The sequence below is a fragment of the Sandarakinorhabdus sp. genome (assembly GCF_031430775.1).
Lineage (GTDB): Bacteria > Pseudomonadota > Alphaproteobacteria > Sphingomonadales > Sphingomonadaceae > Sandarakinorhabdus.
On sequence record NZ_JANPCD010000147.1, the window covers coordinates 1 to 45,178 of the forward strand.

Sequence of the window (45,178 nt, forward strand, 5' to 3'; positions counted from 1 at the left end):
CTTCACGCAAGGACGCGCACACCGTCGGCACCTTCTTCAGTTCGCGCGGCGGCAGGTCATACAGGTTCTTGTCCATCGGCGCGCCGGGGTGGATGCGGTTTTCGATGCCATCAAGGCCCGCCATCAGCAGCGCAGTGTAGCACAGGTACGGGTTGGCCATGGCGTCGGGGAAGCGCACTTCGACGCGCTTGGCCTTGCCGCCGCTGCCATAGGGGATGCGGCACGAGGCGGAACGGTTGCGGCTGGAATAGGCCAGCAGCACCGGCGCTTCGAAACCGGGGACCAAGCGCTTGTAGCTGTTGGTCGATGGGTTGGTGAAGGCGTTGCAGGCCTTGGCATGCTTGATGATGCCGCCGATGAAGAACAGCGCCATTTCCGACAAGCCGGCATAGCCGTCGCCGGCGAACAGCGGCGTGCTGCCGTTCCAGATCGACAAATGCGTGTGCATGCCGCTGCCATTGTCGTCCTTGATCGGCTTGGGCATGAACGTCGCGGTCTTGCCATAGGCATGGGCGACCTGATGGACGACATATTTGTACACCTGCATGCGGTCGGCGGTCGTGACCAGCGTGCCGTAAGTGAGGCCCAGTTCGTGCTGGGCGCTGGCGACTTCGTGATGGTGCTTGTCGCAGGGCAGGCCCATTTCGAGCATCGTGGCGACCATTTCGCCGCGCAGGTCGACGCAGCTGTCGACGGGGGCGACCGGGAAGTAACCGCCCTTGGCACGCGGGCGATGGCCCATGTTGCCGGTTTCGTACTTGGTGCCGCTGTTGGTCGGCAATTCGATGTCGTCGAGGTGGAAGAAGCCTTCGTTGTAGCCGAGGCCAAAGCGCACATCGTCGAAAACGAAAAATTCGGCTTCGGGGCCGATGTAGATGGTGTCACCGATGCCGGTGGACTTGAGATAGGCTTCACCGCGCTTGGCGGTCGAACGCGGATCGCGGCTGTAGAGTTGGCCGGTGGAGGGTTCGACGATATCGCACACCAGGATCAGCATCGGCGTCGCAGAGAACGGATCGATGTAGGTCGCATCGAGATCGGGCATGAGGATCATGTCGCTCTCGTTGATGGCCTTCCAGCCTTCGATCGACGAGCCATCGAACATGAAGCCATCGCTGAGCATGTCTTCATCGACAACGCTGGCCACCATGGTCAGGTGCTGCCACTTGCCCTTGGGATCGGTGAAACGCGGATCGGCCCATTCGATCTCCTTGTCCTTGATCATCGCAAGGACGCCGGCAGCGGTGGTGGCCATTTTGGTGTCAGTCCCTTTTTGGTGGCGTGGATGGAATAAGCGTCAGATTGCGTCGGAATCGCGCTCGCCAGTGCGGATGCGCACGGCGCTTTCGACCGGGGAAACAAAAATCTTGCCGTCGCCGATCCGGCCCGTGCGGGCGGCGCTGGCAATGGCTTCGATGACCCGTTCGACCTGATCGTCATTGACAACCACCTCAAGGCGGACCTTGGGCAGGAAGTCGACGATATACTCGGCGCCGCGATACAGTTCGGTGTGCCCCTTTTGGCGGCCAAAGCCCTTGGCCTCGGTCACGGTGATGCCGGACACACCCACTTCGTGAAGGGCTTCCTTCACCTCATCCAGCTTGAATGGCTTGATGACGGCTTCAATCTTCTTCACTGCGGACCCCCGGATATTGCAAGCCGACAAGCAAGGTTCGTGCCATGGTCGGTGAAGCTGCGTTTCTGGCGCGAATCCATGGTCAATGGCAAGCCTTGCTGCCTGATTTGGCACGTTGCCATGCCTAACGCGCATGCATTTGCCCGAAAATGGGGCAAATAGCCCCATAAATTCCCCGTTACACCGTCGTTGCGTAGCCGCCATCGACGGTGATGACGGCACCGCAAAGATAGGCGCTGGCCCGGCTTGAGAGGAACAGTGCGACTCCGGCCATGTCATCGGTGTTGCCCCAGCGCTGCATCGGCGTGGCGGCGCGGAACGCCTCTTGGAACTCGGTATCGATGGCGGCGGTCATCTTGGACGGGAAAAAGCCCGGCGCGATGGCATTGACGGCAATGTGCCGCTTGGCAAGGAACTTGGCCATCATGCGGGTAAGGTGCAGCACGCCGGCCTTGGACGCGGCATAGCTGTAGGTTTCCAGGTCGGAGACATGCTGGCCGTCGATCGAGCCGATGTTGATGACCCTGGCGTGGTGTTCCGCAGTGCCGGCCGCTTCCAGATGGGGCAGCAGTTTTTGTGTCAGGAAAAAGATCGACTTGACGTTCAAATCCATGACCTTGTCCCAGCCGCTTTCGGGAAAATCATCGATGCCGGCGCCCCAACTGGCACCCGCATTATTGAACAGGATATCGACCTTGGGCTCGGCTGCGGCGACGGCGGCGGCAAAACGGGCGATCTCGTCCATCTTCGACAGGTCGGCGGGGATCGACACGCATTCGCCGGACTTGGACAATTCGGCGGCCAGGCCATCGCAGACGGCGGCATTGCGCGCCGTGATGATGACGCGCGCGCCATTTTCCACCAGTGCGCGGGCGATCATCTCGCCGATGCCGCGGCTGCCGCCCGTGACCACCGCGACCTTGCCGCGCACGCTGAACAAGTCTTCGATCTTCATGTCATTCTCCGTCAGATGGGCTCGCCGGCGTCGCGCGCACGCTGGATGCGCGAGGATTCGGCGGCGGGCAGCTTGCGATAGACAAAATACAGGCACGTCAGCGTCAGCGGTGCCATGAGCAGCAGCGCCAGCACGCCGGTGCCAAGGCTGCCGCTGGCCTTGGACACGGCGCCGGTGAAATAAGGCCCAAGACCCAGCCCCAGCAGCGTCGTGCCGATGAAGTATGTGGCCGTGGCCGCGCCGCGCATGCGTGGCAGCACCAGATCTTGCGTCGTGGCAGCCGCGATGCCGACATAGATGCTGCCGAACAAGCCTACCGGCAGGTTGAACAGCAGGAAGCTGGCCAGCGAATCCGTCGTGAACATCATGACCAGGAACGGTGCCGGCACCAATGTCGCAAGGCTGGCGACAAGGATGCGTCCGGCCGGGTTGCGCTTTTTTACCCAGTCGGAAACCCAGCCGCCCAATACAACGCCCAGAAAGCCGCCGGCCGCGCCCCAGCCGCCGAGCAGCAGCGCGACGATCTCGGTATGGGCGTACCAGGGCAGCACGCCGCCGGCCGCCGTCATCGGCACGACAAATGTGCGGATCGCATAGGGCAGCGCCCAGAAGCCGATGGAATAGCCGGCAAAGGAGATGCTGCCAAAGCCCACCAGCGCCAGGATGAAGGTCGGCGTGCCCCAGATCAGGCTCCAGGTCGGTTTGTCATGATGGCGCAGCGACTGCGACCAGCTGGTGACCGCATAGCCGCCGAGGCAGATCGCAACCCATTGCGGCACATCGCCGGTGGCCCGGATGAGCAAGGTAGCCAGCGCGATGAAGCCAGCGGCAGCGGCCAGGTTCAAACCAAGCGCCCGCCCGTCGATCCGCGCCAGATTGATGAGTGTGAATGGCGGGATGACGCTGATGAAATCGGCGATGAAGCGGCGGAAAACTTCCGTGCCGGCCAGTTTCGGCGGTTCGGGCAGGCCCTCGGCCCGGCCGCGCGTCGGCTCCTTGAGGGTGGCGATCCACAGAGCCATGACCATGCCGGGCAGGCCAACGGCGAGGAACGCGGCCTGCCAGCCAACCAGGCCCAGTGGACCCGCCACCGGATAGGCGGCGTTCCAAGCCTTGACCACCACGGCGCCGATGAACAGCGATACGCCGCCGCCGATATAAAGCCCGGAAGAATAGACGGCGAGCGCGGTCGCCCGGCGTTCCTTGGGGAACCAGTCCGACAGCATCGAAAAGGCCGATGGGCTGGCCGAAGCCTCGCCGACGCCGACACCGATGCGCGCTGCCGAAAGCTGCGTGAAACTGCCGGCAAGGCCAGACAGCGCGGTCATGGCCGACCAGACGAACAGGCCCAGGCTCAGCAGGCGGGTGCGCACCCAATTGTCGGCCAGCCGGCCGAGCGGAATGCCGAACAGGGCATAGAAAACAGCAAACGCCGTGCCATACAGGAAGCCGAGATCGGCATCGGACAGGCCGAGATCGCGTTTGATGTCCTCTGCCAGGATCGAGATGATCTGCCGGTCGATGAAGTTCATCGCATAAACGAGAACAAGGACTCCAAGCACATATTTGGCATAGGCGCCGCCCACTGGCGGCATGTCATCGGACACAGGAACGGCGTTGGCCGGTTGATCTTCGGGCTGCGACTGGCTCATCCGTCCCCTTTGCCGGGGCGTCTGATGGCCCTGTGCACCCAAGGGTTAGCAGCGCCTTTGCCGCCTGTCAGCCAAACACTTGTGAGCGGTCGGTTTCAACCAATGATGTCGCCGAAACTGAGCTGGCCGTCGTACAGCGCCCGCACCACCAGTTCGGTGCGCGTGGAGACACCATATCGGCGCTTGGCCGCCTCGATGTATTTGTGGACGGTGCCTTCGGAGAGGCCAAGCAACTGCCCGGACACCCAGTTGGACTTGCCGCGTGCCGCCAACACAAGCACGTCCAGTTGGCGCTGGGTCAGCTTGGTTGTGGTGCGGCCCTGTGTTTCGCCGACCTGCAGGCGGCGCGCCGCTTCGAACGCGAAACAGGCCAGATACTGCGCGGCCGGGAGCGATTCTTCGGGCAGGTCGTTGCCCTGCTGCATGACAAAGCTGCACAGGCCGCTGGCTTCGCCCGGTACATGGATCGGCACAGTATAGCCATGACCAAGTCCGGCCTGGCGGGCGGTGGCCATATAGCTGCTCTGGCGGCCGGACATCGGCATGAAGGAGTCGATCTGGTCCCAGGCAAAAGGCGCAACTGATCGCTCGCAGGCCATCAGGACCGGATCGTCAGCAAGAAAATTGCTGTTGGCGAGCTTTTCAACCCATGCTTCGGGAAAGTCGGTCAAGCGCAGCGGGCCGACGCCCGCTTTGCTACTGCCGGCACTGCGATGGGTTTTCTGTGCGAGGGCGAAATGATCGAAACGAAAACGGCGGGTTGCCTCTTTCATGATCACGCCGACATCGGTCAGCAATGGCGCGGAACGTATTCCGACCACGAATTCCTGAATGTCGCAAAATTGAGTCAAATCTGCCTCACACATGACAGCGTGTCTCACAGGGCCGCAGGGCCTATGAGAAACACACACTCCACACTAAACTATAGCCCACGTATCATGACCGTAGTTTAATGATTTACGTTTTACAATGAGGATTCAATGAGTCAGCAAATCGTCACAATTGCCGGCGGGTGTTTCTGGTGCACCGAAGCCGTGTTCAATGAACTGATCGGCATTACCGATGTGGAATCCGGTTATATCGGCGGCCTCGCTGTCGATCCAAGCTATGAAGCTGTTTGCACCGGCCGCACCGGTCATGCTGAGGCCGTCAGAATTTCTTTTGATCCATCAACAATTAGCCTGAATGAAATTCTTGATATTTTCTTTCACACGCACGATCCCACGACCTTGAATCGGCAGGGCGGCGATGCCGGCACCCAGTATCGCTCGGCGATCTTCCCGAATTCGCCCCAGCAGGAAGCCGCCGCGCATGCGGCAATTGCCCGCAACCAGGCCGTCTGGGACAAACCCATTGTCACCAGTATCGAAGCTGATGCCCCATGGTATCCCGCCGAGGCCTATCACCAGCGCTATTTCGAGCGCAACGGCACCGCCAACGGCTATTGCGCTGCCGTGGTGGCCCCGAAGCTGGCTAAGTTCCGCAAAAGCTATGCTGCCAGGCTGAAGCGGCCGGCAGCGTAGCGCGCCTTTCCCTGTCGTCACCCGGCGCAAGCCGGGTGACGGGCGCCGCCCCTATTTTGTCCGATATTTGTCGAACCACTGCACCACGACCAGATTGCTTTGCAGCCATTGGCTGGGCCGGCCCATGCCATGGTTGGCTTCAGGCAGGCGCACCATCATCGCATCCACGCCGCGTACCTTCAGCGCCTGATAATAGGCTTCGGTCTGCGCGATAGGCGTGCGGTAGTCAGCCTCGCCGGTAATCAGCAGTGTCGGCGTGTTGACTTTGCCGACCATGCTGAAGGTTGATCGGCGCCAATAAAGTTCGTGGTCGTCCCATGGGTTGCCGCGCACCCAGTTCTGCATGGTCAGCGGCGGGAGATCGCTGGTCAGCGCCTGGATCGACCAATCCGTGACCGGGCGCAGTGCGGCGGCGGCGCTGAAACGGCCCGTCAACGCGATGGCGTTGGTGGTCAGCACGCCGCCGCCCGAGCCGCCGGAGATGAATTGCGCCTTGGCATCGACAAAGGGGCGCTTCAGCATCTCGTCCACCCCGGCCATCAGGTCATCATGGTCGGCGCCCGGATAGCTTCCGCCATATTCCGGCGTGATGCCATTGGCGAAGCGTTCACCGTATCCGATGGAGCCGCGCGGGTTGCTCCACAGCACGATATAGCCGGCGGCAGCATAAATCTGGTGGGTGATGGAAAAATACGGGCCATAGTCCGTGTTCGGCCCGCCATGGATATCGAGCAGGATGGGATATTTCCTGTCCGGCGAGAAATCGGGCGGATATTGCACCCAGCCTTCGATCGGCAGGCCGCCGACGGGCGAGGCCCAGGTTATGCGTTCCAGCTTGCCGATGGTCTTGCCGGCGCGCCAGTCGGCGTTGAAATCGATGGTCGCGATCTGCTTGCCGCCGCGCATGATGCCCAGTGCGGCCGGCCGGTCGGTCTCGGCGGTGGTAAAGGCGTAGGTGCCGGACGCACTCGACCAGCCGCCGCCCGACGAGGGCAAATAGAGCCGCGTGCCGCCAACCTTGTCCACCATGACGCGTGGGCGGCCTCCACCGGCGGGCAGCGCGGCCACCTTGGTCAAGCCGGCGTCGAAATACAAAAATTCCAGTGATTTGCCATCCGGTGCCCAGCGCATGTCGTTCACTGGGCGGTCCAGCGCCGCTGTCACATGCACCGGTGTCCCGCCATCGATGCCGCGCACCCACAGGCCGGGCTGGCTGTAGAATTTCGTGGTCTTTGGCGCGCCGATCCAGGCGATCATGTGGCCATCGGGGGAGATTTTCGGCTGGCCTTCCTCGCCGTCGATATCGGTCAGCCGCTGCGGGGTGCCGCCTGCCGCTGCGATGCGATACAGGTCGCTTTCACCCGACAATGCGTCATTGCCGGCCCGCACCTGCGCCGCATACACAATCGCCTTGCCGTCCGGCGTCCAGTCCGGCGCGCCGCTGATCTGGTTGGCTGCACCTTGCGTCAATTGTACCGGCGCGCTGCCATCAAGCGCGGCCACGAACAGATGGTCGGCGCCGGGTTTGACATAGCCGCCATCGTTGGTGCGCCAGCTATAGTCCGTGATGATGCGCGGATCGGCCGCCCAGACGGCGCCGTCCGGCTTTTTCGGCATGCCGGCAATCACTGGCGCCGGGGCTTCAGCGCGCGCGGCAAAGGCAATGCGCGTGCCATCTGGTGACCAAGCCAGCCCCTGCGGCGCCAGTTTCCCACTGGTCACAGGCGCGCCGATGCCGCTGGCGACGTTCATCACCCAAAGCTGCGGCTTGCCGAGATACGCTGCGACATAGGCAATGCGCGTGCCATCTGGTGACCAGGTTGCACCGCTGGCTCCGACTGCCGCGCCGATGAGCAAGCGCTTGTCCACGCTGCTGCCATTGAGGGTCGCCAGCCAGATCTCGCCCTGGCGCCTGTCGGTCTGGATGTCGAAGCTGGCGCGGGTGAACAGCACATGGCGGCCATCGGGCGACACCTGCGGGTCGGTGACCATCGACAGGCGGTAAAGATCCGCCGGTTCGAAGGGCGCGGCGGCCATGACCGGGGCAGCGGTGAGCAGCAGTGCGACAATCGCGGATTTCATGGCGGTCCTGATTCTTGTGAGGGCTGACGCTTCGACCATAAGCGCGCCATTCTGCCTCGCAACTCCCGCGTACAGAAAGCCCGGCCATGACCACGCAATTCGACCAATGGCGCGCCCGTTCCCCATATTATGACGAAAGCCACGAGGCGGTCGCGCAAAGCGTGCGGCGTTTCATGGCCGCCGAGGTGTTGCCCAACATCGACCAGTGGGAAGCGGACGGCGAACTGCCGCGCAGCCTGCACAAGAAAGCGGCGCAGGCCGGCATATTGGGGCTGAATTACCCCGAAGAATATGGCGGGCACAGCGAAGGCTTCGACATTTTCCACAGCCTGACCCAGTCCGAGGAAATGGCAGCAGCCGGCGCCGGCGGGCTGGGTGCCAGCCTGATGACGCATGGCATCGGCCTGCCGCCGATCCTGGCCATGGGATCGGACGAAATGAAGCGCCGCATCGCGCCCGAAGTGCTGTCGGGCGACAAGATCATCAGCCTGGCCATCACGGAACCTTCGGGCGGGTCGGACGTGGCGCAGTTGAAAACCCGGGCGGAACGGGTCGGCAACAAATATATTGTTAACGGCTCCAAGATGTTCATCACATCGGCGATGCGTGCCGATTACATCACCGTGGCGGTGCGTACCGGCGGGCCGGGCATGGCCGGCATATCGCTGATGCTCATTGAAACCGACCGGCCGGGCGTCACACGCACCCGGCTCGACAAGATGGGCTGGCGCTGTTCGGACACGGCGGCGGTTTATTTCCAGGACGTCGAAGTGCCGCCGGAAAACCTCATCGGCCCGGAAAATGGTGGGTTCCTTGGCATCATGCGCAATTTCAACGGCGAGCGCCTGGGCATGGCGCATGGCTGCTGCGCCATGGCGCGGGTCGCGCTTGCCGAAGCAGTGGCATGGGCGACGACGCGCGAGACGTTCGGAAAACGCCTGGCGCAGCACCAGTCGATCCGCATCAAGCTTGCGGACTGTCAGCGCCAGATCAACACGACACAAGCCTGGGTTGATCTGTGTGCCTGGCAGGTCAAGCAGGGCAATGGCGTGCCGGCCGATTTCGCCATGCTCAAGGTGCAGGCCACCCGCATGCTCGAACATGTCGCGCGCGAGGCGGCACAGGTGCTGGGCGGCGCCAGCTATATTACCGGCAGCAAGGTCGAGCGCATCTACCGCGAGGTGCGGGTCAATGCCATCGGCGGCGGCAGCGAGGAGATCATGCTCGATCTGGCGGGCCGGCAATTGGGCTATAGCTGACGGCCATCTGTCCTGCCGCATCCCCTGTGAGGCGATGAGCCGCCCTTGCCGCGAGGACACCGAAAATGTCGGCTGGCTTTACACTTCTGCAAGGCGCGAAATGACAATGCATTGAAAACAATTGTCTTGTGAACTGGCGTAATGCTTGCATAACAAGTTTAGACATTTACTTGTCACAGGGGGATTTGTTCATGAAACTTAAGACTTTGTTACTGTCGGCGACGTTTGCGTTGGCATCCGCCAATGCGGCTCAGGCTGCAACCTATGTCTATGTCGGCAGCTGGCACGTCGGCCAGGGTCCGGTTTGGACCTCCAATCCTGCCGTCTACACCGGCCAGCAAGCCGCCGCCTTGCTGTTTGGCGGCACCGCCGCGCAATATGCGATCTCGACCATCGACAGCAACGTTGCCAACATCAACTTCAGCTCGTTCGTGGATGGCTATGGTGATTCCCAGTTTCTGACCACGGCCGTTTCGCACAGCTTCAGCCTGCAGACCGGCACTGGCTACGACGGACCTCCGTCCTATTCGGCCTATGTGCTCGATCACAGCTGCGGTATTCGGTACTCCAATCCGGAAGCCAGCTGCGACGGCCAGCCGGGCCTGAACTTTGCCTTCCGCCTTGTGTCGGGTGCCGTGCCGGAACCGGCAAGCTGGGCCTTGATGATGGTCGGCTTCGGCGCTGTCGGCAGCGTGATGCGCCGCCGGGTCGCCGTCGCGGCCTGACCGGTCACCACATTCTGAAAAGGGCTCCGCTCCGGCGGGGCCCTTTTTTTGTCCGGCTCGCCGCCGGATGATTACTTGTCGTCGCCCATCCGCAGCGCCGCTATGAACGCTTCCTGCGGGATATCGACGTTGCCGTATTGGCGCATGCGCTTCTTGCCTTCTTTCTGCTTGTCGAGCAGCTTGCGCTTGCGGCTGGCGTCGCCGCCATAGCATTTGGCCGTCACGTCCTTGCGCATCGCCGCGATGGTTTCGCGGGCGATGACCTTGCCGCCGATGGCCGCCTGAATCGGGATCTTGAACAAATGGCGCGGGATGAGGTCCTTCATCCGCTCGCACATGTGGCGGCCGCGCGATTCGGCTGCATCGCGGTGGACGATCATGCTGAGCGCATCGACCGGCTCGGCGTTGACCATGATCGACATTTTCACCAGATCACCCTCGCTATGGCCAATCTGGTGATAGTCGAACGAGGCATAGCCGCGGCTGATGGATTTCAGCCGATCATAGAAATCGAAGACGACTTCGTTCAATGGCAGGTCATAGACGACCTGCGCGCGGCCACCCACGTACGTCAGGTTCTTCTGGATGCCGCGCCGGTCCTGGCACAGCTTGAGGATGCTGCCGAGATGCTCGTCGGGCGTGAAGATCGTCGCTTCGATCCACGGCTCCTCGATCAATTCGATGGTGCTCGGGTCGGGCATGTCGGACGGGTTGTGCAATTCCAGCGTGCGGCCATCGCGCAGCAGCATCTTGTAAACAACAGATGGCGCCGTGGTGATCAGGTCGAGATCATATTCCCGCGTCAGCCGTTCCTGGATGATCTCCAGATGCAGCAGGCCCAGAAAACCGCACCGAAACCCGAACCCCAGCGCGGCGCTGCTTTCGGTCTCGAAACTGAAACTGGCATCGTTCAAGCGCAAACGGCCAAGGCTGTCGCGCAGTTTTTCGAAATCGGCGGCATCGACGGGGAACAGCCCGCAGAACACCACCGGTTGCACGGTCTTGAAGCCGGGCAACGCTTCGGCAGTCGGGCGCTTGGCATCGGTGATGGTGTCGCCGACATTGGTCTGTGCGACTTCCTTGATCTGCGCCGTAATGAAGCCGATCTCGCCGGGGCCAAGCGAATCCAGCACTTCGATCTTGGGCCGGAAACAGCCGACCCGGTCGACCAGATGCGTGGTGCCGGCAGCCATCATGGCGATCTGCTGGCCCTTTTTCAGCACGCCGTCGATGACGCGCACCAGGATGACGACGCCGAGATAAGGGTCATACCAGCTGTCGACGAGCATGCATTTGAGCGGCGCGTCGATATCGCCCTTTGGCGGCGGAATCTGAATGACGATGGCTTCTAGCAGATCCTCGATGCCGATGCCCGATTTGGCGCTGGTCAGCACGGCGTCATCGGTGCTCAGCCCGATGACATCCTCGATCTGCTTCTTGACGCGCTCGGGCTCGGCGGCGGGCAGGTCGATCTTGTTGATGACCGGCACGATGACATGGTCATGCTCGATGGACTGATAGACATTGGCCAGCGTCTGCGCCTCGACACCCTGTGCCGCGTCGACCACCAGCAGTGCGCCCTCGCAGGCCGCAAGGCTGCGCGACACTTCATAGGCGAAATCGACATGGCCCGGCGTGTCCATCAGGTTGAGAATGTAGCGCTTGCCGTCCTTGGCCGGATAATCGAGCCGCACTGTCTGCGCCTTGATGGTGATGCCGCGCTCTTTCTCGATATCCATGTTGTCGAGCACCTGCTCCGACATTTCCCGCGCGGTGAGCCCGCCCGTGGTCTGGATCAGCCGGTCGGCAAGCGTGGATTTCCCGTGATCGATGTGCGCGATGATCGAGAAGTTGCGGATGAGGGAGATGTCTGCAGTCATGGCCCGAGCCTGTAGCAGAGGGGGCGGGAAGGGCAATGCGGCGATACGGGTCGGACAGCGGGGTGGCCCAGCGGGACAAGCGAAACGCGCTGGCAAAACCCGGCGTGACTTGCCAGCATTATGGTGCCATTCTTCACCTGTCGTTAACCAATTCGAGGATGATGATCATGTCCGTGAACCGCATGGCATTATTGCGTGCCGGGGCGCTGACGCTTTTGGCGAGCGCCATGCCCGCTGACGCGGCGATCTACCGCGGAATACGGACCTATGGTGGCTGTTGCACGACTGGCGCACTTGAAGTGACGACCGATGGCACGCTGGGGGTTCTGGGTGCGGCCAATATCCTCAAATTCAAGCTGACTTTTTCGGGTCTGGATGAACGAGACATCGCCAATTACGGTTGGCATCCCAGTATCGAATCAAGTGAATATGAACCTGTGGTCCTGAACGGCACCAGCCTTTCGGCGACCGGGAGCAAGTTATTGTTCGACTTTGACTCCGGCGAAGGTTTTTTTGGTGTACAAAGCCCATCATATTTGTTTACATCTGCAAACTGCAATTGCTTTCAATCTTCCGTCGAATATTATCGGTTGGACCCGGAATTCAGCAACTGGATTTCCCGCTCGGGGGTCGAGGTGCTGGGGATCGTCCCCGAGCCGGCGAGCTGGGCGCTGCTGATCACCGGCTTTGGATTCACAGGCACCGCAATGCGGCGACACCGCGTCCTTGGCCGCTTGAAAGCCGGAGTAGCTTGACCGGCGGTTGCAGTGACGCTTTAGCCGTGGGGCATTCGTTTTGGAGGCCCCTTTGACTCTCAACATCGCCATCATTGGCGCCGGCCCGGCCGGTTACTACACCGCCGAAGCCGCCCTCAAGCATTGGGGCGGCGGCGCCCGCATCGATATCATCGACCGGCTGCCGACGCCTTATGGCCTGATCCGCGCCGGCGTGGCGCCCGATCACCAATCGATCAAGGCAGTGACGCGCCGTTATGAAGCCACCAACCTGGGCGCGGGCGTGCGCTTTGTCGGCAATGTCATGGTCGGGCGCGATGTGTCGGTGGATGAATTGCTTGGAATCTATGACGCCGTTGTGCTGTCAGTGGGCGCGCCGCATGACAAGCCCATCGGCATTCCGGGCGACGACCTGCCCGGCGTCATCGGATCGGCGGCGTTTGTCGGCTGGTACAACGGCCATCCCGATTTTGCCGATTTGCAAGTTCCGCTGGATCATCACGGTGCCGCCATTATCGGCAATGGCAATGTCGCCATCGATTGCGCCCGCGTGCTGGCCAAGACGACCGCCGAACTTGCCGTGTCCGACATTGCCCAGCATGCGCTGCACGCGCTGGAACGCTCGGCGGTGCGCGACATTCATATCGTCGGCCGGCGCGGGCCGCACCAGGCCAGCTTCACCACCAAGGAAGCCGGCGAGCTTGGCCATCTCGAACGCGCGCAGCCTTTGCTGAAGTCGGGCGACCTGCCGCCTGTCGAAGCGGATGCGGCGCTGGAGCCCGGCCACCGCAAGATGGTCACGCATCTGCGCGGCTTTGCCGAACAGCCGCGCAGCGACAAGCCGGTGACCATTCATTTCGAATTCTTCCGCCGCCCGGTCGCGGTCGAAGGGGCGGGCAGGGCGCAGCGCCTGATTGTCGAAACGACACGGCTTGAGGATGGCCGCGCGGTCGGCACTGGAGAATTGCACGCCATTCCCTGCGGGCTGGTGATTGCCTGCATCGGCTATCGCACGGCCCAGATTCCCGGCGTGCCCTATGCCGACGCGCTGGGGCGTTTTCCCGGCGACGACGCCGGGCGCATCGCCAATCGGCTGTATGCCAGCGGCTGGGCGCGGCGTGGGCCATCGGGCACCATCGGCACCAACCGACCGGACGGTTTCGGTGTTGTCGAGGCGATGGTGGCAGACGGGCTGGTATCCAGGGGCGGCGATGCCCCGGCGGCGTTGGACGCCCTGCTGGCCAGCCGCGGCGCGGCGCCGGTCAGCTTTGCTGGCTGGCAGCGCATCGATGCCGCCGAAGTGGCGCGCGCCCGCGCTGGCGCCCCGCGCGAAAAGATCGTGTCGGTCAGCGAAATGCTCGGGCTGGTGGGCTGACGATCAGACGTTGAAGAACGCCAGCGCGTCGGCAAGGGCGATGGGCGTGCCCGGCTGCACATCGACGACACGGAACATGTTGCCGTCACCGGACTGTTTGCGCATCAAGATGGAAAACATGTCGCCGTCGTCGGTAAAAAGCCCCAGCACGCGCGGGATGACGGATTCGCCGGGCAGGCCGTCGGGCATGGGGTTGTAACTGGCAAAGGGCGAAAACCCGGCGACGTAAGTGACGGACGCATCACCCAGATGGGCAAACATGGCGCGTTTGGCGCGCAGCGATTTGTCCGTTTCCGGCCCGTTCCATGTGCCGATGTGATAGACTTGGCGGACGCCGTTGACCTCGCACAGCAGCATCCGGCAGCCTGAAAACGGCCCGGACAGGATATCGCAGGCGTCAAGCGAGGCAAAGGTCGTCCAGCCGGGGCGATAAGGCAGCCAGGCGAAATTGCGGTGGCCCTGCCGGTGCAACATGCCGCCACCGACCCCGCGCGTTGTCGAAAACGTCCCCTCGCGCCAGACATGGCAGCGGATGGTCGGAACGGGCTGGAGGAAATTGCCGGTATCCGCATAAGCCCCGAATGTCGGCATCGGGAAGTCCAGCATCATGCCTGTGCGGATCTTGCGTTCGATCATCGCCTTGCCCTTCTGAGCCGTACGATGTGCCGAGTGTTGCCACAGAGCATGGCCACAATCCACATGATGTTGCGCGGACCCCGCGAAAAGGCCGCAATGCGCGGTTGCGCTGCCTGCCGCCCCCGGCTATAGCGCCGCTTCTCCACGCGTCGGGGCGTAGCTCAGCCTGGTAGAGCGCTGTCTTCGGGAGGCAGAGGCCGGAGGTTCGAATCCTCTCGCCCCGACCATGTGGAACTGGCCAAGCGGGGTCCCGGCCCGCTGGCCCCATAACCTATCAAATCTGGCTGCAAGAAGCGCGTGCCGCAGGGCAGCGCCGCCTTTTGCCGGCCGGTGTCAGTCAGGCATGTGCTGAAATGTCATTTAACCGCAATGCCGCCGTAATGCGGAACATATAGGGGGTCCGGGCAACAGGATAACACCATCCGTTGCAAAGGGTCCGGCCATGGCTTCCCTCCCGCTTTCGCCCGCAGTGCCGCTGCTGTTTCGTGATCCGTCCCCGCCGCCGCTGCGCGCGCCGCAGATGCCGGTGTGGCACCGGGATGACGACGAGCTGACCCCCGACGAAAAAACACGAAGCGGCAAGATCCGTTACCGCACGGTCTGGATCAGTGATACGCATCTGGGCACATCGGGCTGCAATGCCGAGCTGCTCCATGACTTCCTGCACAGCATCAAGCCCGAGACGCTGTATCTCGTTGGCGACATCATTGACGGCTGGAAGCTGAAGCGCGGCTGGTACTGGCCGGAGCGCCACAACGATATCATCCGCCGCATCCTGAAATTGGCGGCCAAGGGCACCCGCGTTGTCTATGTGCCCGGCAACCATGACGAGGCGGCGCGCGATTATGCCGGGCTGAATTTCGGCGGCGTTGAAATCATGAACGAAGCCATCCACGTAACCGCCGATGGCCGCCGCCTGCTGGTGCTGCACGGCGATGAATTCGACGGCGTGGTTCTGTACCATCGCTGGCTGGCGCTGCTGGGCGACCTTGGCTACCGGGCGCTGCTGCGGCTCAACATCGGGTTCAACATGGCGCGGCGGCGGCTGGGCCTGCCCTATTGGTCGATTTCGGCCCATATCAAGAAAAAGGTGAAGAACGCGGTCGCCTTCATCGGCCATTTCGAGGAAGTCGTCGCCCATGCTGCGCGCGAACGCGGTGTCGATGGCGTCGTTTGCGGCCATATCCATTCCGCCGAAATCCGCGAGTTCGATGGCATCCAATATTACAATGACGGCGACTGGGTCGAGAGCTGCACCGCGCTGGTGGAACATGCCGATGGCCGCATGGAAATCATCGATTGGGCCGCCCGCACAGCGGGCATGGATGTGGCCGCCCGCACAGCGGGCATGGATGTGGCCGCACCCTGTGCCGGCAAGGTCATGGCCGCGCCATTGCCTCCAGTCCTTGCACAGGCAGTTCCCGCATGAAAATCCTGCTCGTCTCCGACGCCTGGTCGCCGCAGGTCAACGGCGTTGTCCGCACGCTGACCACCATCGTGGGCCTGCTGCGCGCGCGTAGCCACCGAGTTCATACCATCACGCCCGACCAGTTCTGGTCGGTGCCGATGCCCAGCTATCCGGAAATCCGCCTGGCCCTGACCAGCCGGCGCCGTGTGGCTGCCACCATCACCGGCTTTGCGCCCGATGCCGTGCACATCGCCACCGAAGGCCCGCTGGGCTGGCTGGCGCGTGCCTGCTGCATGAAACGCGGCATTCCGTTCACGACATCGTTCCACACGCGCTTTCCCGATTATGTCGCGGCGCGCACCGGGCTTGATCCGGCGCCGGTCTGGCGCGTGCTGCGGCGGTTCCATATCCCGGCAACAGCGGTGATGGTGGCAACGCCGCGCCTTGCCGCAGAACTGGCCAGCCACGGCCTGACACGGTGCCAGCCGTGGACGCGCGGTGTTGATCTGGCGTTGTTTCGCGCCGATGTCGCGGCGCATCCGGCCTTTGCCGATCTGCCGCGCCCGATTGCGCTGCATGTCGGGCGCGTGGCCGTGGAAAAGAATATCGAGGCGTTTCTGGCCGCTGACTGGCATGGGTCGAAGGTGGTCGTCGGCGATGGTCCAGCGCTTGAGGCGTTGCAGAGCCGCTTTCCAGGCGCGCATTTCCTTGGCTCGCTCCACGGCGATGCGCTGGCGTCGACCTATGCCGGCGCCGATGTGCTGGTGTTTCCCAGCCGCACCGATACCTTTGGACTGGTGATGATCGAGGCTCTGGCCTGCGGCACGCCGGTCGCCGGCTATCCAGTGGCCGGCCCGCTCGACATCATCGGGCCGCAGGGCAGGGGCGCATCAGGCACAGGCCCGCCGGTAGGCGCGGTTGATGATGATCTTGGCGCCGCGATGGTGAACGCGCTGTCGGCGCGGCGTGTTGACTGCGCCAAGGCAGGCGCGCTGTTCAGCTGGGATCATAGCTGCGATCAGTTTCTCGCGGCGCTGGCCGGCGCCCAGCCTGTACCTGTGCCCGAGCCCCTGCAAAACCCTGTGCCGCAAGCCGCTTGACGAACCCGGCCAGTGACCTAGCGTGCCCCTGAGATTTCAGGGGAGAATCACCATGTTTTTGCGCGGATTTCTGGCGCTTTGTCTTGCCGGCGCGGCTATTCCTGCTGCGGCCGATACGCTGGCGGTGACAGCGGCGCGGATGCTCGACGTGGAAACCGGGCGCGTTATCGACAATCCGCGCATCGTCATCACCGATGGCCGCATCACCGCTGCTGGCCCTGCTGCCACCACGCCCGCGCCTGCCGGTGCGCGCGGCCTCGATCTGGCCGGCCTGACGCTGCTGCCCGGCCTCATCGACATGCATGTGCATCTGTCCAGCGATCCGCGTCTGGGCGGCGACCGGGCCTTGCGATTTGTGCGCTCGTTTCAGGCGGTGATGGGCGTCGCCCATGCCAAGGTGACCATCGAAGCCGGCTTCACCACCGTACGCAACGTCGGGTCCGATGGCTTTGACGATCTGGCGCTGAAACAGGGAATCGAAAACGGCTATATCCCCGGCCCGCGCATTGTGCCGGCCACCTATGCCATCGGCGCGACCGGCGGCCACTGCGATACCAACCAATATCCAGCCGAATTCGAATTTGCCCGTCCCGGCATTGCAGATGGCCCCGACGCCATCCGAAGCAAAGTGCGTGAACTGCACCGGCGCGGCGCCGAGGTGATCAAGTTCTGCGCCACCGGCGGCGTGTTTTCTGCCGGCACCAGTGTCGGCGCGCAGCAATACACACAAGCCGAGATGGATGCGCTGGTTGCCGAGGCGCATATGCTGGGCATGAAGGTCGCCGCCCATGCGCATGGCACGAGCGGCATCAACACCGCGCTTCGTGCGGGCGTGGACACCATCGAACACGCCAGCTTTGCCGATGCCACCAGCTTTGAACTGGCGAAGAAATCCGGTGCCTGGTTCTCGATGGATATCTATGACGACGATTACATCCTTGCCGAAGGCGCCAGGAACGGCGTGCCGGAGGAAAATCTGGCCAAGGAGCGCGAGGTCGGCCTCAAGCAGCGTCAGAATTTCCAGGCTGCGCACAAGGCCGGGGTGAAGATGGTGTTCGGCACCGATGCCGGCGTCTATCCCCACGGCGACAATGCCCTGCAATTTGCCAAGCTGGTCGAATGGGGAATGACTCCGCTCCAGGCGATCCAGACCGCCACGGTCAATGCCGGCCAGGCATTGGGCAAGGCCGGCGATGTCGGCAGCCTGTCACCCGGCCATTTCGGCGACATTATCGCGGTGGCGGGCGATCCATTGGGCGACGTGACGGTTCTGCGCAAGATTGCCGTAGTCATCAAGGACGGCCAGATCGTCAAGGACGCCCGCTGAGCCTCAGTGCCATCCGCAATGACTGGAACAACAATGCCCAGCTGGGTCAAGATTTCTGCTGCCTCCGCCCTTGTGCTTGCGGCCCTGTTTGTCGGGCTTGCAAGCTGGGACAATCTGACGGCCACCGCGCCCGCCCCTGATCCGGTACGCCGCCATGACGTGCGCATCGTACGCGACACCTGGGGCGTCCCGCACATCTATGGGAAGACCGATGCCGATGTCGGCTATGGCATTGCGCTGGCCCATGCGCAGGATGATTTCCGCAACCTCGAGGAAACACTTGCGGCGGTACGTGGGCGTGCCGGCGCACTGCTTGGCGAGGAGGGCGCCCGGATCGATTTTGCCGGCGCGTTGCTGGATGCCCGCGCTGTCGCTGACCGCCGCTACACCACATTGTCTATGCCCACACGGCGATTGGTGGAAGCCTATGCCCAGGGCCTTAACGATTATGCTGCCAGCCATCCCGGCGAAGTGCGGCTGCGCGGGCTGTTCCCGGTCACTGGCCATGACGTTGTGGCTGGCTTTGCCATGCGCTCGCCGTTCTTCTTCGGGCTGGACCGGCCGCTTGGCGCTCTGATCGAGGGCAAGCTGCCGCCGCGTGATGCCGGCCCGGCCGACGAGCGCGGCTCCAATGCCTTTGCCGTCTCGGCGCGGCGCAGCGACGATGGCACGACACGGTTGATCGTCAACTCGCACCAGCCTTGGGAAGGGCCGGTGACATGGTGGGAACTGGTCGTGCATTCCGATGAAGGCTGGGATTTTGCCGGCGCCCTGTTTCCCGGCGCGCCGTTCCCGCTGCTGGGCCACAATCGCAACCTGGGCTGGGCCAACACCGTCAACCGCCCCGACTTGATCGACACCTACAAATTGGTGATGGACGACAGCGGCACCAAATACCGCTTTGACGGCAAATGGCTGCCGCTGCAAAGCCAGCGCATCTGGCTGCGCGTCAAGGTCGGCCCGCTGGTGCTGCCGGTGCCGCGTACCGTCTATCGCTCTGCGCACGGCCCCGTCATTGTGAACGACCAAGGCGCCTTTGCCATCCGTTATGCCGGCATCGGCGACGTGCGGCAGGTGGAGCAGTATTACCGGCTGAACAAGGCGCAGGATTTCGGCCAGTGGCGCGCTGCCATGGCGATGCAGGCGATCCCCGGCACCAATTTTGTCTATGCCGATGCCAAGGGCCATATCGGCATGTTCTACAACGCGCTGTTTCCGGCGCGGGCAACCGGCTTTGACTGGAAGGGCGTGCTGCCCGGCGACACATCAAAAACACTCTGGACTCGGTACCTGCCGTGGGGCGCCGATCCGATGGTCGTCGATCCGGCTTCGGGCTGGGTCGCCAACAGCAACAACCATCCTTTTGTGGCGACCGCGCCCGCCGACAATCTGAAACGCGCCGATTTCGCACCCGAACTTGGCATCGAGACCTTTGAAACCAACCGCATGCACCGCTTTGCCGCGCTGTTTGCCGGCATCAACGGCCCGATCAGCCGCGACGCCCTGCTGCGCATCAAATTCGACAAGGGCTATGAACGTACCGGCACAGCCAAGGCCTGGCTGGACAAGGTGCTGGCGGTCGATACGCGCAAGACACAAGGCATGGCGGCGGCGCAGCGGTTGATCCGTGCCTGGGATTGGACGCTTGATGGCGATGGCCCTGCCGACTCCTTGGTTGTCGCCCTCTTCGGCACGGTCGGGCGGCAGTCCTATCGCGGCGAACCCCTGCCGCCGGCCGAGCCGAAGCTGCGCGAAGTCACCGACTTGCTGATGAACAATTTCGGCCGGCTCGATGTCCCGCTTGGTGATTTCCAGCGGCTGCGGCGCGGCACCATCGATCTGCCGGTGATTGGCGGCCCCGACGCGCTGCGTGCGGTTTATGGCGATATCGCTGCCGACGGCCGGCGGGTGGGCAACAATGGCGACGGCTTTGTCATGCTGGTCGAATGGCCGGCAGTCGGCTCGGTCCGTTCCGAAACCATCCACCAGTTCGGCGCCGCGACCACGCGCACCGGGTCGCCGCACTATGCCGATCAGTCACCGTTGTTCGTGTCGCAGCGGTTCAAGGCGGTGGATTTCGACTTCGGTCTTTCGCAAGCGGTCCCAAAACCTTAGGAACAATGGCATCGACAGCGAATTTCGCGGGTACGGGAGCCGGCATTGCGGAAAATTCACTGGATTGCGACTATCGCGTTGCTGGCTGCAACTTGCGCGCGAGCGGACGTGATAGACCGGCTCGCGGCCAAATTCGGCGCGCGTGAAGGCACCACGGACATGCGGCTGTCGCCCAGCGGTAACCGCATTGTCTATCAGACGCCGCTCGGCACCGCCGGCGTTGCGGTCCGCGTTGCGGATATCGAGGGCAGCAACAGTGCCGTTATCCTGAGTTCGAACCAGCCCGACGTCATCCCCGGTGGATGCAGTTTCAAGACCGACGAGCGGCTGATCTGCAATGTCACCTTCATCTCGATGTCGGCAGGTACGCGACTCACGTTTGGCCGCGCCTTTTCGGTTTCGGCCGACGGCAAGTCGCGGATCGAGCTTGGCGAACGCGTAACCGACCGCACCGTGAGCGTGGACCAGAGCGGCGCCAGTCTGGTCGATTGGTTGCCGGATGATCCCGATCACATATTGATGCAGGTCAATGTCGCCGAAAAATCCGACATCGGTTCCATCGTGCAGTCCGGCCGGTCCGGTGTGTCCGTGCAGAAGGTCGAACTGGCGACCGGTCGCATGACCATGGTCGAAAGCCCCGCGCGCGGCGTCACCGGCTGGGATACCGATGATCGCGGGCAGGTTCGCTACAAGGTACTGCGCAGCACAAACGCCGCCGGCTACATGTCCTCCAAATCCGAACATTATGTCCGTGTGCGCGATGGCAAGGATTGGCGCCAGATCGCCGTCACCGATGATGACGCCGGCACGGATTTCGCTTTCAGGGGGTTCGACTCGGACCGTGACGCCTACCTTGCCCTGCGGCCCAAGGATGGGCGCATGGCGCTTTACCGCGAACCTGCGGCAGGCGGTGCTGGCGAAATGCTGTACGCGCATCCCCGCGTGGATGTGGATGGCCTGTTGCGCATCGGAAAATGGCGGCGGCCGGTGGCGGTGACCTATACCGACGATGCCCGGCAGTATGCGTTCTTCGACCCCGTGCTGGAAAAACGCACGCGCGCGCTGTCTGCTGCGCTGCCTGGCAAACCTCCCGTCATCGTCTTTGACGAAAATGGCGATGGCACGAAGAATCTGATCCTTGCCGGCGGCCAGTCCGACCCGGGCCGCTATTACTTGTATGATACCAAGGCGCGGCAACTGGCGGCGCTGCTGCCGGTCCGGCCGGAACTTGATGGAGTGCTGCTTGGCCAGCAGAGCGCCATCACTTACAAGGCGCGCGACGGCGCCGCTGTGCCGGCCTATCTGACCCTGCCGCCGGGCCGCACGGACATGAAGGGCCTGCCGGCCATTGTCATGCCGCACGGCGGGCCATGGGCGCGTGACGCGCTCGGTTTCGACTGGCTCAGCCAGTATTTTGCAGCGCTCGGCTATGCTGTCATCCAGCCGAATTTTCGCGGTTCGACCGGCTATGGCGACAGCTGGTACCTCGACAATGGCTTCAAAAGCTGGGCGACGGCGATCGGTGATGTCAACGACGCCGGGCGCTGGCTGCTCGGGCAGGGTGCCGATCCGGCGCGGCTGGCTATCGTCGGCTGGAGCTATGGCGGCTATGCCGCGCTGCAGGCCAATGTGGTGGAGCAGGGGCTGTACAAGGCCGCCGTCGCCATCGCGCCGCTGACCGATTTTGCAATGTGGAAACAGCAGTTCCTGAATTTTACCAACTACAAGCAGGTGGCGGCGGCTGTTGGCGATGGCCCGCACATCCAAGCCGGCTCACCCACCCGCCATGCCGACAAGATCAACGTGCCGGTCCTGATGTTCCATGGCAGCATCGACCTGAATGTCGATATCGCGCAGGCACGCGCCATGGATGCGGCGTTGGCAAAGGCGGGCAAGCGGCATCAATTGGTGGTGTATCCGGGGCTGGAGCACCAGTTGAACGACAGTGCCGCCCGCACCGACATGCTGACCAAAAGCGCGCGATGGCTGGCCGAGGCGATGCCGGCGAAGTGAGGCTTCTCACATGGCAGCCTGCATGTTAGCCAGTGCACATGCCGCGCCCGATTAACTCCCCATCGCTTGCCGCCAGTCCGCTTTTCGAGCGGCTGTCGCCGCCGCCGCAAGGACTGACTGTTTCGGAACGCATGATTGCCGGCTGGTTCAGGGAAAACCTGTCGCAGCTGCCGTTTGAAACCGCCGCCAGCATCGGCGCACGTGTCGGCGTTTCGGCAATGACGGTGGCGCGGCTGATGCCCAAGCTGGGCTATGCCAATCTCGCCGCGCTCAAGGATGACCTGCGCAGCGGCGGCGCCGGTGACGGCGCACCCTGGCTGCTCGCCGAAGCGGGAATTGGCCCCGATGCGGCATCCGGTCCCGATGCGGCATCCGGACCCGATGCGCGACTGCGCGCCGAAACCGCTGCCATTGCCGGTGTCTACCGTCTTGCCGAAACGCCGGACTGGGCCGCCATCGTGGCGTTGCTGGCGCGCGCTGCCCATGTGCATGTCGCCGGCTTCCAGACCGAGGCTGGGCTGGCTGCCGGCTTTGCCCGGCATCTGGCCTATGTCCGGCCCGGCGTGGTGACGATCGAGACAGATTCCGGCCTGTTCGAGACACTGTTGGCGATGACCGCCGATGATGTCGCCGTGCTCATCGATGTGCGCCGCTATTCCCGGCATTTTCGGCTTATCGCCGAAAAAATCGCCGCCGCTGGCGTGCCGCTGGTGGTCATCACCGACCCCTATTGCCCATGGGCGCGCGACCTGACCCCGCATGTGCTGACCGCCGAAGTGGCGCTCGGGCACTTCTGGGACATGAACACGGCGCTGGCATCGCTGCTCAACCTCGCCGTGGACGGCGTGGTCGGGGTGATCGGGGCACAGACCGTCCACGCCCGGCTGGCGCGGCTGACCGGGCACTATGCCGAATTCATCGGCTTTCAGGGCCGCGCCCGCTGAGGTCGCCGATCAGTTGTTATCCGATGTCACAGTGTCGCCGCCCGTTGGCACGTTGCAGCTCGCAAAGGTGATCGGCACTGACTGGCCCCAGTCGGCGCTGTTCGCCTGCACCTGGAAATGCAGATGCGGCCCTGATGATCGCCCGGTGCCGCCCGATGTCGCAATGGCCTGGCCCGTGGTCACGGTGTCGCCGACATTCACCAGCACGCCGTTTTGCTGGATATGGAAATACCAGCTGGTCAGCCCGCCCCGGTGCCGGATTCGCACGGCATTGCCCCAATTCTGCAGGCTGCCGCCTGCAAACGGCTGGTTGCCCGGGCCGGTCGGAGCATTGGGATTGAAGGTTGCCGATTGGCCCTCTTGCAGCCATTCGACCGTGCCGCCGCGCGCAGCCCTTATGGTGGTACCGGCCGGTAGCGAGAAATCAAAGGCAAAGGCCTGGCTGCCATTGTGTGACCCGCCGGGATTGTTGTTGCCCTGGCCGACACCCATCGAAACGCCGCCAGCCCATGGGTAACGGAACATACCGCGCGATTCTTCCTGCGGCTCGACAAAGGCCAGGCGCAAGCCCCGGCCGAATGCATCCAGATCCTCGGTAACCAGATCGGTGGTGCAGCGGCGACGGCTGTACCATTGCGAGCCGGTGCCGGGCCGCCACACTGCCGCGTACTTGTCGCCGTCCACGGCCATGGCGGTCAGGTAAAGCCCTTGCGCAAAATAGGTCTTGTCCTGCGCATCGAACGCTGCGCCGGTCATGTTCCATTTCACCCATTGCGCGCCGCTGCCTGGCCGCCAAACGGCGGTCAGCCGGCCATTGTCATAATCAAGCGCCGTGATCCGCAGGCCGTTCTTGAAATGGACAGCATCCTTGGCCTTGAATTCGTCGCCGGTCATGCCGGTCTTCCACCATTGTGCGCCGCTGCCCGGGCGCCACACCGCCGCCATGACATTGCCGTCGCGCTTCAGCGATTTCAGGCGCAGGCCGTTCTTGAAATGCACGGTGTCCTTGGCATCGATCTCGGATATGCTCTTGCCGCCCTGCCACCATTGCGTGCCACTGCCCGGCTGCCAAAGGGCGGTATAGCGCCCGCCGCGCATGGACAGCGAAGTGAGCCTGAGGCCGTTGCCGAAATGCGTGGTGTCGGCTGCCTTCAATTCATCGACCGTCATGCCGGCGCGCCACCATTGCGCGCCGCTGCCGGCCCGCCAGACTGCGGAATAGCCTGTGGCCCAAAGCGCCGCCGGTGCGGCCACGGCGACCATGGCGGCCGCTCCCAAAAGCAAGATTCGGCGCATCCGTGTTCCCCTGCAATGCAATTGCATGGATGATGCGCGCCGGGTTGCGGCCCTGTCCACCGGGCCGGATGGTCCCTCCCTAATGGTCCAGCACGGGCCAGTCCGTCGGCAGCGCCCAGCCCGCCGGCAGCGGCGCTTCGGCGACAATCGGCGCATCAGGATCGATGGGGAGGACCAGCCGTCGCGCGTGCAGCATCATCGCGCCCACCGATCCTTTCGCGCCATCGCCATAGACCGGATCGCCGATAATCGGGCAGCCGATATGGGCGGCATGGACTCGGATCTGGTGGGTGCGCCCGGTTTCGGGGCGAAACGCCACCAGGCCCGATGCGCGTTCCAGCACCTGCCAATGGGTCACGGCGCGTTTGCCGGCAGGGTCCACGATCATCCGCCAGCCCTGTTCCCGGCTCGATATCTTGATCAGCGGCGCCTCGATCCTGCCCTCGTCCTGCGCGGGCATAGCAGTGAGCTGCGCCCAATACAATTTCTGCACCATGCTGCCGGCAAACAGCGCCGACAATTGCCGCACGCCGCGCGGTGACAGGCCGATGGCAAGGCAGCCCGATGTGTCGCGGTCCAGCCGGTGCGCCATCACCGGCAACCGGCGACCGGGGGCCAGCGAAGGCAGGAAATCCTCGAGGCTGTCCGGCGTGCGCGGCCCTGGATGGACGGCAAGGCCAGCCGGCTTGGCAATCACCGCCACATCGGCATCGCGATACAGGACCGGAAATGGGAAGGGATCGCTCATCTGACTTTTTCGCCTGTCAATCACAAAGACAGTTAATCATCCTGCGCCATGGCCGTTTCCCACCACAGCGCTCCTGCAAAACGCAGGTGCGGACTGCGGGAGAACATCCATGACCGTGATCAACACCAATATCAACGCACTGACCGCCCAAGGCGCGCAGCGGACTGCCAACAACAGCCTTTCGATGGCAATGCAGCGCCTGTCCACCGGCCAGCGCATCAATTCTGCCAAGGACGATGCTGCCGGCCTTGCGATCTCACAGCGCATGACATCCGATGTCCGCGGCCTTGCGGTTGCCATGCGCAACGCCAACGACGGTATTTCGATGGCCCAGACGGCCGAAAGCGCCATGGGCGAAGTGACCAACATGTTGCAGCGCATGCGCGAACTGTCCGTGCAGGCTGCCAACGGTACCATTACCAACACCGACCGCAAGGCACTTCAGGCCGAAGTGAAGCAACTGACCGGCGAAATCGACAATGTCGGCGGCCGAACCAACTTCAACGGGCTCAAGCTGCTCGACGGCTCGGCAAAGGGCGTCAAGCTCCAGACCGGCAGCCGCGCCGGCGAAACCGTCAGCTTCTCCATCGGTTCGACCCGCGCCCGCGATCTCGGTCTCGGCAGCTCGCCGGCGCTGACGGCGTCGGGCGCCTTCGAAGCCACGGCCGCGAACCTGTCCGCCAACCAGACGCTGCTGGCCGGCGACCTGACCATCAACGGCGTCAGCATCGGCGGCAGCGTGGGCGATGACGACAATGTCTCTGCCGACAACAAGGCTGCTTCCTCGTTGGCCAAGGCCGCTGCCATCAACCGCGCCTCGGCAGAAACCGGCGTGCGCGCCGTTGTCGGCAAGACCGTGATGACCGGCACGGCCATGACGGCTGGTGCCAACGCTGGCACCATCACCATCAACGGCATCACCACGGAATCGGTCGCGACCACAGCCAATGCCGCCCAGAGCCGCACGCTGGTCCGCGATGCCATCAACGCCATTTCCGGCCAGACCGGCGTCCGCGCCGTCGACACCGGCGACGCCAATGGCGGCATCCGCCTCGAAGCCGGCGACGGCCGCAACATCACCGTCTCGCTAGGCACCCTGACCGCGGCGCAGACCGGCGTGAAAGTCGGCGCACAAAGCGGCAGCCTGAGCCTGGTCAGCGAGAATGGCCAGCCGATCGAAATCGGCTCCACCTCGTCCGGCCGCATCAGCCGGGCCGGTCTGGCCCAAGGCAGCTTCGATCGCGGTGTGTCGGCCGTGTCCTCCGACGCCCGCGGCGTGGCAAGCAGCGCCGCCACCGCGCTGACGCTCAACAGCGGTGACTTGTCGATCAACGGCGTCGCCATCCGTGCCGCATCGGCAACCGACGACACGTTCTCGTCATCGGCTTATGCCTCGTCCGCCAAGGCGGGCAGCGCCATTGCCATCGCCAACGCCATCAACGCATCGTCGGCGGAAACCGGCGTGACGGCCACCGCCAACAGCCAGACCATCAGCAGCACCACGACCACGGTCATCGCCACATCGGCAGCGGCCACGCTGGGAATCAATGGCACGCTGATCGACGTCAATCTGAACGCTGCCGACAGCGCCCAGGCAACCCGCGAGAATGTTGCAAAGGAAATCAACAAATTCACTGGCCTGACCGGCGTGACCGCTGCCGACAACGGCCGTGGCGGACTTGACCTCACTGCTGCCGATGGCCGCAACATCACTATTGTGGTCGATAGCGACGAAGCGGCGGCGGCCAACATGGGTCTTGGCGGCGCGACCATCAAAGGCACGAACACTGCTTATGCAGTGGTCGGTGCCACCGATCCCACCTCGGTCGCAACGGCGGAAACCGCCTATGCCACAGTGCGGCTGGAATCGGCCAAGGCCATCGACGTCAAGGCCGGCAGCCTGGCGTTTGGCTCCACGTCCAACTTCACGGCGCTCGGCTTTGAAGAAAACAGCTATGGCACCGACAAGGGTGGCCTGCGCATCTCCGAGGTCGATGTCTCGACCGTCGAAGGTGCCACGGCTGCGATGGACGCCATCGACGAGGCATTGAACTCGGTCAACCTCGACCGCGCCAACATCGGTGCCGTGCAGAACCGGCTCGAAGCCTCGGTCAACAACCTGTCGTCGAACTCGACCAACCTGATTGCGTCGCGCAGCCGCATCCAGGACACGGATTTCGCGGCGGAATCGACCAATCTCGCCAAATCGCAGGTGCTGGGCCAGGCGGCGCAGGCGATGCTGGCACGGGCCAACCAGTCGCAGCAGCAGGTCACGCAGCTGTTGCAGTAAGCCACCCGCGGTTCCGTCCGGGAGGGCCGGGCCCACCGGCTCCCCGAGCCGGCGAGGGAGAAGGGGCGGTGCCAGCAATGGCGCCGCCCCTTCAACCATTTGTGGTCTTTTTTGCGCGTTCCTGTTTACGCCGCCCGGCGGCACTGCTATCGCCCCCGCTTCCCGCTGCGGAGCGGTGGCCGAGTGGTCGAAGGCGCACGCCTGGAAAGTGTGTATGGGTCAAAAGCTCATCGAGGGTTCGAATCCCTCCCGCTCCGCCACATTTTTTGCGCTTACGAGCGAAGCTCTCAGCGAGGGCGCGGCACTGGCCGCGGCGCCCGTTCGGGCTTGAGAACCCGTCGGGTTCGAACTGGATCCCTTGCAGTCAGCCAGTTCCCCATTTCTCATCAAGCCTTAGCCTTTGAATTCCTTCACCGTCATGCGCCGCCTGCGCTTTGCGGCGCCGACAAGGCCGAAGCCGGCAATCATCATTGCCCAGCTTGCCGGCTCGGGCACATTGGTGTCGACGCCGATGAATGCCGAGTTGCGCCCACTATAGGGCCACGCCCCGTTTTCAGCGCTCTGGGTGACCATCAGGAATTGGGCACCGACGCCCAAGGCCTGGCGGATCAAATCGCTGCTGCTCTGGCCCGGCTGGCTGATGCCATAGTAATAATCGACGCGCGCCGTTCCGAAAGCCGGGATAATCCTGCCGAAGAAATCGACCTTGATGCCGCCGCCAACATTGCCGGTCACGTTGCAAAAGCTCAGGCAACTCCGAGTGTACGGTATCGACGCATCGGGGTGTTCAAAGCCGTAATAGGTCGCATCCAGGATGCCGGGCGCTGTCCTGCCCGCCGCGAAGCTGTTTTCGGCGAATTCCGTCGGGGTGACATCGACATCCCAGTTGCGCTGGAACCAGAAAAAGCTCCGATACTGACCGTTATGAATGACTTCGCTGATCTTGAGGATGTTCGGTGCGACGAAACTGTAGTGTTGCTCGACCGCAAACGACAGATACCCGACATTGGTGTAGGCGGTTGCCGAGGCGGCGCTTGTCTGGCTGAGGGTGGTGGTGACGATCGACCCGAAGTAGGTTTGATCGGCCCATGGTCCGCCATCGGTCCCGAGCGAGACTCCCCATGAATCACGCGGTGTACCCGGTGCCATTGGGTCAAAGCCATCCGACAACCGGACAAAGCCGATACCGGTCGATGGATCCCATAATTCGCCATTCTGGCCGATCCCGACGCTATAGGTGCCGTTGCTGATCGTGACACCGGCAAGTACCGGGGTACCGGTGACGGCCATTGCCAGGGTCAGCGCGAAGGTCGGGGCCACATATGCCTGCATGATGCATGCCTTTGCCAATATCCACGACCGCATCTTATCCGCAACAATCCGGCGCACCAATCGGGGTTCTTACGTAACTGCGCTGCTGCCGGTTTTGAAGCGCGCCGGGTTTGCCGCACCCACCTCAGTGGCATTCTCGGCCATGAAAACATCATGCAGGCCCGTTTGAAAAGGCAGAGTAGTTGCATGAATCAAGGCTCTGGCAATTCACGATGAAAGTGTTAACTTCGATTGCTGCGGTTACGCGGTCGGGGTTGGCCGATATGAAAAAGACGCTGTTGGATCTGCTGCCGCCAGCCATGGTTGCGTCTGTCCTGACCTTTTGGGCCTATGCGCCTGCAACCTGGACAAAACCGTCATGGTCGATAACGGTCGCGGCATGGGTGACAATGGCGTTGATTCAGGCGCTGGAACTGGTTGCAGAACGTCACCCGGGCTGGCGCATCAACTGGCGCGAATTGCTGACTGACATGTTCTACGTCGGTCTCAGCGCGACGGCAATTTCGTGGGCGGCGGCGACGTTTGCCGACGATCCGGTGCGGGCTGCAAAGGACGCTTTGGGTATCGCCACGCCGGGCATCAAGGACTGGCCGTTCCTGATTCAGGTTGGCGCAGTGCTGGTGCTGTTCGAATTCGGCCAATATTGGATGCACCGGCTGATGCACAACAATGCGTTGCTTTGGTCGACGCATGCGCCGCACCATCATGTAACCCAGTTGAATGCCATGAAAGGCGCGGTCGGCAACCCGATCGAGATGTTCCTGATCAACTTGAGCATATTGGCTCTGTTCGATTTCCCGCAGACTGCGTTGTTCGCCGCTTTCAATGTCATGACTGTCGTGGTGGCGTTTGCGCACGCCAATGTGCGGTCGGACCCGCCGATCTGGTATGGGTATTTTTTCACGACGATCAGGCACCACAGCCTGCATCATACGGCGCTGAGTTATGAAGACACGCGCTGGAACTATGGTAATGCGCTGATCCTGTTCGACCGCATCTTTGGCACCTATCGAGAAGGTGAATCGGCCATTGTCGGCCAGGATGAACGCAAGCGCCTGTCGATCGGCGAACAGTTCATGTTTCCGTTCCGGCCCCTTGTTGCGAAGTTCAAGGCAAAACGCGCCGCTTCATCCGGATTGTGACGGCAGCGGACGGGAACGGAGATACTGGCGCCGCGCATGTCCGGGGGAGGCGACGTTGAAAAGACGCTTGGCGTTCATGCTGCTGGGATTGGGGACCGCTGGTGCAGCACAAGGCGCTGCGCCAGTCGAGCACGTGCTGCACGTGCCAGGCTATGCCGATTTCATAGCAGTTGACGGCGACAGCATCTGGGTCACCAACAAGGGCCGCGTCGAGCGCTGGTCGGCACAGGGAAAACTCGCGGAAACAGCCATGTCGAACCCGTGCGGCGCCATGGCCATTGCCGCAGGGTCATTGTGGGTCGCCGATTGCAGCAATCGGACACTCAATCGCATTGATCTCGTCACGGCCAGAATATCAGCGACAATTCCCAGCGGAGTCGCCAACCCCGACGGCGAACTCAACGTCGTTGCCGGGGCCGGATCAGTCTGGATGGCCAGCGATGACAAGGGCACGGTCGCACGCATCGACCCGGCCAGCAACCGCATGACGGCATCGATCGAAGTCGATCCCGGCACGCATTTTCTCGCATTCGGCTATGGACACCTCTGGGCAGTCAGCGCCGCCCGGCAAACCCTGCAAAAAATCGACCCGCGCACCAACCGCGTTGCAGGGCGGACCCGGCTTGGCCGTCAGCCCGGCTTTCTTGCGGCCGGCGAAGGCGGTGTCTGGGTGCAGGAACAGGGCGACGGCACGCTGGCCCGGATCGATCCGGTGACCGGAGATGTGTCTGGCCGCGTCAAGGTCGACGAAACGCTCGAATATGGTGACATCGACACCGGCGGCGGCAAGATATGGCTGCGGACCACGATAGGCCAGACGTTTGTGGTGATTGATGCTGCCTCTCTCGCAATCCTCCTGCGGGTCGGCAAGGCATCGGGCAGCGGCGCCCTACGCTACACGCCTGCCGGCATCTGGACCACGGCGCACGACCTGCACACAATCTCGTGGTGGAACGATCCGGCACATATTGGAAAGTGACGCAGCGTATCTGCGGGCAGCAGCCGTTTGCAAAGCAAGGGCCAAAGCTGCATCTTCGGCATACTACGTGGTTGCGATTGTATGTATCCTGCAGGCAATCCGGGGGGGGTCATGAACAACCAGAACAAGGCACTTTGGGAAAAGGGTGATTTCACGCAGATCGCGGTGACGATGCGTGAAAGCGGGCAGCAACTGGTCGAAGGCCTCGGCATCGCAGCGGGCATTGATGTGCTGGATCTTGGCTGCGGCGACGGCACCACGGCGATACCGGCGGCCGCGCTGGGCGCCAATGTCCTGGGGGTCGATATTGCCAGCAATCTGGTGGCGGCCGGAAATGCGCGGGCTGCGGCAGCCGGCATGGCAAACCTGCGCTTTCAGGAAGGCGATGCCTCGGGTCTTGCCGACATTGCAGACGACAGCTTCGATCTGGTCCTGAGCGTCTTTGGTGCGATGTTTGCGCCCCGTCCCATGGATGTCGCGCGCGAGATGGTGCGCGTGACCCGGCCCGGCGGCAGGATTGTCATGGGCAACTGGATTCCCGGCGATCCCACGCTCGTGGCGCAGATCCTCAAGATAAGTGCCGCATATACACCGCCGCCGCCCGAAGGCTTCATCAGCCCGGTGACATGGGGAATCGAAGGCAATGTCCACGAACGTTTCGGCGGCGCCGGCATCGCGCCCGACCGGATCAGTTGCACGCCCGAAACCTATGTGTTCCGCCATGCCGGCCCGCCGTCCGAATTGCTCGACCGGTTTCGCATGTTCTACGGCCCGACCATGAACGCCTTTGCCGCCGCGCAGGCCAATGGCCGCGAAGAGGAGCTTCAAGCAGAGCTGGCGGCGCTGTTCGCGGCACAAAACCAGGGCGGGCCCGATCGGACTGTCATCCCCGCGACCTTCCTGAAGGTGGTCGTACACACCGACTGAGCAAGCTCGGGCGTGTCCGGTGCCGCAGCCCCGGACACGCCCGCAACCGTTACTTGCCGAAGCGGTCCAGCGTCATCACCTTGTTCCATGCGGCAATGAAATCGGCGACGAATTTGTCGCCCCCGTCATTGGCGGCATAGACTTCGGCTACTGCGCGCAGTTCCGAATGCGAGCCGAACACGAGATCGACGGGGGTTGCCGTCCACTTCTTCGTGCCCGTCGCGCGGTCAACGCCGTCGTAAATGCCTTCGACGCCCGACTTCTGCCACTTGGTGTCCATGCTGAGCAGGTTGACGAAATAGTCGTTGCTCAGCGTGCCCGGCCGCGCCGTGAAGACGCCGTGCGCGCCGCCGCCGACATTGGCGTCCAGCGCGCGCAGCCCGCCGACCAGCGCGGTCATTTCCGGCACGCTCAGGCTCAGCAGGTTGGCGCGGTCGATCAATGCTTCTGCCGGGGACAGGCGATTGTCCTTGGCATAATAGTTGCGGAAACCATCTGCCGTCGGCTCCAGCGCTGCAAAGCTGGCGACATCGGTCTGGGCCTGTGTGGCATCGGCGCGGCCAGGTGTGAACGGCACCGTGACGCTGCCACCCGCAGCCTTGGCGGCCTGTTCGATGGCCGTGCCGCCCGCGAGCACGATGAGATCGGCCATCGAAATTTTCCGGCCGCCCATCGATGTGCTGTTGAATTCGGCCTGCACAGCGCCCAGCGCCTTCAGCACCTTGGCCAGTTCCGCCGGATTGTTGGCGCTCCAGTCCTTCATCGGTGCCAGCCGGATGCGCGCACCATTGGCGCCGCCGCGCATGTCGGTGCTGCGGAACGAAGAAGCCGAGGCCCAGGCGGTGCGCACCAGTTCCGGCACGGTCAGCCCGGTGTTCAGCACCTTGGTCTTGAGATAGGCCACGTCATTGTCTGTGACGAGCGGGTGGCTGACTGCGGGCAGCGGATCCTGCCAGATCAGCGCTTCGGCCGGCACGTCGGTGCCGATATACCGGGCGCGCGGACCCATGTCGCGGTGTGTCAGCTTGAACCACGCCTTGGCAAAGGCCAGCTCGAACTGCTTGGGGTCCTTCATGAACCGCATGGCGATCTTGCGGTACGCCGGGTCCATCTTGAGCGCGAGATCGGTGGTGAACATCATCGGCGCGTGGAATTTGTCCGGAATATGCGCGTCGGGCACGAACTGCGCGTCCTTGGCGTTCTTGGGTTCCCACTGGATGGCACCCGCCGGGCTGCGCGTCTGCACCCATTCGAACCGGAACAGATTTTCCAGATACTGCGTGGTGAAGGCCGCCGGGCTCGATGTCCAGGCGCCTTCCAGCCCACTGGTGATGGTGTCGGCGCCATTGCCCTTGCCGCATGTGTTGGTCCAGCCCATGCCTTGCGCTTCGACCGGGCCGGCGGCCGGCTCCTTGCCGACACAGCCTTCCGGCTTGGCGGCGCCGTGCGCCTTGCCAAAGGTGTGGCCGCCGGCGATCAGCGCCAGCGTTTCTTCATCGTTCATCGCCATGCGGCCGAACGTTTCGCGAATGTCGCGCGCCGCAGCCAGCGGGTCGGGCACGCCGTTCGGGCCTTCGGGGTTCACATAGATCAGGCCCATCTGCACGGCGGCCAGCGGGTTCGCCAGCTTGCGCTCGCCGCTGTAGCGTTCATCAGCGAGGAACTTCTTTTCCGGGCCCCAATAGACCAGGTCGGCTTCCCAATCGTCGGTGCGGCCGCCGCCAAAGCCAAACGTCTTGAAGCCCATGTTTTCAAGGCTGACATTGCCGGCCAGCACCATGAGATCGGCCCATGACAGCGCCCGGCCGTACTTCTGCTTTACCGGCCACAACAGCCGGCGCGCCTTGTCGAGGTTGGCGTTGTCCGGCCAGCTGTTGAGCGGCTCGAAGCGCTGCTGGCCGCCGCCGGCGCCGCCCCGGCCATCGGCGGTGCGATAGGTCCCGGCGCTGTGCCACGCCATGCGGATGAAGAACGGTCCGTAATTGCCATAATCCGATGGCCACCAGGGCTGCGACGTGGTCAGCACGCCGGCAATGTCGGCCTTGACCGCCTTGAGGTCGAGTTTGGCGAACGCTTCGGCATAATTGAAATTGCCGCCCAGCGGATTGGATTCGACGCCGTTCTGACGCAGCGGCCCCAGATTCAGTTGTTCAGGCCACCAGAACTGGACGGAAACATTGCTATCGGCAGCCGCCGCCGGGCTGGCAAGCGGCGCGAGCGACAAAGTGGCCGTCAACAGTGCGATGGCGGAAACGGTGGTTCTGAGCATGGCGGCCTCCCAAGAAACATTTTCTAGTTCCGCATCATACCCCGATGTCTGTGGGAGAAGAAACCGAACGCTTCCATCAGGGCAATCGGAAAACTGATTAAGTGCCGGGCGGTCGGCCCTGCTGATGCCCGAAAACGGGCGCTTGGTTTTTGGATGTGTAAAGCCAGCCGACACTTTTCCCGCCTTTTTCGCGGTGCGCACGCCAAGCCCATTTCGGGCCGAGAAGCAATAAATCTTTCGATTCAATTAATTAATAAAATATTAGTATTTTGTTCAGATTGGCACGAGTTTTGCATCTCTGAACGTGTCCCGGGGCCCTCCGGGCATTATCATGGAGGAACCAATGCGCACCGTTGCTATCGCTTGCCTTTTGATGGGTGCCGCCGTTCCGGCAGCAGCAGCTTCATCCTTCACGGTCACTGTCGGAAGCCCGGTTCAGGCCATTCCCGGCAACAATGACTTTCAGTCGCAGCTGGCGAGCAAGGGCCTCAGTGCCTACACCGCTGCCGGCGCATCGGTTACGCTCAACCTGCCGCGCAAGCTGCGCTTTGAATTCCTGGGCGCCGAGAGCGGCTTTCGGGACACGTTCACCGCGCTGTCAGGCCCGCTGTCGTTCACCGAAAACAATGAAGCGTGGACCAACATCGTTTTCGGCACGCTGAACTACGGCGCTGGCGCCATCACCGACTGGCAGTTCACCACCAGCGGCAACGGGAATATCGCGCTGATCGGCTCGCATCACTTCGGCATTTTCTTGCCCGGTAATGTGGGTTCGACCTATAACACGAACGTGCTTTATCTGGGATTTGACGACCAGATCAACAACTTCGACGACAATCATGATGACTTGGTCATGCGGGTTGTCGCAGTTCCCGAGCCGTCGTCCTGGGCCATGCTGATTGCCGGCTTTGGCCTCGTCGGCGCGGCGCAGCGCCGGCGTGTGCGCAAGGTCGCTGCCTGACCATTTCGTCACGGCACGGCGGCAACATCCTCGATGCTCAGCAGCGAGGCGTTGCCGCCGGCGCTGGTCGTATCGGTCGATACCGTGCGTTCGTGCACAAAGCGCAGCAGGTAATGCGGTCCGCCGGCCTTGAAGCCGGTGCCTGAGCGGCCCTCGCCGCCAAAGGGCTGGCTGCCGACCACCGCGCCGATCATCGATCGGTTGACATAAAGATTGCCGACATGGGCGCTGGCCTCGACCATGGCCGCGACGCTGGCGATGCGGCTGTGCAGGCCCATGGTCAGGCCATAACCCAGCGCGTTCACCGCCGCGATGGTCTGGCCCAGTTCGCCGGCCTTCCAGGTCACGACATGCAGCAGCGGCCCGAACCATTCGTTCCGCAGATCGCCGATGGCATCGAGCGCAATGACCGTCGGCGCGACAAAGTCACCGGCCGGCACCGCCAGGCTGTGCCGCCAGCGCGCCTTCTGGGACAGCCGATAAGCTTCCAGCCGGCCATGGGCGTCCGTGTCGATGACCGGGCCGACATCTGTTGCCGGGTCGGCCGGATCGCCAATGACCAGGCAATCCATCGCGCCCCGCAGCATGTCCAGCGTGCGCTGCGCCACATCCTCCTGCACCAGCAGAAGCCGCAGCGCCGAACAACGCTGCCCGGCAGACCGGAAGGCGGATGTGATGATATCGGCGACCACCTGTTCGGTCAGCGCAGTGGAATCGACGATCATGGCGTTGATGCCGCCGGTTTCGGCAATCAGCGGCACCAGCGGACGGTTTTCGTCATCCAGCAACGCCCGGGCGATGCGCCGCGCCGTCGCCGTCGATCCGGTGAACGCCACGCCCATGATGCGCGGGTCGCGGACCAGCGCGTCGCCGATTTCGCCGCCGCCAGTGACAAGCCGCAGCACATCAGCGGGAATGCCGGCTTCATGCGCCAGCGCGACCGCAGCGGCGGCAATGCGCGGTGTCTGCGGTGCAGGTTTGGCGACCACGGTGTTGCCGGTGACCAGCGCGGCCACCGCCTGGCCCAGAAAAATCGCCAGCGGGAAATTCCATGGCGCGATGGCGGCAAGCACGCCGCGCGGCGCCAGATGCAGCTCGTTGCGCTCGCCAGTAGGGCCGGGCAAGGTCATGGTGACCATGCGAGTGCGGGCCTCGGCGGCATAATAGCGGCAGAAATCCACGGCTTCGCGCACTTCGGCCAGCGCATCGGGAATGGTCTTGCGCGCTTCGAGCACCAGCAGCGCCATCAGCGGCTCGCGGTCGCGTTCCAGCAGATCGGCAAGCCTGTCCAGCAGGGCAGCCCGGGCCGCCACCGGTTGCGCTGCCCAGCCGGCAAACGCACCGTGCGCCGCTGTCACAGCCGCACCGACATCGGCCGGTGCCGGCGCCGGGCCAAGCCCAGTTGCGGCGATGCGCGCCGCAACGCCGGCCAGTATGCCGGCATCGGCGAGATCGATCCCGGCGCTGTTATCGCGGCTGTCGCCGTATAGCCGCACCGGCAGTTGAATCGACGGGTGCGGCGTGCCGCCAACGGCTTTGATCCTCACGGCCGGGTCCGCCAGCAGCGATTCGTCGGATACGGCAGCATCGGCAAGCTGATGTACAAAGCTGGAATTGGCGCCGTTTTCGAGCAGGCGCCGCACCAGATAGGCCAGCAGGTCGCGGTGGCCACCGACGGGCGCATAGGTCCGGCATTTATAGCCTTGTTCGCGCACCAGCCGTTCGAACAGGCCTTCGCCCATGCCGTGCAGGCGCTGGAATTCGAAATCGCGGCTTTCGCTGCCCAAAATATCCGTGGCCCATTCCAGGATGGTCGCCACGGTCAGCGCATTGTGCGTGGCAAAAGCGGGATAAAGATGCTGCGCCGCCAGCATGTCGCGCGCGCAGGCCAGATAGGACACATCGGTCGCCGCCTTGCGGGTGAACAGCGGATAATCGGACAGGCCCAGTTCCTGCGTGCGCTTGATCTCGCTGTCCCAATAGGCGCCCTTGACCAGCCGCACCGTCATTTTGCGGCCCGTCGCGGCGCCCAGCGCATCGGCCCAGGCAATCACGGCCCGCGCCCGCTTGCCATAGCCTTGCACCGCCATGCCGAACCCGTCCCAGTCCTTCAGGCCTGGCAGGGCCGCCACGGCGCCGATGATGTCGAGGCTCATCTCCAGCCGCTCGGATTCTTCGGCATCGACTGTCAGGCAGATACCGGCATCACGCGCCGCTTCGGCCAGGGTGCGCAGCATGTCGGTCAGTTCGGGAACACAGGCTCCGGCATTGGCGGTTTCATAGCGCGGGTGCAGCGCCGACAGCTTGACCGACACCGAATGGCGATCGGTGATGGCATTGGCTTTCGAGCCGGCGCCCGTGGCCCTGATGGCGGCCAGATAGCTGGCGAAATAGCGCTTGCCGTCGTCGTGTGTGCGCGCCGCTTCGCCGAGCATGTCGAAACTGGCTGTGAAACCCCGGTTGTCCTTGTCGCCGGCCCTTGCCAGCGCCTCGTCGATTGTGCGGCCCATGACGAACACCTGGCCCATCATCCGCATGGCGCCGCCCACGGCTTGCCGCACGAACGGTTCGCCGGCGCGCGCCACCAGCCGGCGCAGCACGCTGGCCTTTTCCTGTTCGCCCATCAATGCCCGGGTGATGACCAGCCCCCAGGTGGCGGAATTGACCAGCGCGGAATCGGATTCGCCGGCATGGGCCGCCCAGTCGGCGGTGCCGATCTTGTCACGAATGAGCAGATCCGCGGTTTCTGAATCCGGGACGCGCAGGAACGCTTCGGCCAGGCTGAGCAGGGCGACCCCCTCGGCTGTATTAAGGCGATACTGCTGGAGAAAGCGATTGACCCAGCCTTCACCCTGGGCCGCGCGCAAATCGGCAAGCAAGCCAAGCGCGCGGCCGACCACGGCCGTGCGGGCCGCAGGCGTCAGGCTGGCCTGGGGCAACAATTCAGCCAGCACCCTTGCTTCATCGGCGCGGTGCAGCGGCTGCAGTCGGGTGCGGGCAGCGGCGAGGTCCGAGACGGGGGCGGGGGCGGGGGCATCAGTCATGACAAATGCCCATATGCCAGTCGCCGCCGATATTCCACCGCGCGGCGCCGGTGATACCCATGTGTGGAAGGGTGCAGGCCCTGGGCCAGAAGGTGAGAGGCCCTCCACCGCCGGGACGATGGAGGGCCAGTCATCTGGCTGTGGACATGGAACGCCGGTTGCACGCCCAGAGCCAGATAGCACGTTGGGTTGGGCGCGACCCTGCCCAACCGAGCTCTTTGGATCTTCGCGACAGAACCTGTCGATCGATGACAAAAGGCTCGTGTATTCAATCGCCCCAAAGGTTATCACCAAGTGGCGTGTTAAGAAAGAAGCAATATTCGTGCCAGAATCGTGAATCGTGAAGATTCAATCGGTTGCTGCGATTTCCCATTCGCGACTGTAAAGCTGGCCGACTCATTCAGGATGCGATTTTCGCCATGGAGCGCGAATCAGGCGCCACATCTGGTTGCGAATCGATCAAGACAGCAAAAAGGCCTTTTGGGCTGCTCGCCGCAAAAGGCCTTTTCGGTCGGGGCCGCGCGGGTGCGCAGGCCCCTGGCTTGGTCGTGGTCAGGCTGTGACGCTGGTCATCCGGCGGCGACGCGCGGTGGCGCCCACCAGGCCAAAGCCGGCGATCAGCATGGCCCAACTGGCCGGTTCAGGCACATTGGCTGCAAAATCGTCGAACTCATAGGCGACACCGGTCGAGGTAAAGCGCAGGCCGGAAATCCGCTCGCCAGCGCCGGCGCTGAAGAAGATGCGGCGATTGGTCGAACCCAGGCTCTGATCGCCGTTGGACGGCGGCAACATGCCACCCGTTTCGGTCAGCAGGACATTGCCGAACTGATCGAGCACTTCCACCGTGTTGTAGAGATCGATGGAGCCCCAGTAAAAGCTGATCGACTGCAGGTCCGGTGTATCCAACGTAGCCGTATTGGGAGTGAGATCGCTCGACACATATCCAAAGCAGGTTGCGTCACCGGCTGGTGCCGCCGCCACGCCGGGCAGCGAGGCGCAGCTCGTGCCGAGGCCGCCTGTCCAGCTGTAGCCCGCAGCATCGGGCGCATCGAATGTCACTACATAATCCTGGTTGGCAGACTTGCCCGGATCCGGCGCGCCGAACGCACCAACCACGCCGACCGCGTTGGCGGCAGTCGCCCCGAACGCCAGAGCCATCATGAACGCTACAGTCTTCATCAAACCCTCCTGATAAAGTGCCAAATGACGAGAATTTATTATTTGGTAACCGGATATTCATTTTATTCCACCACAGAGTCAAGATGACCAATCAATTAATTTTTCGTGAACGATGAGGCATGCGGATGGCCCGAACGGTTGACGCAAGCGTCAGCGCACGCCTAGGGTTCGACCCGCGTTGCAAAATTCAGGCATGGGGACGAAAAAATGGCCGGCAAGTCACTGACACTGGACGAATATCGCGCCATGGTGGGCCATGAGGTCGGGGTCTCCGACTGGATTCTGGTCGACCAGGCCAAGATCGACGCCTTTGCCGAAGTCACTGGCGACCATCAGTTCATCCATGTGAACCCGGAACTGGCGAAACAGACGCCGTTCGGCACCACCATTGCGCACGGCTATCTCAGCCTCAGCCTGCTTTCGGTGATGGCCTATTCGGCGATGCCGGGCATCAAAGGCACCCGAATGGGCGTCAATTACGGGCTGAACAAGGTGCGCTTCATGGCGCCGGTCAAGTCCGGCAGCAAGGTGCGCGGCCGTTTCACCATTGCCGACGTGACGCAGCGCCCCGATGGCGCCTGGCAGACCACCACCAGCGTCAGTGTCGAAATCGAAGGCGAAACCAAACCGGCGCTGGCAGCGGAATGGATCACGCTGCAATATGTCGGCTGATTGATCGATTTTTCCTCTCCCGCACCGGGAGACGGCGTTTTGCAAAAAAGGACCTTACCATGCGTGAAGCTGTAATTGTCTCGACCGCCCGTACGCCTATCGGCCGCGCCTTTCGCGGCGCCTTCAACGCCACGCCGTCGCCGACGCTGGCCGGCCATGCCATTGCCCATGCCGTCAAGCGCGCCGGCATCGAAGGTGCCGAAGTCGATGATGTCGTGATGGGTGCCGCGCTCCAACAGGGCGTGCAGGGCGGCAACATCGCCCGCACCGCGTTGCTGCGTGCTGGCCTGCCAGTCACGGTTTCTGGCCAGTCGATGGACCGGCAGTGCTCGTCGGGTGTCATGTCGATTGCCACTGCGGCCAAGCAGATCATTGTCGATGGCATGCAGGTCACCATCGGTGCCGGCGTCGATTCGATCTCGATGGTGCAGAACGACAAGATGCGCGTCGAAGGCGATCCCGCCCTCGTTGCCATGCACCCGGCCATTTACATGCCGATGCTCCAGACCGCCGAAATCGTCGCCAAGCGCTATGGCATCAGCCGCGACCGTCAGGACGAATATGGCTTCCAGTCGCAGATGCGCACCGCCGCTGCACAGGCTGCCGGCAAGTTCGATGATGAAATCGTGCCGATGACCGCCAGCATGGCCATGGTCAACAAGGAGACCAAGGAAGTCACCCGCCACGAAATTACCCTGTCCAAAGATGAAGGCAATCGCCCGGAAACCACACTGGAAGGCCTCAAGGGCCTGAGGCCGGTGCTGGAAGGCGGCGTCATCACCGCAGGCAACGCCAGCCAGCTTTCGGATGGTGCCTCGGCCAGCGTGCTGATGGAAGCCGGCGAGGCAGCGCGGCGCGGGCTCACCCCGTTGGGTGCTTATCGCGGCATGGCAGTGGCCGGGCTTGAGCCGGATGAAATGGGCATCGGTCCCATCTATGCCGTGCCCAAGCTGCTCAAGGCCAATGGCCTGACCATGAACGACATCGGCCTTTGGGAATTGAACGAGGCGTTTGCCGTGCAGGTCCTGCACTGCGCCGATGTGCTGGGCATCGATCCCGAACTGCTCAACGTCAATGGCGGCGCCATCTCGATCGGCCATCCTTATGGCATGACTGGCGCACGCTGCACCGGCCATGCCCTTATCGAAGGCAAGCGCCGGGGTGCCAAATATGTGGTCGTGACGATGTGCGTCGGCGGCGGCATGGGCGCGGCAGGCTTGTTCGAGGTTTACTGAGCCGCCAGCGGGCGTGTGAATAGCGCAACGGCGCTATTCGCCGACTCCGCAAGGCCGGCCGGCGGGTTCGGGCAAGCCGGCGCTGCGGCTTTGCCGCGGCAGAAGCTTGACCGAAGCCCGTTCGACGACTCGCCGCCCAAAGCCCCCTTCACACCATCATTGGCCTTTCGCACGAATATCTGTCACAGGGCTGCAAATGCCTTTTGAAACACTCTCCGGACCGCTCGCGCGGGCCTTGGCCGAACGCGGCTACACCGATCTCACGCCTGTCCAGGCTGCTGTCCTCGCCCCCGAAGCCGAAGGGCGCGACCTGCTGGTTTCTGCCCAGACGGGTTCCGGCAAGACCGTCGCATTCGGGCTGGCCATGGCCCCCGAACTGCTTGGCGAGGCCGAATTTGCCGCGACCCCCGGCATGCCCCAGGCGCTGGTCATCGCTCCAACGCGCGAACTGGCGCTGCAAGTCGCCAAGGAACTGGCCTGGCTCTACGCCTCGGCCCGCGCCCGCATCGTCACCTGCGTCGGCGGCATGGACCCGTCCAAGGAACGCCGCGCGCTGGGCGCCGGCTGCCATATTGTCGTCGGCACGCCGGGGCGCCTGCGCGATCATCTGGAACGCGGCGCGTTGCAGCTGGGCGCGCTGACGGTCGCCGTCCTTGATGAAGCCGATGAAATGCTCGACATGGGCTTTCGCGAGGATCTCGAAGAAATCCTCGATGCCACGCCGACCACCCGCCGCACCTTCATGTTTTCGGCAACTATCCCCAAGCCGATCGTTGCGCTGGCCAAGCGTTTCCAGTCCAATGCGCTGCGAATCAGCACCGTTGGCGAAGATCGCGGCCACGGCGACATCAGCTATCAGTGCGTCACCGTTGCGCCGGCCGATATCGAAGCGTCGGTGGTCAATATCCTGCGTTTCCACGAGGCGCCAACGGCGATGCTGTTCTGCGCCACGCGCGACAATGTCCGCCGCCTGCACGCCAGCCTTATCGAGCGCGGCTTTGATGCTGTCGCCCTGTCCGGTGAACACAGCCAGTCGGAACGCAACCATGCCCTGCAAGCCCTGCGCGATCGCCGGGCGCGCGTGTGCGTGGCCACCGATGTGGCGGCGCGCGGCATCGATCTGCCGACGCTCAGCCTTGTCGTGCATGTCGAACTGCCGCGCGATGCCGAAATCCTCCAGCACCGTTCGGGCCGCACCGGGCGTGCCGGCAAAAAGGGCACCGCCGTTCTGATCGTGCCCTATAATGCGCGCCGCCGCGTTGACCGCATGTTGCAAGGCGCCAAGATCAATTCGCAGTGGCTGCCTGTGCCAACGGCTGCGGCCATTGCCGGGCAGGACAAGGAACGCCTGATCACCACGGTTGCCGAAGGCATCGCCGGCCTGGAGGACGAGGACCGCGCATTGGGCGCCCGCCTGATGGAAGCGCATACGCCTGAGGAAATCGCCGCTGCACTGGTGCGCGCCCACCGCGCCCGCCAGCCGCAGGTCGAGGACATGGTCGATGCCGGCCCGCCGCAGCGCGCCGAACGTGCCGAACGCGCACCGATGCGTGACCGGCCAAACGCGCCCGTGCATGGTGCTGGCCAGCACAGCTCGGCGCACGACGCACCGCGCGATGGCCCCGAAGGCGTTTGGTTCCGCATGGATGTCGGCCGCCGCCACAACGCCGACCCGCGCTGGCTGCTGCCGCTGCTGTGCCGCCGTGGCCATGTGACCAAGCCCGATATTGGCACGATCCGCATCATGCCGGCCGAAACCTTGGTCGAAATATCGCCGGAAATGGCCGACCGTTTCCAGGCCGCGCTCAAGCGCACCGAAGGCAAGGGCCGTTCTCCGGAAGACTCCATCCGCATCGAAGCGGTGCGCGGCGGTGCCGCCGGCGCCTCGCGACCATCGTCTGGCCCGCGTCACTCATCCGGCCCGTCCTCTGCTGCGCCGCCGCGCAAGGGCCGTTTGCACTCGGCCTGAACCCCCTTGGCGCGGCGCCGGCGGTGAGGCCGTTGGTGCTCAGGCCGTCAGGGCCAGCAACGCAAAGGTCGCCAGCCAATGCTCGCCGGCATAATCGCCGGCGATGTGCGGCAGCCCGGCTGACAGATGTGCCTCGGCGGTATCGGCCATCAGCGCCGCCGCGCCGTGGCCCGGTCCAAGCGCCGCTGCGATGTGGCGCCAGCACCAGGCCCGCGACAGGTTGAGCCCGTCAAGATGCGCGATCTTGCCGTCGCTGCGGTCCGACACGCTTGCCGGCACGAACAGGCTGGCGGGCAGGCTCTGCGCCGCGCGCGGCAGCAACCGGTCGAACCAGTCCCGATATTGCGCCGGTGGCAGCAATCGCGCCATCAGCATCGCCTCGCACAATATCGGTGACAAAAAGGCATCGCCGTCCGGCTCGAAGGCGCTGGCATCGGCATCGCGCGAAAACCAGTCCAGCGCCCGCGCCGTGATAAGCGCGGCCAGTGCCGGGTCGTGCCGCCTCGCCCAATCATCTGCCAGAACCAACGCAAACGCCGTATTGCTATGCGCGCCGGTGCGGATGGGATATGTCAGTTGCGGCAGATGCGCATGAAATCGCGCTGCGAAGCGTGTCGCCATTGGCGCCAGCAACGCCCCCATCGGTGCCTCGGCCACCTCGTCGTGCAGGGCCAGCAGCCAGGCCCAGCCATAGGGCCGTTCGAACCCGCGCGACGATGGTGTATCGAGATAGGCACATTCCGCAGCGACATTTTCGGGCGTGAACAACGCTGCTGCCAGCGCGCGGGTATCATCGGCGCGGGCATGATCCGGGAACAGCCGCAGCAGCCGCATAAGCAGCCACCAGCCATGCACGCAGCTGTGCCAGTCGAAACTGCCGAAAAAAATCGGGTGCAGGTCGCGCGGGCCACGCACATCGCCCGGCCCGTCCATGACGTGGTCGAGCTTGTGCGGATATTGCCGCGTGACATGACCGAGCGCGATGCCAGCCATATGCGCCGCCATGGCGGAATCGAGCGTCATCGGAAGGCAAATCCCCAGATCATCGCGGTGTTGAATGCCAGCAACGCCAGTGCCGTCGGCACCTGTGCCTTGATGACGGCATTGCGGTCCTTCAACTCCAATAGCGCGGCCGGCACGATGTTGAAATTGGCTGCCATCGGAGTCATCAGCGTGCCGCAGAAGCCCGCCAGCATGCCGACCGCTGCAATCACCGCCGGATCGCCGTCCAGCTGCCCGATCAGCACCGGCAGGCCAACCGCCGCCATCATCACCGGAAACGCCGCAAAGGCGTTGCCCATGATCATGGTGAAGCCGGCCATGCCCAGCGTGAAGGCCAGCACGGCGGCTAGCCGCGCACCATCCGGGATCACCATGGCGGCGATATCGCCGACAATATTGCCAACGCCGGCGGCGGCAAACACCGCGCCCAGGCTGGCCAGCATCTGGGGCAGGACGATGGCCCAGCCCACCGCCTCGGCAAGGCGTTGCCCCTCGCGCACCGGCGCCAACAGCGGCGGACGCAGCCATAGCATCAGCACGAAGACCGCGATGATGGCGCCAAGACCCAGGCTCACCAATGTCACCTGTTTCGGATCGACAATCGCAGCCCCACCAAGGCTGAGAACGGGAAAAAGAAAAGTGCCGCCCAGCGCCACGGCCGGCACCACCAACGCCGGCAGGAACAGCCGGTTACCGTGGAGGCGCGCGCCTTGTGCCTCTGCTGCCGGGTCGGCGGTGGCCCCGTCCGTGCTGCCACCCTTCCCCGGAT

Annotated in this window: 34 protein-coding genes, 2 tRNA genes and 1 pseudogene; 21 read left to right on the top strand and 16 right to left on the bottom strand. The window is 63.5% G+C overall.

Annotation, left to right across the window (positions count from 1 at the left end):
• The 5 genes from glnA to RMQ73_RS09325 form a co-directional block, all read right to left on the bottom strand.
• Positions 1-1,255: type I glutamate--ammonia ligase (glnA, locus tag RMQ73_RS09305; protein ID WP_310497909.1), on the bottom strand; the 1,255-nt coding region annotated here is incomplete at its 3' end.
• Between the two features lie 42 nt (positions 1,256-1,297).
• The gene (locus RMQ73_RS09310; protein ID WP_310497910.1) at positions 1,298-1,636 is read right to left on the bottom strand and encodes a P-II family nitrogen regulator; all 339 of its coding nucleotides are present in this window, start codon (positions 1,634-1,636) and stop codon (positions 1,298-1,300) included.
• Positions 1,637-1,814: 178 nt separating this feature from the next.
• A complete protein-coding gene (locus RMQ73_RS09315) occupies positions 1,815-2,591 on the bottom strand; it encodes an SDR family oxidoreductase (protein WP_310497911.1) in 777 nt (258 codons plus the stop codon).
• A gap of 11 nt (positions 2,592-2,602) precedes the next feature.
• Entirely contained in the window at positions 2,603-4,243 is a 1,641-nt protein-coding gene (locus RMQ73_RS09320) for an MFS transporter (RefSeq protein WP_310497913.1), read from the bottom strand.
• A 95-nt stretch (positions 4,244-4,338) separates the two neighbouring features.
• Complete coding sequence (locus RMQ73_RS09325) at positions 4,339-5,109, bottom strand: LuxR family transcriptional regulator (protein ID WP_310497914.1); 771 nt, start codon at positions 5,107-5,109, stop codon at positions 4,339-4,341.
• A 114-nt stretch (positions 5,110-5,223) separates the two neighbouring features.
• Between RMQ73_RS09325 and msrA the strand changes: the two genes are divergently transcribed.
• Entirely contained in the window at positions 5,224-5,766 is a 543-nt protein-coding gene (gene msrA, locus RMQ73_RS09330) for a peptide-methionine (S)-S-oxide reductase MsrA (protein WP_310497915.1), read from the top strand.
• A gap of 51 nt (positions 5,767-5,817) precedes the next feature.
• Here msrA and RMQ73_RS09335 read toward each other — a convergent pair whose 3' ends face one another.
• Positions 5,818-7,848 carry a S9 family peptidase gene (locus RMQ73_RS09335; RefSeq protein WP_310497916.1) on the bottom strand — a complete coding sequence of 677 codons (2,031 nt, stop codon included), beginning with the start codon at positions 7,846-7,848 and terminating at the stop codon, positions 5,818-5,820.
• 86 nt (positions 7,849-7,934) lie between these two features.
• Between RMQ73_RS09335 and RMQ73_RS09340 the strand changes: the two genes are divergently transcribed.
• Together RMQ73_RS09340 and RMQ73_RS14285 are read left to right on the top strand one after the other, a co-directional pair.
• The gene (locus RMQ73_RS09340; protein ID WP_310497917.1) at positions 7,935-9,107 is read left to right on the top strand and encodes an acyl-CoA dehydrogenase family protein; all 1,173 of its coding nucleotides are present in this window, start codon (positions 7,935-7,937) and stop codon (positions 9,105-9,107) included.
• 623 nt (positions 9,108-9,730) lie between these two features.
• Positions 9,731-9,832, top strand: a pseudogene (locus RMQ73_RS14285) (PEPxxWA-CTERM sorting domain-containing protein); the annotation flags it as partial.
• A 71-nt stretch (positions 9,833-9,903) separates the two neighbouring features.
• On the opposite strand, the gene lepA reads toward RMQ73_RS14285, so the two are convergent.
• Entirely contained in the window at positions 9,904-11,712 is a 1,809-nt protein-coding gene (gene lepA, locus RMQ73_RS09350; RefSeq protein ID WP_310497920.1) for a translation elongation factor 4, read from the bottom strand.
• Between the two features lie 158 nt (positions 11,713-11,870).
• Here lepA and RMQ73_RS09355 point away from each other — a divergent pair, with 158 nt between their 5' ends.
• Entirely contained in the window at positions 11,871-12,467 is a 597-nt protein-coding gene (locus tag RMQ73_RS09355; RefSeq protein WP_310497922.1) for a PEPxxWA-CTERM sorting domain-containing protein, read from the top strand.
• Positions 12,468-12,519: 52 nt separating this feature from the next.
• Positions 12,520-13,821, top strand: coding sequence for an FAD-dependent oxidoreductase (locus RMQ73_RS09360; RefSeq protein ID WP_310497923.1), 1,302 nt, complete (start codon positions 12,520-12,522; stop codon positions 13,819-13,821).
• A gap of 3 nt (positions 13,822-13,824) precedes the next feature.
• On the opposite strand, the gene RMQ73_RS09365 is transcribed toward RMQ73_RS09360, so the two are convergent.
• The gene (locus RMQ73_RS09365) at positions 13,825-14,457 is read right to left on the bottom strand and encodes a hypothetical protein (protein WP_310497924.1); all 633 of its coding nucleotides are present in this window, start codon (positions 14,455-14,457) and stop codon (positions 13,825-13,827) included.
• Between the two features lie 150 nt (positions 14,458-14,607).
• Here RMQ73_RS09365 and RMQ73_RS09370 point away from each other — a divergent pair.
• From RMQ73_RS09370 to RMQ73_RS09400, 7 genes are all read left to right on the top strand, one after another.
• A tRNA-Pro gene (locus tag RMQ73_RS09370) sits at positions 14,608-14,684 on the top strand.
• A 215-nt stretch (positions 14,685-14,899) separates the two neighbouring features.
• Positions 14,900-15,886, top strand: a complete 987-nt coding sequence (locus tag RMQ73_RS09375) for a UDP-2,3-diacylglucosamine diphosphatase (RefSeq protein ID WP_409049859.1) — start codon at positions 14,900-14,902, stop codon at positions 15,884-15,886.
• Positions 15,883-16,965 carry a glycosyltransferase family 1 protein gene (locus tag RMQ73_RS09380; protein WP_310497925.1) on the top strand — a complete coding sequence of 361 codons (1,083 nt, stop codon included), beginning with the start codon at positions 15,883-15,885 and terminating at the stop codon, positions 16,963-16,965. The genes RMQ73_RS09375 and RMQ73_RS09380 overlap by 4 nt, the downstream gene beginning before the upstream one ends.
• A gap of 52 nt (positions 16,966-17,017) precedes the next feature.
• Positions 17,018-18,292, top strand: coding sequence for an amidohydrolase family protein (locus RMQ73_RS09385; protein WP_310497926.1), 1,275 nt, complete (start codon positions 17,018-17,020; stop codon positions 18,290-18,292).
• A 33-nt stretch (positions 18,293-18,325) separates the two neighbouring features.
• Positions 18,326-20,407 carry a penicillin acylase family protein gene (locus RMQ73_RS09390; protein ID WP_310497928.1) on the top strand — a complete coding sequence of 694 codons (2,082 nt, stop codon included), beginning with the start codon at positions 18,326-18,328 and terminating at the stop codon, positions 20,405-20,407.
• A 108-nt stretch (positions 20,408-20,515) separates the two neighbouring features.
• Positions 20,516-22,420, top strand: coding sequence for a S9 family peptidase (locus tag RMQ73_RS09395; RefSeq protein ID WP_310497929.1), 1,905 nt, complete (start codon positions 20,516-20,518; stop codon positions 22,418-22,420).
• 38 nt (positions 22,421-22,458) lie between these two features.
• Entirely contained in the window at positions 22,459-23,364 is a 906-nt protein-coding gene (locus RMQ73_RS09400) for a MurR/RpiR family transcriptional regulator (RefSeq protein WP_310497930.1), read from the top strand.
• A gap of 9 nt (positions 23,365-23,373) precedes the next feature.
• On the opposite strand, the gene RMQ73_RS09405 is transcribed toward RMQ73_RS09400, so the two are convergent.
• Together RMQ73_RS09405 and RMQ73_RS09410 are read right to left on the bottom strand one after the other, a co-directional pair.
• Entirely contained in the window at positions 23,374-24,660 is a 1,287-nt protein-coding gene (locus RMQ73_RS09405; RefSeq protein ID WP_310497931.1) for a M23 family metallopeptidase, read from the bottom strand.
• Positions 24,661-24,739: 79 nt separating this feature from the next.
• Positions 24,740-25,408 carry an RluA family pseudouridine synthase gene (locus RMQ73_RS09410; protein ID WP_310497932.1) on the bottom strand — a complete coding sequence of 223 codons (669 nt, stop codon included), beginning with the start codon at positions 25,406-25,408 and terminating at the stop codon, positions 24,740-24,742.
• Between the two features lie 109 nt (positions 25,409-25,517).
• Here RMQ73_RS09410 and RMQ73_RS09415 point away from each other — a divergent pair, with 109 nt between their 5' ends.
• The gene (locus RMQ73_RS09415) at positions 25,518-27,698 is read left to right on the top strand and encodes a flagellin (RefSeq protein ID WP_310497933.1); all 2,181 of its coding nucleotides are present in this window, start codon (positions 25,518-25,520) and stop codon (positions 27,696-27,698) included.
• Between the two features lie 169 nt (positions 27,699-27,867).
• Positions 27,868-27,958, top strand: a tRNA-Ser gene (locus RMQ73_RS09420).
• A gap of 133 nt (positions 27,959-28,091) precedes the next feature.
• Here RMQ73_RS09420 and RMQ73_RS09425 read toward each other — a convergent pair.
• Positions 28,092-29,030, bottom strand: coding sequence for a PEPxxWA-CTERM sorting domain-containing protein (locus RMQ73_RS09425; protein ID WP_310497934.1), 939 nt, complete (start codon positions 29,028-29,030; stop codon positions 28,092-28,094).
• Positions 29,031-29,242: 212 nt separating this feature from the next.
• On the opposite strand from RMQ73_RS09425, the gene RMQ73_RS09430 reads away from it, so the two are divergent.
• The 3 genes from RMQ73_RS09430 (at position 29,243) to RMQ73_RS09440 (ending at position 32,078) form a co-directional block, all read left to right on the top strand.
• Positions 29,243-30,172 carry a sterol desaturase family protein gene (locus RMQ73_RS09430; protein ID WP_310497935.1) on the top strand — a complete coding sequence of 310 codons (930 nt, stop codon included), beginning with the start codon at positions 29,243-29,245 and terminating at the stop codon, positions 30,170-30,172.
• A 76-nt stretch (positions 30,173-30,248) separates the two neighbouring features.
• Positions 30,249-31,151 carry a YncE family protein gene (locus RMQ73_RS09435; protein ID WP_310497937.1) on the top strand — a complete coding sequence of 301 codons (903 nt, stop codon included), beginning with the start codon at positions 30,249-30,251 and terminating at the stop codon, positions 31,149-31,151.
• A 111-nt stretch (positions 31,152-31,262) separates the two neighbouring features.
• A complete protein-coding gene (locus RMQ73_RS09440) occupies positions 31,263-32,078 on the top strand; it encodes a methyltransferase domain-containing protein (RefSeq protein ID WP_310497938.1) in 816 nt (271 codons plus the stop codon).
• Positions 32,079-32,127: 49 nt separating this feature from the next.
• Here RMQ73_RS09440 and katG read toward each other — a convergent pair whose 3' ends face one another.
• Positions 32,128-34,347: a catalase/peroxidase HPI gene (katG, locus tag RMQ73_RS09445; RefSeq protein ID WP_310497939.1), complete on the bottom strand. Its 2,220-nt coding sequence runs from the start codon at positions 34,345-34,347 to the stop codon at positions 32,128-32,130.
• Between the two features lie 343 nt (positions 34,348-34,690).
• Between katG and RMQ73_RS09450 the strand changes: the two genes are divergently transcribed.
• A complete protein-coding gene (locus tag RMQ73_RS09450) occupies positions 34,691-35,308 on the top strand; it encodes a PEPxxWA-CTERM sorting domain-containing protein (protein WP_310497940.1) in 618 nt (205 codons plus the stop codon).
• 8 nt (positions 35,309-35,316) lie between these two features.
• Here RMQ73_RS09450 and RMQ73_RS09455 read toward each other — a convergent pair whose 3' ends face one another.
• On the bottom strand, positions 35,317-38,352 hold the full coding sequence (locus RMQ73_RS09455; RefSeq protein ID WP_310497941.1) for an L-glutamate gamma-semialdehyde dehydrogenase: 3,036 nt from the start codon (positions 38,350-38,352) through the stop codon (positions 35,317-35,319).
• 552 nt (positions 38,353-38,904) lie between these two features.
• A complete protein-coding gene (locus RMQ73_RS09460; protein ID WP_310497942.1) occupies positions 38,905-39,531 on the bottom strand; it encodes a PEPxxWA-CTERM sorting domain-containing protein in 627 nt (208 codons plus the stop codon).
• A 207-nt stretch (positions 39,532-39,738) separates the two neighbouring features.
• On the opposite strand from RMQ73_RS09460, the gene RMQ73_RS09465 reads away from it, so the two are divergent.
• The 3 genes from RMQ73_RS09465 to RMQ73_RS09475 all read left to right on the top strand — a co-directional run bounded on the left by RMQ73_RS09465 (position 39,739) and on the right by RMQ73_RS09475 (position 43,407).
• Positions 39,739-40,203 carry a MaoC family dehydratase gene (locus RMQ73_RS09465; RefSeq protein ID WP_310497943.1) on the top strand — a complete coding sequence of 155 codons (465 nt, stop codon included), beginning with the start codon at positions 39,739-39,741 and terminating at the stop codon, positions 40,201-40,203.
• 59 nt (positions 40,204-40,262) lie between these two features.
• Complete coding sequence (locus RMQ73_RS09470; RefSeq protein ID WP_310497944.1) at positions 40,263-41,438, top strand: acetyl-CoA C-acyltransferase; 1,176 nt, start codon at positions 40,263-40,265, stop codon at positions 41,436-41,438.
• A 196-nt stretch (positions 41,439-41,634) separates the two neighbouring features.
• Positions 41,635-43,407, top strand: a complete 1,773-nt coding sequence (locus RMQ73_RS09475; protein ID WP_310497945.1) for a DEAD/DEAH box helicase — start codon at positions 41,635-41,637, stop codon at positions 43,405-43,407.
• A gap of 39 nt (positions 43,408-43,446) precedes the next feature.
• On the opposite strand, the gene RMQ73_RS09480 is transcribed toward RMQ73_RS09475, so the two are convergent.
• On the bottom strand, positions 43,447-44,430 hold the full coding sequence (locus RMQ73_RS09480) for a DUF2891 domain-containing protein (protein ID WP_310497946.1): 984 nt from the start codon (positions 44,428-44,430) through the stop codon (positions 43,447-43,449).
• Positions 44,427-45,178 (bottom strand): 5-oxoproline transporter, DUF979 family subunit (locus RMQ73_RS09485; RefSeq protein ID WP_310497947.1); only part of this gene is annotated, 752 nt, incomplete at its 5' end. The genes RMQ73_RS09485 and RMQ73_RS09480, both read right to left, overlap by 4 nt.

What these genes read in the sequence shown, in the direction of transcription:
- RMQ73_RS09315 (WP_310497911.1), bottom strand. Translation starts at nt 2,591, where the DNA reads ATGAAGATCGAAGACTTGTTCAGCGTGCGCGGCAAGGTCGCGGTGGTC.
- RMQ73_RS09320 (WP_310497913.1), bottom strand. Translation starts at nt 4,243, where the DNA reads ATGAGCCAGTCGCAGCCCGAAGATCAACCGGCCAACGCCGTTCCTGTG.
- RMQ73_RS09325 (WP_310497914.1), bottom strand. Translation starts at nt 5,109, where the DNA reads ATGTGTGAGGCAGATTTGACTCAATTTTGCGACATTCAGGAATTCGTG.
- msrA (WP_310497915.1), top strand. Translation starts at nt 5,224, where the DNA reads ATGAGTCAGCAAATCGTCACAATTGCCGGCGGGTGTTTCTGGTGCACC.
- RMQ73_RS09335 (WP_310497916.1), bottom strand. Translation starts at nt 7,848, where the DNA reads ATGAAATCCGCGATTGTCGCACTGCTGCTCACCGCTGCCCCGGTCATG.
- RMQ73_RS09340 (WP_310497917.1), top strand. Translation starts at nt 7,935, where the DNA reads ATGACCACGCAATTCGACCAATGGCGCGCCCGTTCCCCATATTATGAC.
- lepA (WP_310497920.1), bottom strand. Translation starts at nt 11,712, where the DNA reads ATGACTGCAGACATCTCCCTCATCCGCAACTTCTCGATCATCGCGCAC.
- RMQ73_RS09355 (WP_310497922.1), top strand. Translation starts at nt 11,871, where the DNA reads ATGATGATCATGTCCGTGAACCGCATGGCATTATTGCGTGCCGGGGCG.
- RMQ73_RS09365 (WP_310497924.1), bottom strand. Translation starts at nt 14,457, where the DNA reads ATGATCGAACGCAAGATCCGCACAGGCATGATGCTGGACTTCCCGATG.
- RMQ73_RS09375 (WP_409049859.1), top strand. Translation starts at nt 14,900, where the DNA reads ATGGCTTCCCTCCCGCTTTCGCCCGCAGTGCCGCTGCTGTTTCGTGAT.
- RMQ73_RS09380 (WP_310497925.1), top strand. Translation starts at nt 15,883, where the DNA reads ATGAAAATCCTGCTCGTCTCCGACGCCTGGTCGCCGCAGGTCAACGGC.
- RMQ73_RS09385 (WP_310497926.1), top strand. Translation starts at nt 17,018, where the DNA reads ATGTTTTTGCGCGGATTTCTGGCGCTTTGTCTTGCCGGCGCGGCTATT.
- RMQ73_RS09390 (WP_310497928.1), top strand. Translation starts at nt 18,326, where the DNA reads ATGCCCAGCTGGGTCAAGATTTCTGCTGCCTCCGCCCTTGTGCTTGCG.
- RMQ73_RS09400 (WP_310497930.1), top strand. Translation starts at nt 22,459, where the DNA reads ATGCCGCGCCCGATTAACTCCCCATCGCTTGCCGCCAGTCCGCTTTTC.
- RMQ73_RS09405 (WP_310497931.1), bottom strand. Translation starts at nt 24,660, where the DNA reads ATGCGCCGAATCTTGCTTTTGGGAGCGGCCGCCATGGTCGCCGTGGCC.
- RMQ73_RS09410 (WP_310497932.1), bottom strand. Translation starts at nt 25,408, where the DNA reads ATGAGCGATCCCTTCCCATTTCCGGTCCTGTATCGCGATGCCGATGTG.
- RMQ73_RS09415 (WP_310497933.1), top strand. Translation starts at nt 25,518, where the DNA reads ATGACCGTGATCAACACCAATATCAACGCACTGACCGCCCAAGGCGCG.
- RMQ73_RS09425 (WP_310497934.1), bottom strand. Translation starts at nt 29,030, where the DNA reads ATGCAGGCATATGTGGCCCCGACCTTCGCGCTGACCCTGGCAATGGCC.
- RMQ73_RS09430 (WP_310497935.1), top strand. Translation starts at nt 29,243, where the DNA reads ATGAAAGTGTTAACTTCGATTGCTGCGGTTACGCGGTCGGGGTTGGCC.
- RMQ73_RS09435 (WP_310497937.1), top strand. Translation starts at nt 30,249, where the DNA reads ATGCTGCTGGGATTGGGGACCGCTGGTGCAGCACAAGGCGCTGCGCCA.
- RMQ73_RS09440 (WP_310497938.1), top strand. Translation starts at nt 31,263, where the DNA reads ATGAACAACCAGAACAAGGCACTTTGGGAAAAGGGTGATTTCACGCAG.
- katG (WP_310497939.1), bottom strand. Translation starts at nt 34,347, where the DNA reads ATGCTCAGAACCACCGTTTCCGCCATCGCACTGTTGACGGCCACTTTG.
- RMQ73_RS09450 (WP_310497940.1), top strand. Translation starts at nt 34,691, where the DNA reads ATGCGCACCGTTGCTATCGCTTGCCTTTTGATGGGTGCCGCCGTTCCG.
- RMQ73_RS09455 (WP_310497941.1), bottom strand. Translation starts at nt 38,352, where the DNA reads ATGACTGATGCCCCCGCCCCCGCCCCCGTCTCGGACCTCGCCGCTGCC.
- RMQ73_RS09460 (WP_310497942.1), bottom strand. Translation starts at nt 39,531, where the DNA reads ATGAAGACTGTAGCGTTCATGATGGCTCTGGCGTTCGGGGCGACTGCC.
- RMQ73_RS09465 (WP_310497943.1), top strand. Translation starts at nt 39,739, where the DNA reads ATGGCCGGCAAGTCACTGACACTGGACGAATATCGCGCCATGGTGGGC.
- RMQ73_RS09470 (WP_310497944.1), top strand. Translation starts at nt 40,263, where the DNA reads ATGCGTGAAGCTGTAATTGTCTCGACCGCCCGTACGCCTATCGGCCGC.
- RMQ73_RS09475 (WP_310497945.1), top strand. Translation starts at nt 41,635, where the DNA reads ATGCCTTTTGAAACACTCTCCGGACCGCTCGCGCGGGCCTTGGCCGAA.
- RMQ73_RS09480 (WP_310497946.1), bottom strand. Translation starts at nt 44,430, where the DNA reads ATGACGCTCGATTCCGCCATGGCGGCGCATATGGCTGGCATCGCGCTC.